Raw genomic sequence first — 41,414 nt, 5'->3', positions numbered from 1 at the left:
CGCCGTCGCGGGCACTCCTTCGAGGGACGGGCAGGCAGAAACCGCCCGTGACAACTGCCCGCCCGCTACACTCCCACCGCTCGACGTTCCCCCAGGTCAAGCCACGAAGTACTGCTGGAGTATTAGGAGCCGTGCACGACTTCGGCATGGTCAGTTGAGACAGAGCCTGGCCTCGTGGTGACAGGTCGAGATCTCTGATGAGGCGCAACGTCTGTTCAGCTCCGGACATGCCACAGCCCTCCTGCCCTTAGCCTCGATCTTGCGTGAGGGTCCGCCGACGGTGTTGGTGGACCCTTTCGCTTTCCGGAGCTGATGGTGGGCAGGCCGGCGGCCCGATTGTCGCTTCGGGTGGGCGCCGGGTTCCACTGCTCCGGGTGGGGTGGTGCTGTCGTCGGGATAGGGGGCCTGCTGGTCAGTCGGGGTTGGGCAGGAGAGCGAGCCGTTCGAGGGCGGCGGTGATCTCCCTGGTCCAGGGCCAGTGCCGGGCGAGGCGGAGGGTTCTGCGGCGTCCGGTGGTGACGAGTTGGGCGGCTGCGGAGAACAGACGGAATCGCAGGCGGCGGGGCTCCCAGAGGCGGGCCTTGCCGGTGAGGGCGAGCATGGGCATCCAGGCCAGCAGGTCAAGGGCGATCTGGGCGATCTCGAGCCAGACCTTGTTCTGTGCTGTTGTGTGGAGGGGCAGGTTGCGCAGGCCGGTGGCCCGGATCCGGTCCTCGGCCCTGGCTCGCAGCCGGTGACGGAGCTCGAGTTCGGCGATCGGCCGGTCGGGGGTGTTGGTCGCGAAGCACGTGATCCGCATGCCGTCCGCGTCCGTGATTCTCAACTGGGCGCCAGGGTGGGGCCGTTCCTTTCGGACGATCATTCGCATGCCCTTGGGCCAGCCGTTCAGGAGCTTGCCGGTGAGCTCGGCGACCCAGGCCCCGTCACGGGCCTCGCCGTCGGTTTCGACGGCTGGGGTCCAGGCCGAGGCGGGGACCTTCAGTACGTGTTCGTGGATCGGTTCGGTGATCACCATGCCGACCGAGTAGGACAGCCATCGCCCTCTTCGTGCGAGCCAGGACACGAAGTCGTGGGTGCCGCCCGCGGAGTCGGTGCGGATCAGGGTTTGCCGCCCCCGCCGGTAACGCTTTGGGAGTTGGGCCAGGGCGAGTTGGGCGGTGGTGATGTGGTCGGCTGCCGTGTTGGAGCCCGCGTTTCCCGGCCGCAGGAGGGGCGGCGAGGGGCTCACCGGTTCCGCCCGGCCCGTGGTCGAGGAAGGCCGTCAGTGGGTGATGGCCGTAGGTCTTCTTCCAGGTCGCAGCCGCGTCCTCCTTGTCGGAGTGGGAGATCACGAGGACGCCGTCGAGATCGACTACGACCTGGCCGTCGGCGTCCGGGGCGTTCTCGTCGGCCAACGACCACACCCGGTTGCGGACTTCGGAGCGTGCGGACCGGATGGCCTGCAGGGCTTTCTCGCCGGAGGCGGCGAGGGTGTCGATCAGCCGGGAGATGGTCGGGTCGGAGGCGACCGGGCCGAAGACGGCCGGCTCACACCGCAGCATCGCGATGTCCGCGAGGCAGTCTCCGCTCAGTGCAACTGCCAGGGCGATGTCCAGGAGGGCTTTGCCGGGATCGTGGACGGCCCGCTGCTTCCGCCACGGAGCCAGAGCCTGGGATATGGCCTGGTCAAGACCGGTCTTGCGGACCGTTTCGACGAGCAGGACCGACCCGGCCTGGGAGACGACCTGGCGGCCGTCGTCCTGGACGCGGACACGGGGATAGGACCCGATAGAGTGCTTCACCTTGAAGGTGCCTCTGATTTCGGCAGGAACAAGGACCTCGACAATCCTCATTCTTGCTGTTCAGAGGCACTTTCTGCTTTCCTGACCGCCTGTCGGACAGTCTGCTTCATGAAAGCGCGAGGCTAAGAATGGCCGTCCTTCTACGACCCGAAGGACTCGGGCGCGGTGGAGCTGCTGGAGGACCGGACGTACGGCATGGTCCGTACGGAGGTCCGGTGTGCGCGCTGCGGCTCGCACCTCGGGCACGTCTTCGAGGGAGAGGGCTATCCGACGCCCACGGACCAGCGCTACTGCATCAACTCGATCTCGCTGAGGCTGGAGCCGGACGCGGAGTGACCCCGGGGCTTCCCGTCGGTGATTCCTGATCCCGCTCGGCCGTCCTCCGGATGACGCCGGGCGGGATCGCCGTGTTCTGAGCGGTGTCCTCGGCGGTGTGGCGGTCACGGAGGAGCATGAGCCGGACGCGGGCGGGGAGGCGGGGGCAGCGGGCCGCGTTCCAGCGGACGGAGGAGCCGGGGTCGTCGAGGAGACGGACCGCGCCCAGGCGGCTCAGGCGTGGGTCGCCGGCAGCACGGAAGCGGACCTCGTGGTGCGCAAGTACTGACTTCGGCTCGTCGGGGTGATCCTTCGCGAAGTCGCTGATACGGCCGGGGTGGTGGCCCTGTTCCGTGGTGTGTGAGGTATGCGGATGGAGGCGGGCCGGCCTCGCCGTCGTCGCCCTCGACCGGCTCGAGACGCTCGTGCGCAGCCGCCTCAAGGGCCTCCAGTACCGGCCCGACACCCGCACGGCCTCATGGCCGGCATCGGCCTGACCCTCGACACCCCGGCCTCACCCTGACAGGCAGGGGTCTCACTGGGACCGGTCTGTTCGTCGACGTCCCGACGGGAGGCCGATGAGCTGTCGTCAGGCGTCGCGCCACCACGGGGGTCGGATGGTCTCGTTCTCGTCGGCGGCGCAGTTGACGCCGTGGACGACCTCTGAGTCGGCCAGGTCCCAGCCGACGATGCCGTTGCCCTGCCGGGTCAGCTCCACCAGGCGGGCGCGGTGGGTTCCGCTGCCGGTGTTCACGTCGCACCTCTCGACACTGGTCCAGGAGCGTCCGTCCAGGGCGGCGACGATCGCCACGGAGGGCAGGACGACGACGCCGAGCAGCAGTCCGGCGATCCACAGGGCGTCGGCGGCACGCTGGGGGGCGGTCTCGGCCCGGTTGCCGGTACGGCGGCCCGTGGTGTGCTCACGGCGGCCGGTCTTGTAGTCGACCATCACCCCCACCCGCAGTACGTAGGAGGCCAAGCCGGTGGCCAGGCCCCAGCCCAGGCCGTTGAACGCACCGACCACCACCCCCAGGGCGGCCGGAACCACGGCGGCGGTGGCCGCGGTCACTGCCATGGGGGTGTCCCGGTGTCGGAGGGCGCCGCCCCTGGCTGCGAAGTGGGCGTAGGTGGCGCGCGAGACGACCACGGCCAGCACTGTGGCCAACAGGGCCTCGTTCAGGAACATGCCGATGAGGATGTCGGCCCAGTTGCCCGGCCCCATGGCGATCAGCGCGTCCCTGGCCGCGTCCCCGCCGCCAAGCGTCCAGGCCAGCTTGAGCGCCGGGACCGCGAGCACCACCGCCAGCAGCATCACGTGCCCCGCCCTCTCCCGGTAGTCCCCGGAAGCCCTCTCCTCACTCATGCGACGAGTCTCACGGACCGCCCACCACCGGCAAGGTCCGACACACGCACACACCTACGTCACCCTGACGAGCCGAGGCCGGCAACGACGATTCGCAGGAAAGCGTCCCGGACCAGCGGACCGCATCCCATGGGGTACTGGGTGGTGGCCAGGGCAGGCAGGGGCTTCGTCCGGACAACGCCGCGTGAGCGCACGGGTCCCGGTCTACGACATCGGCATGCTGATCGCGCTGGCCGACCGCGAGGCCAAGGTGGTCGCACTCACGAGCGGTTCAGGAGCGTCACGGAACTCCCTGCAGGGGCCGGCGACGATCCCGCCGAGATCGAGGCCGCGATCCGCCGTGCGGGTGACGAGATCTGCCGCGCCTACGGCGACAACGATTTCGGCATGGACCGGCTGAACCGGGCCGAGCGGGCCGAGGCCGGCATCGGCGAGATCTCCAAGCGCCAGTACAACAAGCGGTTCCGGCTGTTGCGGAGGATGGAGGCCAAGCTCGCCAGGGTCGTTCACGAGCAGCGCCGCCGTGCGGTCACGATGACCGGCAAGGGCGCGTTCGCGCACACCCTGCCGTACGACCTGTTCGCCGCCGACCCCGACACCGCGGCGTTCGTCGCCTACCTCACCGCCCGAGCCCATATGCGCAGCGTCTTCACGAACGGCAGGCAGCGGCGTCCGTACGACGAAGTCGCCGACGCTCTGTTCCAGCGGCTGCGGGCCGAACCCGGGCGGACGAACTGGTACGCGGTCGCGCACGTGCACCCCACGGCCGAGGTGCTCGGGCACGTGTCCGACGCGGACCTCGCCCGCCTGTTGGTGCGCTGGAACCGGTTCCTGCGCGAGGTGGCCGAGTTGCTGGAGGACGCCTGGAACCGCTGCCGGCTGGAACGGCACACCATGATCGTGCGGTCGGGGAACGACTCGTCGACGTGGAACCAGGCCGCGCAGGCCTGGAGCACCGCCCGGGCGCACTGGTTCGCGCTCCTCACCGAACTCGGCGAGGAGCGGATCCTGGACCGGGTCTGCCCGGGCAAGGTGCCCCGTCTGATGGCCGCGGACGTGGCCTACTGGCACCGCAGGAGCGGCGGCGGACTGCATCCCGACACCTTTGTCTGGGCCGAACTTCCCCTTCCCTGGGAGGTTCTGAGGGGCGAGGCCGAGTGCCCGCGCTCGCTGGTCGAGGAGGTCTGCGCGCGCCACGGGGTCGATCCGGTGGCGGGCGGCTGGACCGCGCAGCGGCCCGCTCCCCAGGCCGTCCGCTTCAGCCGCACCCCGGAGCTGGTGCACGGCGTGGCCGTCGGCGATCCGCTGATGGCGAGCGCGCTGCGATCCGCCGGGGTGTTCTCGGGCAAGGGGAAGCGCGCCGCCGCACAGGAGTGGCTGTGACCGGCCCGGGGAGGGCGTGACCGGACGTGTTTCCGTGTACCCGACGCGGAAACGCAGCGACGGAGCCGGTACGGCCGCGCCGCGGAACGGCGGTGAGGCGCAGGGCACTCGGCCCAGCAACCGCCGTGTCCCGCCGTTGGTTGCCGTAGGTCGGCGCAAGCCCTCGGAAAAGGAGTTGCCCACGGCGCATCGGCGGACGAGGATCGGGCGCGGCGGCGAGGAAGCTCTGTGGAGGAGCGCCCGGCTCGCTCTCCGGGTGGACGTAGGTTCGAATCCTGCCCTCGCCGCCGCTCCTCTCTCCCCGAGGACGCCGTGAGCGGACCGGTGCCCGCCCCCGCCGCCGGCGGAATCGCCCGGTGTCAGTCCGCGGACCGCGCGGTCCCCGCGTCCAGCGCCGCACACAGCCAGTCGTGGGCGGAGCCCGGGTTCGGTTCGGGCGGGGCGCCGGGCGGGGTGGACAGTTCGGCCGTCAGCTGCCAGTACACGTCGATACGGGGGTCCGCGGCCAGCTGGCGGCCCAGGAGCCGGCGGAACGCCGGGGTGTCGCGCGTGCCGCGTGACATGGCATAGACCGAGACGAAGCAGTCGAGGGCCTCGCCCACCCGGGGCGGCCGCCCAGCCCGCAGTTCGGCCGACGCCAGCGCGTACGCCTCGCCGAGACCGTCGTACAGCACGGCGGGACGGTAGCCCCGGTCGGGCAGGTGGACGGCGGGCTGCGGCCGGACGGAACCGGAGCAGCTCCCGGACACCAGCGCGTGCATGCGGGCGAAGGCCCACACCTGGGCGGGCGTCGGGTCGTCGGGAAGGTGCGGCACGGCCTGGTCGAGGAACGCGGAGACCACCCGGGCCGGCAGCCGCGGCGGCAGCCAGTACCGCCAGAACCGCGCCATCGACGCCGTGCCGGGTGGCACGGACAGCGCGCCGATCAGCCGCAGCCGCTCCGCGCGCTCGCCGGAGTCGCAGTCACGCAGCAGCCGCAGGGACGCCTCCCGCCAGCGCAGGGCGGCCAGTTGGGGTCCGAGCACCTGCAACCGCCCCGTGATCACGTCCTCCAGGACATCGTCCGGCGCGTCGCCGTCCTGGCCCTCCAGGACCCGGCCCACCTCGGACACCGGCAGGTCGAGCGCGCGCAGCGAGCGGATCAGCCGCAGCCGGTCGAGCGCTTCGGGGCCGTACCGGCGGTGCCCGCCCGCACTGCGGCCGGACTCGGGGAGCAGGCCGTGGTCCGAGTAGAAGCGGACCGTCTTGACCGTGACGCCCGCACGCTCCGCGAGCTCCCCGATGGTCAACGTGGCGTCCGGCGACAAGGCTTGAACCTCCCTCAGGGGGAGTTCCTACGGTACCCGGACCGGCCGGCCCACGGGGGGCCGGCCGTGCGGAACGTACCCTGGCCGAGGAGGCGTGATGACGGCGTTCGTGCTGGTGTCGGGAGGCCACACCGGAGGATGGGTCTGGCGGGAAGTGGTTGCCGGGCTGCGGGAGTCGGGAGCCGGGGCTCACCCGGCGACCCTGACGGGGATGGGCGACCGGCGCCATCTCTCCGGTCCCGGAACGGACATGGACAGCCATGTCGAGGACCTGGTGCAGCTCATCGACCACGTCGACGAGCCGGAGGTCGTCCTCGTCGGCCACTGCTACGGCATCTACCCGGCGCTCGGTGCCGCCGGCCGGCGCCTGGACCGGACAGCCGGGATCGTCTACGTGGACGCGCCCCTGCCCCGCGACGGGCTGTCCGTGCTGGACCAGGTACGCGAGCAGATGCCGGACGGCCCCGTCCGCGACCGGATGCTGGGGCAGCCCGCCCGGGCCGAGGACGGCTGGCGGGTGCCCGCGCCCACGCCGGACGAGTGGCGGCAGTGGGGAAACCTCGCGGGTGTGCCCGAGCACGGGATCGCCCGCCTGGCCCGCCTCGCCGCACCCCAGCCGGTGGGCACCCTCACCGAACCGGTCCGGTTCACGGACGCGGTCGGCGGGCTGCCCATGACGGGCGTCTTCTGCACGGTCGGCGGCACGATGGACATCGGCGGCGTCGAAGCCCTGGTGGCGACGGGGAACCCGCTCTTCCGGCAGCTCGCGGAAACGCGCTGGGGGTTCTTCGAACTCGCCACCGGGCACTGGCCGATGCTGTCCGCGCCGGACGAACTGGTGTCGGTCCTGCTGCGCGCCGCGGTGGGGGAGGGGCACCGGTTGGCGAGGACCGAGGGCGGCCGTGACGGTGCCCCCACGGTGTGACGCCACGGTGCGGTGGGGTGCGGTGGGGTGCGTCCAAGGGCCGCTCCGCGGCACGATGGGCCGTGTCCCGGCCCCGGGCGTTCCCCCGTACCACCCCGGGGCGGTACGGGACGCCCGGCTTGAGGACTCCGGGGCCGGGCCCGCCGTGAGGCCCTGCCGGTGGTGCCGCAGAGGAGGAACGCGGCCGACGCGCCCGGCCGGACGCCCGCGGATTATCTCCGTGGACAGCGCGCCCGGCAACGACATATGTTCCGCGAACGGCCGCTGACCTGGGCGGACGCTTCTGTTCCCGTGGGGGGCCTTCTCGTGTCCGTCGACTCCGTCAGCGTCCCGCCGACCGGCCGGACGGGTGTGCGTTCGCTCAGGGGCCTCGGTGCCGCCGTGATCGCGCTCCTCGGCCTCGTGATCGCGGCCGATGTCTTCTCCGTCGTCGTCGGCGTGAGGATGTACGCCCTCTGGGGCGCGGGGCCGGTCGGCTTCGAGGTGTACGACCGCTGGGAGAGCCTCTACCGGTGGTCCGATGTGGCCACGATGAACACCTTCGTGGCCTGTGGCGTCGTCTTCATCCTCTGGTTCCGCCGCGCGCGGATCAACGCCGAGGCGTTCGCCCCTGACGAGCACGGACTGGTGCGCGGCTGGGCGGTGTGGGGCTGGATCGTGCCGGTCGTGAACCTGTGGATCCCGCGCCGGGTCGCCCTCGACATCTGGTCGGCGAGCACCCCGGGCGCCCATCTCGGCCCGGCGCCCCGGCAGTCGAGCGGACTCGTCAACGCCTGGTGGACGCTCTGGGTCGTGAGCACCGTCCCTACGGCCCTGGCGACATGGATCCACGCCAAGGCCGAGGGGCCGGCCGAGACGCGGCAGGCGATAGCCCTGACGATGCTCTCCGTGCTGCTCGACATCGCCGCCGCCGTGCTGGCCGTCCTCGTCGTCCGGCGTCTCACGGCCATGCAGCACCGCAAGGCGCTGGAGGCCACACCGGTGCCGTAGGCGTCAACCCCGGGCGGCGTACCTGACGAAGTCCGTCCAGGCGGTGGGGGAGAGGGCGAGCCGGGGGCCCTGCGTGGCCTTGGAGTCGCGGACGTGGACGGTGGTGGGGCAGGCGGCGACCTCGACGCAGTCGCCCGAACCGCTGCTGCTGTACGAGGACTTGTGCCAGGGGAGCGCGACCTCCACGCAGTCGTCGCCGGAGCCGCTGCTGTAGCTGCTCTTGAACCAGGCCAGTTCCGCCGTGCCGCTCATCATGCTCCTCGCATCCGCCGCAACAGGCTCAGTGAGTCCTCCAGGGTGAGAGCCTGTGAGCGCATCCTGGCATACCGCATCTGGAGCATGCTGACCACTTTCGCGTCGGAGACGAACTGGCCGCTCTCCTGCCCCTCGCAGTAGCCGAACCACTTGTTGTCGGGGGTCTCCAGCAGCTGCATCGGACCGCCGAGCCCCGCATGGCTCTCCCGCACCAGCGGCATGATCTGGAGCTCGATGTTCCGCTGTTCGGCCAGATCGAGGATGTGGTCGACCAGCTCGCGGGTCACCGCCGCGCCGCCCGTCCGCCGAAGGAACAGGTGCGCGTACGCCTCCGTCTGCAACAGGCCCGGAATCAACCGGCATTCATACGTGTAGAGACTGCTCGCCACCGCCTCCAGCCGCGCCCACCTCCGGAACCACGCCGCCAGCCCCGGCCGCCGCGAGAGGTGCCGCGCGGCCCGCCGCAGCGCCCCCGTGTTCCCGAGCGCCGCCTCCGCCCGCTCCACGAAGTCGTCGTCCGGCATCCGGCGGCCCAGTTCGATCGAGGCCACCGTGTGCTTGGAGTACCCCACGAGCGGGGCGAAGTCGCCGCGGCTGAGGCCCGCGTGCTCGCGTAATGCCTGGACCACCGCCCCGAACGTCCTCAGACTGTCCGAGGCTTCCGGCTCCGTCGCGTGCGTAGCGGCTCCGCCGGTGTCCGTCATCGCCATCGGACCATGGTCACGGATGGTGACGCGTACCGTCCACCCGGAGTGCGCGTACGCTGACGGGGCGTACACGGCTCCCCTCTGGAGAAACCCCTGGTAAGGCCTTCAGATTGGGGTTCATGACCGCACCGGCCACCCCACCGACCGCCACCGCCGCGCCCCGACCGCCCGTCACCGTACGTGTGTTCACGCAGCGCTTCAGCTCCATACCGCGCGGCGCCCGGCTCGCCCGGCACCTCGCGCTCCACCAGCTCCACTCCTGGGGCGTTCCACACGGGACGGAGGTGTCCGAGACCGCGGCCGTGCTGGTCGCCGAACTGGCGGCGAACGCGGTGACCCACGGCCGCGTACCGGGGCGGGACTTCGAGCTGAGGCTCGCCCTCGACGCGGGGACGCTCACCGTCGACGTGTCGGACACGCGGGGCGAGCGCCGCCCGCCCCGGCCCGGAGCGATCTGCCTCCCGGCCGACCCGGCCGGTGACGCCGAGACCGGCCGGGGCCTGGTGCTCGTCGCGGCGCTCGCCGACCGGTGGTCGGTCCTCGACCGCGTGCCGGTCGGGAAGACCGTGCGCGCCGAACTCGACCTGCCGCGGTGAGCGTTCCGCGCCGAACTCGACCTGCCCCGGTGAGCGCCCGGAGCGCCCGCCGGCGCGGTTTACGCGGGCTGCAGCAGGTCCCAGCGGTTGCCGTACAGGTCCTCGAAGACGGCGACCGAACCGTACGGCTCGTGGCGGGGCTCCTCCAGGAAGCGGACGCCCGCCGCCGTCATCCGGGCGTGGTCGCGGGCGAAGTCGTCGGTGTGGAGGAAGAAGCCGACCCGGCCGCCGGTCTGCGCGCCGACGCTCGCCGACTGCTCGTCGCCCTTCGCCCTCGCCAGCAGCAGGTCCGTGCCGCCCGTTTCGCCACCCGGCCGGACCACGACCCAGCGCGAACCGTCGCCCCGGTCGGTGTCCTCGACGACGGTGAAGCCGAGGGCGTCCCGGTAGAAGGCGATGGCCTCGTCGTAGTCACGGACGACGAGCGTGACGAGGGCGATGCGGGGCAGCGGTGTGGTGGACACGGGGTCGGAACTCCTTGCTCGGGGGCGCCCCAGTATCACCGGCGCTGTGCACAATGCCTCGCATGGACCCGTCGACCGAGCAGCTCACCGACCGTGCCCGCGGCCTCGCCCACCCGGGTGGACGGCACCTCCTCGGCATCGCCGGGCCGCCGGGGGCGGGCAAGTCGACGCTCGCCGCGGAGCTCGTGTCGCGACTGGGCCCGGAGCGTGCCGTGCTCGTCCCCATGGACGGTTTCCATCTCGCCGGGGCCGAGCTGGAGCGGCTCGGCAGGGCAGGGCGCAAGGGCGCCCCGGACACCTTCGACGCCGCCGGGTACGCGGCGCTGCTGACCCGGCTCCGCAGCCCCGAGGCCGGTACGGCGGTGTACGCGCCTGCCTTCGACCGGACACTGGAGGAGCCGGTCGCGGGCAGCATCCCGGTCGCTCCGGACGTCCCGCTCGTCGTCACCGAGGGCAACTACCTGCTGTACGACGACGGGCCCTGGTCGCGGATCCGTGCGCTGCTCGACGAGGTCTGGTACCTGGAACTGCCCGACGTGGTACGGGTGCCCCGGCTCGTCGACCGGCACGTCCGCTTCGGCAAGGACCGCGCGTACGCCGAACGCTGGGTCCGCGACTCCGACGAGCTCAACGCCCGGCTGGTGGCGCGCGGCCGGCACCGCGCCCATCTGACGGTGCTGATGGGGACTGGGAGCTGATGGGGACCGGTGTCTTAGTCGCCCCGCTGCCGTGCGCGCGCCCCTGCTCAGCGGCAGAGCGCGTCGATGTCGTCGGAGAACGTGGGGAATTCGGCGCCGGCCTCGTCGATGATCTGCCCCGCGGGCCGGCGCGGGGTGGTCGCGTACCGCTCGGCGAGGGCGGCCAGCTCCGGGTCGGCGTTCGAGCGTGCCTCGCGCTCCCCGAACTCGACGGCCTCCAAGGGGCCTATACCGTCGGCCAGCACCCAGAGGAAGTCCGACAGGTTCCCTGCCACGATGCCGCGCTCGCCCTCCGAACCCATGAACACCACGGGCTGTTCGGCCAGGGGCCGGCCGGGGCGGGCGAACCATATGGCGGCGAGGCCGCCGGAACCGTCCTGGCCGAAGAGCCGGAAGGCGCCGCCGTCCAGTTCGTGGTTGCCGGTCCAGTGGCGCAGCCAGTCGGTCGTCCTCTCCGCGGAGTCGAAGGCGTCGTACGGCTCGAAGTCGACGCCGTCGCCGTCCTCTCCGTACACGAACTCCAACCTGGCCACCTCGGCCAGGGCAGGTGGGAAGGCGCGGTCGTCAACGGTCGTCTCGGTCATGCGTGAACCGTAACCGGCCCCACTGACACAGCCGTCCGTGCCCGGCAGCTATGCGCCGAGGCTGCCCATCGCGCGTCCGATGAGCGCGTCGTACGCCCGGTCGGTCAGGACGCGGCGGATCAGGATCAGCGGCTTGGCGCCCATGCCAACCGCGTAACGGGTCCTGGGGCGGCGGCTGGTGGCGGCCCGGCCGATGGCGCGGGCGACGACCGAAGGAGAGGAGGACCGGCGCGCGTTGCTCTCCGACTCCAGCGCCCCGGCCATCGACTCGATCTGCGTGGCGTACGCGCTGTCGCCGCCCACCTTGCGGAGCCTGTCGGCCGCGATTCCGCTCCACTCGGTGCGGATGGCGCCCGGCTCGACGACGACCACGTCGATACCGAAGGGCCTGACCTCCATGCGGAGCGAGTCGCTGAAGCCTTCGAGGGCGAACTTCGTGCCGTGGTACCAGGCGCCCAGCGGGGTGTGGATCTTGCCGCCCATCGAGGTGATGTTGATGATGCGGCCGCTGCGGTGGGAGCGCATGTGCGGCAGGACGAGCTGGGTCAGCCGGGCCGCGCCGAAGACGTTGACCTCGAACTGGTACCGGGCCTCGTCCAGGGCCACGTCCTCCACCGGGCCGTACGAGCCGTACCCGGCGTTGTTCACCAGGACGTCGATCCGGCCGGTCTCGGCGACGATCCGGTCGACACCGGCGCGCAGCGAGTCCTCGTCGGTGACGTCCATGGCGATCGTGCGGATCCCGCGCTCCGCCAGGACGGACATCCGCTCGACGCGACGGGCGGCGCCGTAGACGGTGAACCCGCGGGCGTGCAGTTCCAGGGCGGCGGCTTCGCCGATCCCGGACGAGGCTCCGGTGACCAGGGCGACCTTGTTCGACATGAGGGGTCCTCCGATGGGGGCGGCAATAATATGAACCATGGCTCACAATCATCATGAGCGCTGGTTCATGTTTGTGCAAGCGGAGTGGCCGTGATCCTGAACTAGAATTCACGTTCTTGCCGCGGGCCCGGTGCCGAGCTCCGGCGCGACACGACAGCACGACGGACCGTCCCCTGGCGGAGTTGGAGGACCGATGGCCGCTTCCCGGCCGCTGCGCGCGGACGCCGTCCGTAACCGGACGAAGATCCAGGCCGCCGCCCGCGAGCAGATCACCCTCCACGGGCCCGACGTCCCGATGGACGCCATCGCCGAGGCGGCGGGAGTGGCCGTGGGCACGCTCTACCGTCATTTCCCGACCAAGACGGACCTGGTGGGGGCCGTCATCGCCGAGCACAGCGAGATCATCACCGGCGAGATCGAAGCCGCGGCGGCGCGGGTCGGGGAGGGCTCCCGGGCGATGGCGGAGATCACCCGCCTGGCCGAACGCACGGTCGAGGCCTCGGCCCGGGACCGCAGCGTCAAGGCGGCGGCCCAGACCCTGGGCGCCGCACACTGGACCGAGCAGCAGGAGGAGCGGTTCAGGGGCGCCATGGAGCGGATCATCGCCGCCGCCGTGTCCGACGGGGACCTCCACCCCGACGTCACCGTCGACGACTTCCTGATGCTCATCCTCACCGCCCCCACCGACCAGGAGCCCGCCGTGCGGGAACGCTGGCTCACCCTCTTCCTGGCCGGGTTCACCGTCCGCGCGCGCGAGGGGGACGCAGGGGCCTGACCGCCGTACACCTTCGTCGGAGCCCGGCCCGGGGGCGCCTGCTCGGGGACACCCCCGAGGCCGTCCTGCGGCACCCGGCAGGCATGCGGCCCCGCGGCTCCGAGGGGCGCGCGGGCGCCGCCCGGCCCTGGCAGGCGGGGCCCGTGGTGCGGTCGGTACGCTCGAAACTGAGCACACCCGGAGGAAAACCGAGCACACCCAACACCCGAGCAATCAGGATCCGATCCGACACAGGATGAGCGGGGGCCGACGTGGGGCTGTTCCGGCGAGGGCCGAAGCGGGACGGGGACGACGCGCCCCGGGACGCGGAGTTCGCCTTCTTCTCGGTGGCGGAGGGCTCACGCTTCCGCGGCCAGGTCCGGGAGGCGTTCGCCGAGCGCGGCCTGGAGGTCACCGTCTACTCCGACGTCGTCACCGACAGCGCCGGACGCCAGTTCGGGCTCGGCAACCTCGCCGCGGTCTGCCACAACGACGAGCGGGGCCCCCGCGTCTGGCCCAAGGTCATCCGCGGTCACGTCGGCATGGTGCTGCGCACCATGGACGCGCCGTCCGCGCTCGACACCCTGCCGCCCGATCAGATCCGGTCCCAGCTGTACCCGCGGGTGATCGGCTCCGAGGGCCTGGACGGGGAGACGTTCCGCTACGCCCGCGCGCTCGCGCCGGGGCTGAGCGAGGTGCTCGCGCTCGACCTGCCCGAGAGCGTGATGATCCTGACCGACGACGCCCTCGAGCCGCTCGGGGACGTGCCGGTGCTGCGCGAGCGTGCGATGGCCAATCTGCGCGACCTCCCCGTGGAGGGCCACGAGACCATCAAGGACGCCGGGGGAATGCGCCTGGAGGTGGTGGTCGGCGACTCCTTCTACACGGCCAGCCGCGTCCTCGTGCTGGACGCGCTCGTCCGCCAGGTCACCGGGCAGCAGATCACCGAGGACGGCGCGCTGGTCGCACTGCCGTTCCGGCACCAGATCGCCTTCCACGTCATCCGCGACGCCGGTGTCATCCCCTCCCTGAACGCGCTGGCCGCCTTCGCCGCGTCCGGGTACGCCGACACGCCGGGGGCGATCACCCCGTACGTCTACTGGTGGCGGGCCGGGACGCTGACCCAGCTCAGCGACCGTGACGAGGGCGGCGAGGGGCTGAGGATCGTGGTCGGCGAGGACTTCCAGGACATGCTGCAGCGTCTCCTGGCACGGCATACCGGCGACGACTGACACCGACCGACCGGCCGACCCGGCCCGGCCCGTGTACCGCGATCGGGCCGCTCCGAGGGCCACCGGCCCGGCGAACCGGGGAGGCGGGCCCGGCGAGGACACCGGCCCGCCCGACCCGGGAACCCCGGCCCGACCCGGAAGCTCCGTCCCGGCGAGGACGCCGACGCGCCTGACCCGGGAACCCCGGCCCGGTACGGGGCCGCGACCCGACCGGGGACGAGCACCGAACGCAGGAGGAGAGCCCATGCCCAGCACCGCAGAGTCCGCGACGCCGGCGCCCTTCACCGCCGACGACTACCGGGCGCGGATGGCCCGGGCCGCCCGGTCCGCCGCCGAGGCCGGGCTGTCCGGTCTCCTCGTGGCCCCCGGCCCGGACCTGGTCCACCTCACCGGCTACCAGCCCGTGCCGACCGAGCGGCTGACCTTCCTGGTCCTCGTCGAGGGCCAGGACCCGGTGCTGGTCGTGCCGACCCTGGAAGCCCCGGACGCGGCGAGCGCGGCCGGAGGGGACGTGCTCAGGCTGCGCGACTGGACCGACGGCAAGGACCCGTACGCGGTCACCGCCGCACTGCTCGAAGGCCGCGGCCGCTACGGGATCAGCGACAACGCCTGGGCCATGCACCTGCTCGGCATGCAGCGCGAACTGCCCGGCACGACGTACACCTCGCTCACCCGGGCCCTGCCCATGCTGCGCGCCGTCAAGGACGAGCGGGAGCTGGCCCGGCTGGCGGCGGCCGGGGCCGCCGCCGACGAGACGTACCGCGAGATCCTCAAGGTGCGCTTCTCCGGCCGCAGGGAGACCGACGTGGCCGCCGACCTCGCCGGACTGCTGCTGCGTTTCGGGCACTCGCAGGTGGACTTCACCGTCGTCGGATCGGGCCCGAACGGGGCCAACCCGCACCATGAGGCCGGTGAACGCACGATCGAGGAAGGCGACATGGTCGTCCTCGACTTCGGCGGGCTCAAGCACGGCTACGGCTCCGACACCAGCCGGACCGTCCACGTCGGGGAGCCGACCGAGGAGGAGCGGCGGGTCCACGACATCGTGCGCGAGGCGCAGCAGGCCGGTTACGAGGCGGTCCGGCCGGGTGCCACCTGCCAGGACGTCGACCGGGCGGCGCGCGCGGTGATCGACGACGCCGGCTACGGGGCGTACTTCGTCCACCGCACCGGCCACGGGATCGGCGTCACCACGCACGAGCCGCCGTACATGATCGAGGGGGAGGAGCAGCCGCTGGTCCCGGGGATGTGCTTCTCCGTGGAGCCGGGCATCTACCTCCCCGGCCGCTTCGGGGTGCGGATCGAGGACATCGTGACGGTCACGGAGACGGGCGGCCGGCGGCTGAACAACACACCGCGCGAGCTGGCGATCGTCGAGTAGGACCCCGGGGCGGGAGGCATGCCGGCGTGTTGGGCGGCGTGCCGGGTCGGGGCCGTGTCGTGCGTCCCGCCGTGGGCCCGCCCGGTGGCATGTCACGCGTCCCGGCCGTGTACGCCCGGGTGACATGGCGCATGTCCTCGGCCTGCCGGGTCCGGAGGCATGTCCACGTGTCCCGGCGCGGGCCGGCCCGGTGGCAGGCCACCGATGGGGGCGCTGCCGGGCACGTGCCATGTCACGCGTCGTGCAGCACCACACACGACTCGCCCGCCACTTCCAGCACGCCCTCCTGCCCCGGCGGTGCGGTCTCGTCCCAGGCGGCGAGCACCCGGCCGCCCCCCGCGCCGAGCGGGATCGCGACCGGTTCCCCGCCGAGGTTGACCGCGACCCGTACGTCGCCCCGGCGGAAGACGAACCAGCGCTCCTCCTCGTCGTAGGCGACCCGCACGGCCGCGAGGTCCGGGTCGGACAGGTCGGGCTCGCCCCGGCGCAGGGCGATCAGCTCCCGGTACCAGGCCAGGAGCCGGGCATGGGGTTCGCGGTCCCGCTCGGAGCGGTCCAGGCAGGAGCGCCGCCGGGTGGCGGGGTCCTGCGGGTCGGGGATGTCCTGGGCCGCCCACCCGGTCCCGGCGAACTCCCGCCGCCTGCCCTGCCGTACCGCCTCCGCGAGTTCCGGGTCCGTGTGGTCGGTGAAGAACTGCCACGGCGTACGGGCGCCCCACTCCTCGCCCATGAACAGCATCGGGACGAACGGCCCCGTCAGCACCAGCACCGCAGCGCAGGCCAGCAGTCCGGGCGAGAGGGCCGACGAGAGCCGGTCGCCGGTCGCGCGGTTGCCGATCTGGTCGTGCGTCTGGGCGTAGCCGACGAACCGGTGCGCGGGTGTGCGGACGAGGTCGACGGGACGGCCGTGCGTACGGCCGCGGAACGTGGAGTACGTGCCGTCGTGGAAGAAGACATGGCCGAGGGTCTTGGCGAGCGCGCCGAGCGGTGCGCGTGCGAAGTCGGCGTAGTAGCCCTGCGACTCACCGGTCAGCGAGGCGTGCAGGGCATGGTGGAAGTCGTCGTTCCACTGGGTGTGGACCCCGAGACCGCCCTCCTCGCGCGGGGTGGTCGTCCTCGGGTCGCACCGGTCGGACTCGGCGATCAGGAACACCGGGCGCCGTACGTCCGCCCCGAACCGGTCCACCGCCGCGGACAGTTCCTCCAGGAACGTCAGTGCCCGGGTGTCGACGAGGGCGTGGACCGCGTCCAGCCGCAGCCCGTCGACGCGGTAGTCCCGCAGCCACGCCAGCGCGCTGCCGATCAGGTACGCACGCACCTCGTCCGAGCCGGGCGCGTCCAGGTTGATCGCCGAGCCCCAGGGAGTGTGGTGAAGGTCCGTCAGATACGGCCCGAACGCGGGGAGATGGTTGCCGGACGGTCCCAGGTGGTTGTGGACGACGTCCAGGACGACGCCGAGCCCGAGACCGTGGGCCGTGTCCACGAAGCGCTTCAGCGCCCCGGGGCCGCCGTACGGCTCGTGCACGGCCCAGGGCGCCACCCCGTCGTAGCCCCAGCCGTGCGTCCCCGGGAAGGGGCACAGCGGCATCAGCTCCACATGGGTGATGCCGAGCTCCGCCAGCTCGCCGAGCGCGGCGGCAGCGGCGTCGAGCGTGCCCTCGGGGGTGTAGGTGCCGATGTGCAGCTCGTACAGGACCGCGCCCGTGAGGTCCCGGCCGCGCCAGTCGTCGCTGCGCCAGACATAGGTGTCGGGAGAGACCACCGCACTCGGCCCGTCCGGGCCCTCGGGCTGACGGCGCGAGCGCGGGTCGGGCAGGACGGGCCCGCCGTCGAGCCGGAAGCCGTAGCGGTCCCCGTCACCCGCGTCCGCCTCGGCCGTCCACCAGTCCTCCCGCGACGGATCGCGCTCCATCCCCTGCTCGGTGTCCTCCAGCCACAAGTCGACCCGGTCCTGCGCCCGCGGTGCCCATACCTCGAACAGCACTGGTGATCGATCCCCTGTCATCTCGGCGTCGGTGAGGCCGGCGTCGTCATGCGGGCGTCCGTCACCCGGGCGTCCGTCACACCGGCGGAGTCGTGTCGTCGGCGGCAGTTCTCCCCATCCTGGCAACTTCGCCCTCTGGAGGCGCCGTACTCGCCGGTACTAGGGTCCGCGCCATGACATCGCCCTCCGCGACACCGTTGCCCTCCTTCCCGCCCGGATTCCTGTGGGGTGCCTCGGCGTCCGCGTTCCAGACGGAGGGCGCCGCCGACACCGACGGCAAGGGCCCCTCCGGCTGGGACGTGTTCGCGGCGGAACCCGGACGGATCAAGGACGGCGCGGACGCCTCCCGCGGAACCGGCTTCCACGCGCGCTACCGCGAGGACGTGGCCCTGCTCGCCGGACTGGGCGCAGGGGCCTTCCGCTTCTCCGTCAGTTGGCCCCGGGTGACACCCGGCGGCAGCGGTCCGGTGAACCCCGCCGGGCTCGGCTTCTACGACCGGCTCGTCGACGCACTGTGCGAGCACGGCATCACCCCGGCGCCGACCCTCTACCACTGGGACACCCCGCTGCCCCTGGAAGAGGCCGGCGGGTGGCTCAACCGCGACACCGCCGCCCGGTTCGCCGACTACGCCGCCGTCGTCGCCGAACGACTCGCCGACCGCGTCCCCATGTGGATCACCGTCAACGAGCCCGCCGAGGTCACCATGCTCGGCTACGCGCTCGGCGAGCACGCCCCCGGCAAGCGGCTCCTCTTCGACGCCCTGCCCGCCGCCCACCACCAGCTCCTCGCCCACGGCCTCGCCGTCCGGGCCCTGCGTGCCGCGGGTGCCGGGAACATCGGCCTCGCGGTGTCCCACTCGCCCGTCCACCCGTCGAGCGACAGCGACGAGGACCGCTCCGCCGCCGAGCTCTACGACACGCTCACCAACCGGCTCTTCTCCGACCCGCTGCTGACGGGCCGCTACCCGGACGGATTCGACGGGCTGATGCCGGGGCCGGTCGCCGACGACCTCGCGGTCATCTCCGAGCCACTGGACTGGTACGGCGTGAACTACTACAGCCCCATGCTGGTCGGCGCACCCGCGACCGACGCGCTCGACTCCTACGCCGGACTCGGCATGCCCGCCGAACTCCCCTTCGGACTGAGGGAGATCGAGGGCGCCGAACGCACCCGGTTCGGCTGGCCCGTCGTCCCGGACGGCCTGCGGGAACTGCTCGTCACCCTCAGGGCGCGCTACGGCGACCGCCTGCCGCCCGTCCACATCACGGAGAACGGCTGCTCCTACGACGGCCTCGACGACCACTCCCGGATCGCGTTCCTCGACAGCCATCTGCGAGCCCTGCACCGCGCGGTGGAGGAGGGCGTCGACGTCCGCGGCTACTTCGTCTGGTCGCTCACCGACAACATCGAGTGGGCGGAGGGCGCCTCGCAGCGCTTCGGCCTGGTCCACGTCGACTACGACACCCTGGAGCGGACCCCGAAGGCGTCGTACGCGTGGTACCGCGACGTCATCCGCGCCCAGCGGACCGCGTGTCCGCCGTCGCGCTGACCGGCCCGGGGCGTGGCCCCGCGCGCGGAGCGGATCCCGCTCCGCGCGGGCACCGGGTCAGAAACCGAGGTGGACGCGCTCCTGCACCACGGGGTGCCCGGCCTTGGCGAAGGTGGCCGCCATGGGTACGTTGCCCTGGTCGGTGGCGCCCGCGACGAACTCCGCGCCCCGCTCAGCCAGGAAGTGCGTGCACTCGGCGAGCAGGTCGTACGCGTAGCCGTTGCCGCGGTGCTCCGGAACGACGCCGATGAAGCCGATGCACGGGCCCGACGGGTTGTGCGCCGGGATGTGCAGACCGACGAGTTCGCCGTCCCGGTAGGCCAGCCGCCACCATGCGCGCGGTGACGGGCACCAGTGGAAGAAGTCCAGCTCCTCCCGGGCCGCCTGGTCCAGGCCGCCCTCGGCGATGGCGCGCAGCGCATGCGCGTCGAGGGTGCCCGTGTGAACGCGGCGCAGCACGCCGAGGAACACGGCGTCGTCGGGTTCGGGCCGGAACTCCAGCCGTCCGGGCCGCTCCGGCAGCCCGCAGTCGGGCGTCCACCGGTACTGGAAGCGTTCCACGAGGACGCCCATCCCGGCCGCTTCCGCGGCCCGGATCCGCACCTCGGCGGCGGCCCGGGACACGGGGTCCTCGCGCCAGCCGGAGGGGAGGATCAGCTCGTACTCGACCCGGAACGGGGAGGTGCACAGTAGTCCGGCGCCCGCCTCCTCCTCGCCGTCGGCGACGTCGAACCAGTTGAGATTGACGGGAGCCGTGTCGTCGGGACCGCCCCACCAGGCGGCACGTGCGACGACCTTCCCGTCGCGCAGGGCGACCCGCTTCCACTCGGGGCGGTGGGTGGCGCGGGCCAGGGCCCGGCCCACGCCGAGCGGATCGGGCAGGGTGTCGAAGAGGTGCGCGTCGCTCTCGGAGAGCGCGCGGAAGAGCGGACCGGTCGAAGCGGTCATGGTGAGGTCCTCCGGGACTGCGGAACGTGTACTGCGCTCCCGGTCAGACGACGGACGCCGGGCGGTCGGGGCGGGAGCGCGGGAACGATCTGGTCTGCACTGCGCTCGCCTCCTTCCAGCGGCCATGGGCGCCGGCAGCATGGTAGACCCCCGTGCGAGAGCACTCCAGCGCTTTACCGCCCGTCGCCCCGCGGGAGTGGCCGGCCGGGGGGAGTGGGACGGGATGCGGGGGGTGCGGCCGCGCCGGGGCGCCGGTCCCCGCGGACCGTTCCCGGTGGGCTGTTGCCGGGACAGCCCCTCCTCAGCCGACCGCTGACGGCGCTTGGGCGCGCCGCGCGCGAAGTGGGAAGGGGGCGCGACCCGGGGCGACTCCCCCACCCGCGGACGCGTTCCCGCTTCCCCTTCCCATCCCGTGCGTGGTGCCCGTGCTCAGCCGCCGATGGGCTGGGCCAACTGATCGCGTACGTACTCGGCATGGCGCAGCAGCCCGGCCGAGGTCTCGGTCTCCAGCTCCTTCAACTCGCCGACAAGGGCATCCATCCGCGCGGTGCCGTCCACGGCGCGGCCGAGGGCACGCTCCGTCCAGGCGGCGCGGACCAGGCACTGGACACGGTCGCGCAGCGCGGCCTCGCCGAACTCCGCGAAGCCCGCGGCCGCCAGGCCGAGCAGCCGCACCATCTCCTCGCGGGTGGCCGCGTCGGCGGCGAGGTCGTGTTCGCTCCTGACTGCGCCGCCGTCCTCCTGCCCCTCCGCGTCGAGAACGTCGTCGTTGTCGTCGAAGTCGTCGTCTCCGTCATCCTCTTCGTCATCGTCGCGATCGAGGCCGTCGTCCAGCAACTGGGCCAGCTGCAGCCAGGTCTGGGCCCGCTCGTAGCGCAGCCGGGGCTCGTCGGAGCCGTCGAGGACGTCCAGCGCCCGCTCCATCAGAGCCCGGGCCCGGTCCGCCCCGCCCGTCGTGCCCTCCTCGTCCCCGTGCTCACCGCCGACGGACATCCAGGCGAGGGAACGCAGCGCCCGAACCTCGCCGACGGGGTTGTCACCCGCGAGCCGGTAGAGCTCCAGGGCACGGGCGTACGCGGTCTCGGACTCCGTCCTGAGCCCGGCCTGGCCGAGGGCCTCGGCGGCCGAGTGCGCGAGACCGGCCTCGGGACCGGGCTCTCCCCATCCCTTCACCGTCTCGGCGGCCTGCAGGAACTGCTCTGCGGCGGCGCGCGGATCGCGCAGCTCCTGCAGCAGCCGGCCCAGCGTCTCCCGGGCCTGTACGCCCTCCTCCTCGCCGTGCTCCAGGAGATCGGGCAGCGCCGACTGGAGAACCTCGGCCGCTTCGGCGGTGCGGTCGGCGACCGCGTACGCCCGGGCCAGCAGCAGTCGGGCCCCGGCTCCGCCGGCCGCCGCCAGCCCTTCCTGGTCGAACCAGTGCGCGGCGTCGAGCGCGTGTGCCGCGGACTCCTCGGCACATTCGCCGCCCCGGCGCAGCAGCACCTCCGCCAGGGTCATTCGCACTGCGGCCTGTTCGACGCCGTCGGTCACCTCACCCGCGTGCCCCAGCGCGGTCCGCGCCGCAGCCTCGGCATCGTCGAGGGCTCCCCGCGCCGCCAGTACCCGGGCGCGCACCGCCAGCGGTTCCACGGCCTCCCACGGGCGCTCGGCGGCGAGGCAGTGCCGGGCCGCCGAGTCGAGCAGCGGCTCCGCCCGGCCGAGGTCTCCCACCGTCAGAGCCAGCTTCGCCAGCAGCAACTCGGCCGCGCCGACCACGTCGGCCACCTCGGACGCCGGGGCCGCCCGCATGCCGGTGTCCGCCGCGGTCGGCTCCGCATCGGTGTCCGCGGACGTCGCGTCGGCTGCCGCCGCGAGGCCGGCGGCAGCGCCGGCGGACCGGGCGGGAACGGCACCCGTCAACCCCGCCCCGACCCCGGACGCACCTGCCCCGGCGACGAACGCCTCCAGCTCGGCCACCATCACGGCGTCCACCCCGGGACCGGGCCCGTCCTGCCCGTCGTCCTCCCGGTGCTCGCCGGCCCCGCCGTCCTCGCCGGCGTGCTGTACGTGGCCGCGCAGGAAGGACTCGATGCGGATCCTGGTCAGTTCGGCCGAGGCGAGGCGCCGGGGCCGCGACGGGTCGGACTCGTCCAGCGCCTCCGCGGTCGCCAGCGCGGTGCCCAGCAGCCGGCGGATCTCGTCCGGACCGGCTCCGGACCCGACCGCCGACCCGGCCGCGGCCAGTTCGGCGTACGCCGCCCGGCCGTGCTCCCCGGCCGCCCGGTGCGCTCCGGCGGCCTCCGTGAAGAGCGCCACCGCCTCCGCCGCGCCGGCGCTCGCGGCCGTGTGCGCACGATGCTCCAGCAGATCCCCCGCGAGCCCCGCGTCCGCGCCCTCCTCGTGCGCGCCGGCGAGCCGGGCGACCGCCGTCCACAGACCGTCGGCGGACGGGTGACCGCGACGGCGGGCCGTACGGGCACGCTCGACCAGGGTGGTGAAGTCCGCGCGGGCCGCCTCCGCAGCGGTCTCCACGCCGGACCCCGCCCCCGGGGCACCGGCCGGAACGGCACGGGCCGCCGTTCCGGCCGGTGCCTGAACGGCCTCGCCCGCGACGGCCACCGGGACCGCACGCACCGGGCGCACCGGCACCGTGCCGGCCGGCAGCCCGTGGCTGCGCACGCCGAGCGGGAGCACGCCGAGCAGCGGCTGCCGCGCGATGCGCTCGGACAGCCGCGCCGAGACGTGTGCCGAACCGTTGCGCGCGTCGAACCGGGCCGCGATGCCGAACGCGTCCGCGTGCAGCAGCTCGTACAGTTCGCCGACGGTGCGGGCCGTGCCCTGGTAGGAGGTCGCGGGCAGGTGCCCGTGGCCGAGGTCCCCGAGCCTGCGCAGCAGGACGAGGACGCCGCCGGTGAACTCCATCTGCGACTCGACGTCCGCGAGCGGGCCGAGGTGGCTCGCGTGCTCGGCGAGGATCTCCAGACCGCGCGACTCGTTGCCGGTCAGGGCGCAGAACTCGATGTGCTCGCCCACCGAGCGCAGCAGGCTGTCCTTGCCGCGGGTCATCCGGTAGCCGCGCAGATGGTGGGAGCGGGCCTCCGCGGTCCGGCCCAGCCGGACCAGCGGCAGCAGGGAGTGGGCGAGCACCCGGTGCGGCTCCTCCATGCAGGACTGGCCGCCGGAGAGCACCGGCTCCCAGGTCTCGACCGCCCCGGCGTCATCGCCCTTGCGGGCCCGGTACCAGCCCTGGGTGTTGATCTCGCAGGCGTGGCAGTCGCTCATCCCGTCGCGTTCCGCCGCGGACCAGCCCGCCATGGCGCGGTCCATCCGGGCCTCGTCGCCGATCGCGTCCGCGAGGTGGAACTCGGCCTGGCGGACGGCCCGTTCGCTGTAGCCGGCCAGTCGGTAGCGGCGTTCCATGTCCGTCAGCCACCGGTCGACCGTGGCGAGCGGGATCTCCGGGGACTCGACGATCCTTCCCGCGACCCACTTGAAGCGCCAGTACAGGCTGTGCACCTCGTAGGAACCGAACGACGACGGGTCCCGGTCGTACTCCTGGAGGAGCCGGGCGAAGGGCACCACCATCCTGGTGCGCTCGGCGCTGTACTCGTACGCGTCGATGAGGCCCTGGAGCGACCGGCGGAAGAGTTCGCGGTCTCCGGTCGCCTCGGCGGCGGCGCTCAGCGCCTCCGCGCGGGCGTTGCGGGCGGCGCCGTAGGGGGCACAGGCGTTCTCGCCGAGTCCCTGGCGGATCTCGTCGGGGGTCATCGAGGTCACTGCTGGTCCTCCCGGGGGGTCGCGCTCGGCGCCGCGGAGTGGGTCGCCCATTCCAGGAGCCCGAGGAAGGCCCGGTTGAGCAGGGTGGAGTCCGCGGGGCGCAGCGGGCGCTGCGACATCAGCAGGGCCTGGCCGTACAGCGACTCGACGGCGGTTCCGGTGAGCTCGGCGTCGGGCAGTGCGGCGATCCTGCGGATCAGCGGGTTGTTGTGGTTCAGCACCAGCCGGGCGCGGGGGGCAGAACCGCGCAGCGAGCCGAGGATGTCGCTCCACAGGGAGTCGGCGTTCTCCTGTGCGCTCGCCCGGTCGCGTTCGTGCCGGGCCTGCCGGTCGTCGAGGAACAGCGCGGGTACGGTCACCGGCTGGAAGGCGCGCAGCGACACGTCGCAGCCGTGCGGGTCCAGCCGCCCCCGGGCGGTGCCGAGGAAGGCGGCGAGGGCCAGCTCCTCGGTGGTGGACACGGGGTCGAGCCGGTCCGTGACCGCTCCGGCGTCGAGTTCGGCCACCTTCACCGACGGCCGGATGCCGGGGAGCAGGCCGAGGAGTTCGGCGTCGTACGTGTAGCCGGCGTTGACCACGCCCAGTCCGTGGGCGGCGGCGATCGGGGCGATCTGCCGGAACTCCTCGACGGTGCGGGTGAAGTGGATCTCGGAGTGAGCGGCGGCGAACTCCTCCAGGTTCTGCTGTCCCTCGCTGGTCTCGAACGGCAGCCACGGCAGCATCAGCTCGAACAGCTCGGAGTCGTGCCGGGCCAGGGACTTGACGCCGAGATGGTGTACGGCGAGGAACGCGGCGAGCCGGTCGGGCGACCCCGCGGCGAGTTCCGCCAGCCACTGGCGGATCCGGGCGCCGAGGGCGTCGCGGACGGCGGCCAGTGTCTCGTCCTCGTACAGGTGCTCGCGCGAGGCGGTGGGGCGCAGGGAGTCGGCGTCCACCACGGCCCGGACGAAGAAGGCCCACTCCGGCAGGAGTTTGTCCTCGTGGTCGGTGAGGAGCATGCCCTTCAGATAAGCGCGGTGACCGGTCCGGTGCGCGGGACTCGTCGGCTCGGGCAGGACGTAGGCGACACCGCGGACGCCGGCGACCGGCAGGTCCAGGTCGATGACGTCGAGCGGGGTGAAGCCGAACAGCCGTGCGCAGTGGCCGGACAGCGCGACCCGGCGGGCGGCGGGGGTCGGGTAGTCGCGCTCCCAGACGGCCGGACGGTCGGTGACGGGCCGTTCCGCGCCGTCGTCGCCGCGGAAGGTGATGTCGTACGGCAGGAGCGATCCGAAGTCCCGGGCCAGTTCCTCGACCCGTGCCGCCACCGTCCACTCCTCCGCGCCCGGACGCGGCTCGAGGTACACGGTCGTGCCGGCCTCGGGGCGGGCCTCGTCGGGCAGGACACGGACGGTGTACGACCCGTCGTCGGAGGCGAGCCACTCCACGGGGGGCGCGTCGGGGGTCCGGGCCGAGCGGGTGACCACGCGGATCTCCCGGGCGACGACGAAGCAGGCGAGCAGGCCGATGCCGAACTGTCCGAGGAACTCCCGGCGGGCGGACTCCAGGCCGTACTCGCCGCCCCGCTTGGAACTCCGGCCGATCGTGGCGAGGAGGGTGCGGACCTCGTCCGCGGTGAGGCCGATCCCGCTGTCCTCGATCGAGACCCGGCCGGCCTCGGAGGAGAGCCGGACTCGGACCGGCGCGGCGGGGTCGACGGCGTGGCGAGCGGTGACCGCGTCCACCGCGTTCTGCAGCAACTCGCGCACGTACACCCGCGGGCTCGAGTAAAGATGGTGGGACAGCAGATCGACCAGTCCGCGCAGATCGACCTGGAAGCTGCTGACGTCCGGCGGGGTCTCCCCGGCCCGTGCGTCGGAAGTCATGGCGCATCACCTCGCGTTGGGAACTCATGGAACAGCGGTGATCGCGAGGTCCCCCCCTCACAGATCACGAAGCGAGGGACAGCGTACGGGCGGCCACCGACAACCTCCTCCGGATTTGCCTCCGGGCCCGGCGGCACCGCCGGTCGGAGGTGGTGCCGGGGGCGTTCGCGGCCCGGCGGACGCCCACGCTTCCGACCCGCCGGCACAGGACCTGCCGTACCGGAACGGAAGTGATCTTCACGGTTCCTTCTGGACACCCGGGGCGCCCGGCCGGACAATCACGTCTGTGACGTCCTCCTTCGAGTTCCAGACGTATCCCGCGCGGCCCTCCGACGCCGAGCGGGAGCGCGTCCTCGGAGTGCTCCGGGAGGGCGCAGTCCAGGGCCGGTTGTCGCACGACACGTTCGTGCGGCGCATGGAGCTCGCCCTGGCCGCCCGCGGACCCGACGAACTCCGAGCGCTCACCGCGGACCTGCGGCCCGAAGGCGGCCTGCTGTCCGAGAAGCTGTTCGGCGCGGTGAGGAGGTTCTCGGCGTTCTCGATGAGGCTCGGCCGCGCCTGGCGGGCGGAGCGGCTGCCTCCGCTGCTGCTGCCGGAGCCGGGTCCGTATCCGCTGCGCATAGGCCGTGATCCGTCGAACGGGCTGCGGCTCAGCCATGAGACGGTGTCGCGGCTGCACGCCGAACTGGTGCTGCGCGGCGGACTGTGGGTCCTCCGCGACCTCGGTTCGACCAACGGCACGACCGTCAACGGCCGTCGTGTGACCGGCGCCGTGGTGGTTCGGGCCGGCGACATGGTCGGCTTCGGCCACATGAACTTCCGTCTCGACGCGCGCTGAGGCGCGTATGCGGGCGGTGGGGACGGGCGCCGCGGGACGGGCGCAGGGGCCCTGCCGCTGCGGGCGGTGCTGCCGGCGCCCTGCGGTGAGCGCCACTATCCGCACAACATCAGGATCGGGGCCGAGGCCTTCGTCAACCGGGGCGTGAACATCACCGCCCCGCCTCGGCCACGATCGGGGACCACGCCCTGACCGGGCCGTACACCGTGATGAACAGCGGTGACCATCGCCATGCGGACGGGGGCCGTCGCATCCGGGACCAGGGCCACGACCTGGGTCCCGTCGCCGTCGGGTCCGACGTGTGGCTCGGCGCTCATGTGACCGTCCTCGCAGGGGTGAACGTCGGCGCCCGGGGCGGTGGTGGGTGCCGGAGCGGTCGTCACGCGTGACACACCGGCGCACACCGTTGCCGCCGGAGTCCTCGCACGGGTCGTCGCGGATCTGCCCGTGCACGGACAGCGAGAGGGACACGGCCGGTGCCGGCCCGCGCGCGTGCGGGCCGATGCGCCCCGTCACTGTCCGTCATCCCCTGAATCGCGCCGTTCCTCCGGAGTCGGTACTTTCTTGATCAGGTGTCCTCTCGCGTCGACGGCCGCACCCACCGGGCCCGGCCCTTCGCAAGAGCCCGAGGCAAGGAGGACGGCATGTCCCGACCCATCGTCGTGGGAGTGGACGGCTCCGACGGAAGTCTCGCGGCCGTGGACTGGGCCGCCGACGAGGCCGCGCTGCGCGGCGCAGCACTGCGGCTGGTGTACGCGACCCGGTGGATCGAGCACCAGTTGCAGGCCGTGCGGATGTCCCACGAGGACCGGGCCGGCCAGGCAGAAGGCGTCCTCGGCGCGATGGAGGAGCGCGTACGGTCCCGCAGGCCGGAGCTCGTGATGACCGCCGAGGAGATCGAGGACTCGCCCACGAGCGTCCTGCTGGAGGCGGCGTCCCGGGCCGATGAGCTGGTCGTCGGGTCGCACGGACTCGGCAGTGTGGGGGGCTTCATCATCGGTTCCGTGGGGCAGGAGGTCGTCGCCGGTGCCAAGGAGCCGGTGGTGCTGGTACGGCCGGACTACCGCGAGGACCCGCACGGCTCGCCCGCCGGCGCCCGGCGCAGGGTGGTCCTCGGCCTCGACGTGACGGACGCCTCCGACGAGCTGATGGAGTTCGCCTTCGACCACGCGGCACGGCGCGATGTCCCGCTCCACGTGATGCACGGCTGGAACGCCCCGTTCTTCCACCGGCACCGGGCCGCCGGCGACGAGGACGCGGGCGTGCAGTCCGAGACGGCGTCGGCGCTCGCCCAGGCCGTACGTCCGTTCCGCGACAAGTTCCCCACCGTGAAGGTGACGGAGGAGTCGGCTCCCGGACGGCCCGCCGGACAGCTCGTGGAGGCCGCCGCCGACGCCCGTCTGGTGGTCGTCGGCCGGCGCCGGGCGGCCGCCGGTTCGCACATCGGCTCGATCACCCACGCCGTCATCCACCACGCGGCCTGCCCGGTGGCCGTGGTCCCGCACGGCTGACATACCGGTGCGTCCGGCGGCGGACGCCCGTGCCGGGCACCCCGGCACCGGGGAGGGGTATCCGTCCGTGGCCCCGCCCGCTCCGGACACGCCGTCCGTCCCAGCGGCCCACGCCCGGGACACGCCCTCCGTCCCGGGCACCTCGGCCACGGCTCCCGCATTTCACCCGGCGTGGGTGAGGCCCGCCCGCGGGCGCCGTGGACACGATGGGAGAAGAACCCCGACCCGCCGGGCCTGCGGACCCCCTGTCCGTCCAGGTGGAGAACAGCACGCCGAGCACGCCGAGCACGCCGAGAACGGGGAAGGCTCATGACCGACGATCCGGACACCCTGTCGGTGAACACCATCCGTGGTCTGTGCATGGACGCCGTCCAGCGCGCCGAGTCCGGGCACCCCGGCACACCGATGGGCATGGCCCCCGTCGCGTACACGCTCTGGCAGCGGTTCCTGAGGTACGACCCCCGGGACCCGGTCTGGCCCAACCGCGACCGCTTCGTGCTGTCCGAGGGCCACGCCTCGACGTTGCTGTGGTCCCTGCTGCATCTGGCCGGGGTCCACGCCGTCGACCCGGACTACGAGGTGCTGGGCCGTCCGGCGGTCACCATGCAGGACCTGAAGTCCTTCCGCCAGCTCGACTCCCGCTGCCCGGGCCACCCCGAGTACCGCTGGACCAGCGGGGTGGAGACCACGACCGGCCCGCTCGGCCAGGGCGTCGCCACGTCCGTCGGCATGGCGCTCGCCGGCCGGTGGCTCGGTGCCGCGTACAACCGCGAGGACTTCCCGCTCTTCGACTTCGACGTGTACGCCCTCGCCGGTGACGGCTGCATGATGGAGGGCATCGCCTCCGAGGCGGCCTCGTTCGCCGGCCACCAGCGGCTGGCCAATCTGTGCTGGATCTACGACTCGAACCGGGTCACCATCGAGGGCCACACCGACATCGCCTTCACCGAGGACGTCGCGGCCCGGTTCCTCGCGTACGGCTGGAACGTGACCACCGTCGCCGACGCCAACGACCTCGACGCCGTCGCCCGGGCCTTCCACGACTTCCGGGCCGAGACCGAACGCCCCACCCTGGTGCTGGTGCACAGCCACATCGGCTACGGCTCGCCCGTCGAGGACTCCCCGAAGGCCCACGGCTCACCGCTCGGCCCCGACGGTGTCCGCGCGACCAAGCGCTTCCTCGGCCTGCCCGAGGACGAGGAGTTCTGGGTGCCCGACGCGGTGCGGGAACGGTTCGCCCAGGGCATCGGCACCCGCGGCGCCGAACTGCGTGCCGCATGGGAGAAGCGGTTCGAGGACTACCGCGCCGCCTGGCCGGCCGAGGCCGACGAACTGGAGCGCATCCAGCGCCGCGAACTCCCCGACGGCTGGGACCGGGCGCTCCCCGAGTTCCCTCCGGACCCCAAGGGCCTCGCCACCCGGGACTCCTCGGGCCGGGTGCTGAACGACCTGGCCCGGAACATCCCCTGGCTCCTCGGCGGCTCGGCCGACCTGGCCCCGTCCACGAAGACCAGGCTCACGTTCGACGGTGCGGGGGACCAGCAACCCGACGAGCCGGGCGGACGCAATCTGCACTTCGGTATCCGCGAGCACGCGGCCGCCGCCATCTCGAACGGGATGGCCCTGACGAAGCTGCGGCCCTACTGGTCCGGCTTCCTCATCTTCTCCGACTACGCCAAGGGCGCCATCCGGCTGTCGGCGCTGATGGAGCTGCCCGTCGTGCACATCTTCACCCACGACTCCATCGGCGTCGGCGAGGACGGACCGACCCACCAGCCGGTCGAGCAGCTCGCGGGACTGCGGGCGCTGCCGGGGCTGCTGGTGTTCCGCCCCGCGGACGCCGGCGAGGTCACCGAGACCTGGCGGTACGTCGCCGCGCTGCGCCACGAGCCGGCGGCGCTGGTGCTCTCCCGCCAGGCGCTCCCCACGCTCGACCGCTCCCGGCTCGGGGCCGCGTCGGGCGTCGCGCGCGGAGCGTACGTCCTGGCCGACGCGCCCTCCGGCGCGCCGCAGGTGATCCTGCTCGCCACCGGGTCCGAGGTGTCCCTGGCCCTGGCGGCGCGGGACGAGCTCGCGGCCGAGGGCATCGGCGCGCGGGTGGTCAGCATGCCGTGCTGGGAGCTGTTCGACCGTCAGCCGCAGGCGTACCGGGACGAGGTGCTGCCGCCGTCCGTGACCGCCCGGGTGGGTGTCGAGCAGGCGTCCACGTTCGGCTGGGACCGGTACGTCGGCGACCGGGGTGCCCTCGTCGGCATGCACACGTTCGGCGCCTCGGCGCCCCTGAAACAGCTGCTCGGCAAGTTCGGGTTCACCGCCCAGCGGGTGGCCGAGACCGCTCGCGGGTTGCTGGCGGCCGGCCGGGAGGCTGCGCCGTGAAGGGCCGTCGCCGAGCAGTCCCGCAGACCGTCCGCACTCACCGAGAACGGGGAGATCGACCATGACCACGGACACACCCATGCAACTCGGCATGGTCGGACTCGGCCGGATGGGCGCCAACCTCGTGCGCCGGCTGATGCGCGACGGCCACCGCTGCGTCGTGTACGACCTGGACACCGACGCCGTGAAGGAGATGGAGAAGGAGGGGGCGACGGCCGCCTCCTCGCTCCACGACCTCGTCGACAGGCTGGAACAGCCGAGGAACGTCTGGCTGATGCTGCCCGCCGGTGTCGTACAGTCCACGCTCGACCAGCTGGCGGCCCTGCTGGCGGCTGACGACACCGTCATCGACGGTGGCAACTCGTACTACCGCGACGACATCACCCGTGCACGGCAGCTCGCCCCCAGCGGCATCCACTACGTGGACTGCGGCACCTCCGGCGGGGTGTGGGGCCTCGAACGCGGCTACTGCCTGATGATCGGCGGCGAGGACGAGCCGGTTGAGCGCCTCGGCCCGGTCTTCCGCACCATCGCCCCGGGCGTCGGCGACGCCGCCCCCACACCCGGCCGGACCCGTTCCGGCGGGACCGCACCGGAGGGCTATCTGCACTGCGGACCCAGCGGGGCCGGCCACTTCGTGAAGATGGTCCACAACGGTGTCGAGTACGGGATGATGGCGGCCATCGGCGAAGGGCTCAGCATCATCAAGCACGCCGACGCGGGCCTGCGTTCGCGCACGGTCGACGCCGAGACCGCGCCGCTGCGCGAGCCGGAGGCGTACCGGTACGAGATCGACGTGGCCGAGGTCGCAGAGGTGTGGCGGCGCGGCTCGGTCGTCGGGTCCTGGCTGGTCGACCTCGTCGCCGACGCGCTCGCCCGCTCGCCCGAGCTCGACGCGTACTCCGGGCGGGTCTCCGACTCCGGTGAGGGCCGCTGGACGGTCCTGGCGGCGGTCGACGAGAGCGTGCCGGCGCCCGTCATCACCAACGCGCTCATCGAGCGCTACGAATCGCGCGGGCTGGGGCAGTTCACCGACAAGGTGCTGTCCGCGATGCGCGGCGAGTTCGGCGGGCACGCCGAGAAGGCGGGGTGAACCGTGACCGGAGGAAACCGCGCGGAGCACCCCGGTGCCGTACCGGACGACCACGTCATCGTGCTGTTCGGGGCCACCGGCGACCTCGCACGGCGCAAACTGCTGCCGGGGCTCTTCCACCTGGCGAAGGCCGGACTGCTGCCCGACCGCTACCGGATCGTCGGCTCCGCGCCCGCCCGGGCGGCGCTCAGCGACGACGAGTTCCGCAAGAGGGCCCGGGAGTCGGTCGCCGAGTTCGGAAGGTCCGGGCCCGAGGGCGGGGAATGGCGGAGGTTCGAGGAGTCGCTGTCCTTCGGGGCCGCCGACCCCGAGGACCCGGGGCCGCTGCTGGAGGCCGTGCGCGACGCCGAGCAGGCCGTGGGCGGCGGCCCCCGCCGGCTGTTCCACCTCGCCGTGCCGCCGAAGGCGTTCGCCTCCGTCATCGAGATGCTCGGTGCGACGGGCCTCGCCGACGGCGCGCGCGTCATCGTGGAGAAGCCGTTCGGCACGGACCTGCCCTCCGCGCGGGCCCTCAACGCGACCATCCACTCCGTCTTCGACGAGTCGCGGGTCTTCCGCATCGACCACTTCCTCGGCAAGGAGTCGGTCGACAACATCCTGGCGCTGAGGTTCGCCAACGGCCTGCTGGAGCCGGTGTGGAACCGCGACCACATCAGCCATGTGCAGATCGACGTGCCGGAGAGGATCGGCATCGAGGGCCGCGCCCAGTTCTTCGAGGGGACCGGCACCTTCCGCGACATGATCGTCACCCATCTCTTCCAGCTGCTGGGCTTCGTGGCGATGGAACCGCCGACCGCGCTCGCCGCCAAGCCCCTGCGGGACGAGAAGGAGAAGGTCTTCCAGTCCATGCGGTCGCTGGACCCGGCACACGTGGTGCGCGGGCAGTACGAGGGCTACCGCGAGGAGCCCGGCGTCGACCCCCGCTCGGACACCGAGACCTTCGTCGCGCTGCGCGTCGAACTCGACAACTGGCGCTGGGCGGGTGTGCCGTTCTACCTGCGCTCCGGCAAGTCGCTGGGGGAGGGGCGGCACGTCGTGACCCTCGGCTTCCGGGAGCCCGCCCTGCGGATGTTCCCGCTGACCGCACGCCAGTGCACCCGCACCAACGAGCTGGTGATCGACTTCGACGACCCGGGCACGATCGCGGCCCGCTTCCTGGTGAAGGACCCCGGGCCCGCGATGCGCCTGAGCGATGCGGAGATGGTCTTCAGCTACGCCGAGTCGTTCAACACGATGTACGCGCTCGAAGGGTACGAACGCCTCATCCTGGACGCGATGCTCGGCGACCAGTCCCTGTTCACCCGTTCCGACGGCATCGAACGGCTCTGGGAGGTGTCCACCCCGCTGCTGGAGAACCCGCCGCCGGTGGAGCCCTACGCCCCCGGCTCCTGGGGGCCGGAGAGCATCGACCGCCTCATCGCGCCGTACCGCTGGAGCCTGCCGGGCGGCCGATGACGTGCCCGGAAGCCGACGGTCCGGAAAGGTCCGCGCCCCCTCCGGGGCGCGGACCCCTCCGGATGGAGGTGCCGGCGGGTACCCGGCGGCGGGCTGCTCCGGATGGCACCCGGCACGTCATCCCCACGGGGTACGCGCGGTGCGGCGGGAGTCCGCTGCCGCCCCCGACGGCCGCCGGCGCCTCCTAGCCTCGACCCCATGCTGGGGCTTCCCGATCACGTGCACACCTGTCTGTTCGACCTCGACGGCGTCCTCACCCGCACGGCGAAGGTCCACGCCGCCGCCTGGAAGGAGATGTTCGACGACTTCCTGCGCCGGCGGGCCGAACGCGAAGGAGCCGCCTTCGTGCCGTTCGACGCCGTCCGCGACTACGACGAGTACGTCGACGGCCGCCCCCGCGAGGACGGCGTCCGCACCTTCCTCGCCTCCCGCGGCGTGGAGCTGCCCGAGGGGGCGCCCGACGACCCGCCGGAGCGCGAGACGGTGGGCGGCCTGGGCACCCGCAAGAACGAGCTGGTGCTCCGCCGGATCCGCGAGGACGGCGTGGAGGCCTACGAGGGCTCCGTCGCCTATCTGCACGCCGTCCGCCGCGCCGGGTTCCGTACGGCCGTCGTCTCCTCGAGCGCCAACTGCCGGGACGTGCTCGCCGCCGCCGGCATCGAGGACCTGTTCGACGAACGCGTCGACGGGATCGTCGCCCGCGAGCAGGGGCTCCACGGCAAGCCGGCGCCCGACACCTATCTGGCCGCGGCCCGCGCCCTCGGCGTGGCGCCGGGGGCCGCAGCCGTGTTCGAGGACGCCCTCGCCGGGGTGGAGGCCGGCCGGGCGGGGAGCTTCGGCCTCGTCGTGGGCGTCGACCGCACCGGACAGGCCGCGGAGCTGCGGCGGCACGGGGCGGACGTCGTGGTGGAGGACCTGGCCGAACTGATGGAGTCACGATGATCACCCACTCCGGCTACACGGTCGAACCGTGGTGTCTGCGCGAGACCGGGCTCGACCTCGGCGTCCTCGCCCAGAGCGAGTCCGTCTTCGCCCTCGCCAACGGCCACATCGGCTGGCGCGGCAACCTCGACGAGGGCGAGCCGCACGGGCTGCCCGGCTCCTACCTCAACGGTGTCCACGAACTCCATCCGCTGCCGTACGCCGAGGCCGGATACGGCTATCCGGAGTCCGGCGAGACCATGATCAACATCACCGACGGCAAGATCGTCAGGCTGCTCGTGGACGACCACCCCTTCGACCTGCGCTACGGCGAACTCGACTCCCATGAGCGGGTACTGGACTTCCGCACCGGAGTCCTGCGCCGCACGGTGGAGTGGACCTCGCCGGGCGGGCGCTCCGTGCGCATCACCTCCGAGCGGCTGGTGTCGTTCACCCAGCGTGCTATCGCGGCGATCGCCTACGAGGTCGAGCCGCTGGACGGGCCCGTCCACGCGGCGGTCCAGTCCGAGCTGGTCGCCAATGAGCAGATGCCCCGCGAACCCGGCGACCCGCGCGTCGCCGCCGCCGTCGACGCGCCACTGGAGCCGGAGGAGCACTTCGCCCGGGACACCGGGCTGCGGCTGGTCCACCGCACCCGGCGCAGCGGCCAGCGGGTGGCGGCCGCGGCCGACCACCTCGTGGAGGGCCCGGAGGGGACGGCCTGGTCCGCGGAGAGCGAGCCGGACGTCAGCCGGCTCACCGTCACCGCCACGCTGAAGCGGGGGGAGAAGCTGCGGCTGGTGAAGTTCGTCGGGTACGGGTGGTCGGCCGAGAGGTCGCTGCCGGCCATGCACGACCAGGCCGACGCGGCCGTCGCCGCCGCCCGCAGCACGGGCTGGGAGGGGCTGCTCGCGGAGCAGAGGGCGTTCCTGGACCACTTCTGGTCGTGCGCCGACGTCGAAGTGCAGGGCGACGCGCAGATCCAGCAGGCCGTGCGCTTCTCGCTGTTCCACGTGCTCCAGGCGGCGGCCCGCAGCGAGGAACGGGCCATTCCCGCCAAGGGGCTGACCGGTACGGGCTACGACGGGCACTCGTTCTGGGACGTGGAGTCCTTCGTCCTCCCGATGCTGACCTTCACGGCGCCCCGGGCCGTCGCCCCGGTGCTGCGCTGGCGGCACGCGACCCTGCGCGCGGCACGGGACCGGGCCCACCAGCTCGGGCTGGCCGGGGCGGCGTTCCCGTGGCGGACCATCAGCGGCGCCGAGTGCTCCGCCTACTGGCCCGCCGGCACGGCCGCCTTCCACGTCAACGCGGACATCGCGCGAGCCGTGGCGCGGTACGTGGCGGCCACCGGGGACGAGGAGTTCGAGCGCGGGCCGGGACTCGAGCTCCTGGTGCACACGGCACGGCTGTGGCACTCGCTCGGCCACCACGACCCGGACGGCGTCTTCCACATCGACGGGGTGACCGGCCCGGACGAGTACAGCGCCATCGCCCGCGACAACCTGTACACCAACCTGATGGCGCGGTGGAACCTGCTGGCCGCGGCGGAGGCGGCGGCCCGGCACGCCGACCAGGCCGAGCAACTGGGCGTCGGCGACGAGGAGACCGCGGCCTGGCGGGACGCAGCCGCCCGGACGGCCGTACCGTACAACGAGGCCCTCGGCGTGCACGAGCAGTCGGCGGGGTTCACCACGTTCCAGCACTGGGACTTCGCGAACACCTCTCCCGACCGGTACCCGCTGCTGCTGCACTTCCCCTACTTCGACCTCTACCGCAAGCAGGTCGTCAAGCAGGCCGACCTGGTCCTCGCCATGGTGACCTGCCCGGACGACTTCACGGCCAAGGAGAAGGCCCGCAACTTCGAGTACTACGAGGCGCTGACGGTACGGGACTCGTCGCTCTCGGCGTGCTGCCAGGCCGTCATGGCCGCCGAGACCGGGCACATGCGGCTCGCCTACGCCTATCTCGGCGAGGCGGCCCTGATGGACCTGGAGAACCTGGAGCACAACACCCGTGACGGGCTGCACATCGCCTCGCTCGCCGGCACCTGGATGGCCCTGGTCGCCGGCCTCGGCGGCATGCGCCAGCACCAGGACGAGCAGGGGGTGCGCCGGCTGGGCTTCGCCCCCCGGCTGCCGGAGAAGCTGACCGGCCTGAAGTTCACCGTGCTGATTCGGGGGCGCCGACTGCGGGTGGACATCCGTCCCCAGGCGGTCCGCTACACCCTGGAGGACGGGGACCCGCTGCAGATCCTGCACCACGGCAAGCCGGTCGAGCTCTCCGCGGGCAGTCCCACGGAGCGTCCCGTTCCGCCGGTGCCGGTGCTCCCCGAGCCGCAGCAGCCCAAAGGCCGCCGCCCGGCGGACCGCGCGTTCGCCGGGCCCGCCGCCGACGAGTGCGCGGACGGCTGACCCCGTCGTCCGTCCGCCGCTGCGCCCGGGTGCGCCCGGAGATCGCCGGGACCGAGGTCCTCGCCCACCGGGGCGGACCGCGCCCGGCGGGCTCGGGGGGGGTGCGGCCGGCCGCACCCCACCCGAGCCCGTACGGACCCCGGGTCCGGCCCAAGGCGCGTCCGCCGCTCAGCCTTCCGCCGCTCAGCCGTCCGCCGTGCGCTCCAGCAGCACGACCGGGCCAGTGGCGAAGAGCTCCGCCAGCGGCACGGGACCGCCACCCGTGAACTCCCGGCCGGGGGACAGCAGATCCGTCCACCGCCCGGCCGGCAGGGGCAGCGCGCTGTCCCGCCAGCCGCCCGACTCCTCCAGCCGCAGCGCCAGCCGGGTCACCGCCGTGATCACCTCGCCCGAGCGGGAGAACGCCAGGCAGTGCCCGGCCGCGGGCCCCAGAGCCGTCAGCGGGGCGTACGTGCCCGACTCGCCGAAGACGTCCGGGCGCCGCCGGCGCACGTCCAGCGCCGCCCTCGTCACCGCGGTCTTCCGGTCCTCGCCCCGCTCCCGGAACGGCCGCCGGTTGTCCGGGTCCACCAGCGCGACGTACTCGGCCTCCGTGCCCTGGTACAGGTCGGGCACCCCGGGCATCGTCAGGTGCACCAGTGCCGCGCCGAGCGAGTTGGCCCGTACGTACGGGTCGAGTTCCCGGGCGAACAGGGCCACCTGGTGCATGGGCGGCCCCGCGGGCCCGGCCTCCACGAACTCCTCCACGGCCTGCTCGTACCCCTCGTCCGGCTCGGTCCAGCCGGTGTGCAGCCCCGCCTCCCGCACCGACTTCAGCAGCGCCGGACCGAGCCGCTCCGGGGAGGGGGAGCCGAACCCGGACGCCGTCTGCCACGCCACCCACGCGAAGTGCCGGTCCGGTGCCGGAGCCCAGGCCAGGCTCGTCAGCAGCCGCACCCACCGCTCCGGGCACTCCGACAGCACCGCGATCCGCGCCCGTACGTCCGCACTGCGCTTGGTGTCGTGCGTGGAGAGCACCGTCCCGGTGGCCGGCCAGTCCCGGGCGAGCCGGGCGCAGTAGGCGTGGAACTCCTCCGGGGCAACCGCCGGCCGGCCGGGATCGCCGCCCACCTCGTTGGCCGACAGCAGCGGTACGTAGCGGTAGAAGGCCGTGTCCTCCACCGACTTCGCCCGCAGCGCCGACGACGTCTGCGCGAACCGCGCCCGGAACGCCCGCTGGTCCGGGCCGTCGCCGAGCCGGCCCAGCGCCAGGTCGCGGACCACGTCGACGGCGTCACCCTCCCGGGCCACCGCGAACACCGCCTTCGCCCGCAGTGCCGCGTCGGCCGTCACCACCGACTCGCCGCCGGTGCGGTACGGGCGGTACACGGGCACGCGCACCAGCAGTTCGCGGATCGCGGTGCGCAGCGCCCACGGCGCGTGGTCGCGCAGCGCCGTGTCCGCCGCGCAGACCCGCTCGGCCAGCCGGGCCAGGGCCTCGGTCTCGGCCGCCAGCTCGTGCGTCACCACCTTGTAGGCGGCACGCCGCACGGTCGCCCCCCAGTAGCCGCCGCGGTCCCCGGCGGGGGCCGCGTGGTCCCGGTACTGCCGGAGCAGTTCCCCGGCCCCGTCCGGGTCGGTGAACAGCCCGTCGATCCGGTACAGCGCGTCGTACCCGGTGGTGCCGGCGACCGGCCAGGACGCCGGCAGCCGCTCGTCGCCGGTGAGGATCTTCTCGACGACCGTCCAGCAGCCGCCCGCAGCCTCGTCCAGCCGCAGCAGATAGCCCTCCGGGTCGGCGAGCCCGTCCGGGTGGTCGATCCGCAGGCCCTCCACCACCCCGTCCCGCACCAGCTCCAGGATCTTGGCGTGGGTGGCGGCGAACACCTCGGGGTCCTCCACCCGGACCCCGATCAGATCGGAGATGGTGAAGAACCGCCGGTAGTTGAGCTCGGTGCGGGCCAGCCGCCACCAGCCGAGCCGGTACCACTGCGCGTCCAGCAGTTCCGGCAACGGCAGCTCCTCCGTGCCCTCCCGCACCGGGAACGTGTGCTCGCCGTAGTGGAGGGTCCCCCCCTCCACCCGCAGTGCTCCGAGCTCCTCGCCCAGCCGCTCGCCCAGCACCGGCATCAGCACCTTCCCGCCGCCCGCGTCCCAGTCGATGTCGAACCAGCGGGCGAACGGCGACTCCGGGCCCTCCCGCAGGACCTCCCTCAGGGCCCGGTTGTACCGGGGGACGGCGGCCATGTGGTTGGGCACGATGTCGATCACCAGTCCGAGACCGTGCCCGCGTGCCGTGCGGGCCAGCGCGCGCAGCCCCTCCTCGCCTCCGAGCTCCTCCCGCACCCGGCCGTGGTCGACGACGTCGTACCCGTGCAGGGAGCCGGGCACCGCCTCCAGGACGGGGGACAGGTGCAGATGGGAGACGCCGAGGCCGGCGAGGTAGGGGACCGCCTCCTCGGCGGCCCGGAAGGGGAAGTCCGGTTGCAACTGGAGCCGGTACGTGGCGGTGGGCGTCATGCGAACGTACGTACCCGGATCGCGGCCCTCTGTGTCATCGGCCGCCGCACCGGCGGCGGCCACCGACCGAACGTTCACCTGATACGGCGAACGCGCCCCGGCCCCGGGGACGACCCGGGGCCGGGGCGCGTCACGCCCGTCAGGTACTACGCCGGCCGCCGCAGTACCGTCAGACTCCGGCTGATCATCCTGATCCGCTCGCCCGCGTCGACCTTCGGCCCCTGCCCCGGAGGGACACCCTCGGGCCGTGCGGTGTCCACCACGACCTGCCACTGCCGGCCGTGGTCGACCGGTACGGCGAAGTCCAGGTCGTCGTCGCTCGCGTTGAACATCAGCAGGAACGAGTCGTCGGAGATCCGCTCGCCGCGCGGGCCCGGCTCCGAGATGGCGTGGCCGTTCAGGAAGACCGTGAGGGCCTTCGCATGGGCCGCCTGCCAGTCCCGCGACGTCATCTCCCCGCCCTCCGGCGTGAACCAGGCGATGTCGGAGAGCTCGTCGTGCGTGCCCTCCACCGGCCGGCCGTGGAAGAAGCGCCGCCGCCGGAACACCTGGTGGTCGCGGCGCAGCCACACCATCGCACGCGTGAACGCGAGCAGCGTGCCGTCCTGGTCCGCGGTCGACTCCGGCCAGCGTACCCAGGACAGCTCGTTGTCCTGGCAGTACGCGTTGTTGTTGCCCTGCTGGGTGCGGGCGAACTCGTCGCCGTGGCTGAGCATCGGTACGCCCTGCGACAGCATCAGGGTCGCGATGAAGTTGCGCATCTGGCGGTTGCGCAGCTCCCGGACCCCGCCGTCCTCCGTCTCCCCCTCCGCGCCGCAGTTCCAGGACCGGTTGTGGCTCTCCCCGTCCCGGTTGCCCTCCCCGTTGGCCTCGTTGTGCTTCTCGTTGTACGAGACGAGGTCGTGCAGGGTGAAACCGTCGTGGCAGGTGACGAAGTTGACGGAGGCGAGCGGACGCCGGCCGTCGTCCTGGTACAGGTCGGAGGAGCCGGTCAGCCGGGACGCGAACTCGGCGAGGGTGCGCGGCTCCCCGCGCCACAGGTCCCGCACCGTGTCCCGGTACATACCGTTCCACTCCGTCCACAGCGGTGGGAACCTGCCCACCTGGTAGCCGCCCTCGCCGACGTCCCACGGCTCGGCGATCAGCTTCACCTGGCTGACCACCGGGTCCTGCTGGACCAGGTCGAAGAACGACGACAGCCGGTCCACCTCGTGGAACTGCCGTGCGAGGGTCGCCGCCAGGTCGAAGCGGAAGCCGTCGACGTGCATCTCGGTGACCCAGTACCGCAGCGAGTCCATGATCAGCTGGAGGACGTGCGGAGAGCGCATCAGCATCGAGTTGCCGGTGCCGGTCGTGTCCATGTAGTACCGGCGGTCCTCGGTGAGCCGGTAGTACGAGGCGTTGTCGATGCCGCGGAACGACAGCGTCGGGCCGAGGTGGTTCCCCTCGGCGGTGTGGTTGTAGACGACGTCGAGGATGACCTCGATGCCCGCCTGGTGCAGCGCCCGCACCGCGGACTTGAACTCCAGGACCTGCTGGCCCCGGTCGCCCCAGGACGCGTAGCTGTTGTGCGGGGCGAAGAACCCGATGGTGTTGTAGCCCCAGTAGTTGTTCAGGCCCGCGTCGACCAGCCGGTGGTCGTTGACGAACTGGTGCACCGGCATCAACTCCAGTGCCGTGATGCCCAGTTCCGTCAGGTGCGAGATCACCTCGGGATGGGCGAGCCCGGCGTACGTCCCGCGCAGTTCCTCCGGCAGCGCGGGGTGCAGCATCGTCAGGCCCTTGACGTGGGCCTCGTAGATGACGGTGCGGTGGTAGTCCGTGCGCGGCGGGCGGTCGTCACCCCAGTCGAAGTACGGGTTGACGACGACCGACGCCATCGTGTGCGGCGCGGAGTCGAGATCGTTGCGCGAGTCCGGTCTGCCGAAGTGGTAGCCGTAGACCGCCTCCCCCCAGTCGACACGGCCGCTCATCGCCCGCGCGTACGGGTCGAGGAGCAGTTTCGCGGAGTTGCACCGCTGCCCGTGCTCGGGCTCGTACGGTCCGTGCACCCGGAAGCCGTAGCGCTGTCCGGGCATCACGCCCGGCAGGTAGGCGTGGCGCACGAACGCGTCGGTCTCGCGGAGCTCGACCGCGGTCTCGGAGCCGTCGTCGTGGAGCAGACACAGCTCGATTCGGTGCGCGGCCTCTGAGTAGACCGCGAAATTGGTGCCGGCGCCGTCGTACGTGGCACCGAGTGGATACGCCTGTCCCGGCCAGACCTGCATAGATAAGACTCTTCCACTTCTGATCCGGGTGCTGGGGACCTCTTCGGCCAGATCCTCCCCGAAAGTTGGGCAACGTCCTAGGACTTACCACCGTCCTACCGGGTGACCACGGGTACGAGGGGGGAAAAGTGCGCACATTGATGCGCCGCCACCCGGGGAAGCTGGTGGCAGGCGCCGCCATTGCGGTGACGGGCACGGCCGCGATGGCCGCCGTCACCCTGCCGGACCCGGCGGGAGCCCGGGCGGGCCCCGGTGCTCCGGCCGCTGCCGGCGGCCCGGGAGCCGAGCCGCCGGGCGGTGCCGCCGCCCCGGCGGCCGGC

31 protein-coding genes, 1 tRNA gene and 4 pseudogenes are annotated in these 41,414 nt (G+C 72.8%); 21 read left to right on the top strand and 15 right to left on the bottom strand.

Features of this window, described 5'->3' with window-relative positions; genetic code table 11:
- Positions 1-412: 412 nt before the first annotated feature.
- Positions 413-1,781 (bottom strand): annotated as a pseudogene (locus tag QMZ92_RS31005) (IS1380 family transposase).
- Between the two features lie 129 nt (positions 1,782-1,910).
- Here QMZ92_RS31005 and QMZ92_RS31000 point away from each other — a divergent pair.
- The 3 genes and pseudogenes from QMZ92_RS31000 to QMZ92_RS30990 form a co-directional block, all read left to right on the top strand.
- Positions 1,911-2,117, top strand: a pseudogene (locus QMZ92_RS31000) (peptide-methionine (R)-S-oxide reductase); the annotation flags it as partial.
- A gap of 97 nt (positions 2,118-2,214) precedes the next feature.
- On the top strand, positions 2,215-2,385 hold the full coding sequence (locus QMZ92_RS30995) for a hypothetical protein (protein ID WP_283300891.1): 171 nt from the start codon (positions 2,215-2,217) through the stop codon (positions 2,383-2,385).
- 91 nt (positions 2,386-2,476) lie between these two features.
- Positions 2,477-2,619 (top strand): annotated as a pseudogene (locus QMZ92_RS30990) (IS630 family transposase); the annotation flags it as partial.
- A 66-nt stretch (positions 2,620-2,685) separates the two neighbouring features.
- Here QMZ92_RS30990 and QMZ92_RS30985 read toward each other — a convergent pair.
- Positions 2,686-3,459: a hypothetical protein gene (locus QMZ92_RS30985; protein WP_283300889.1), complete on the bottom strand. Its 774-nt coding sequence runs from the start codon at positions 3,457-3,459 to the stop codon at positions 2,686-2,688.
- 387 nt (positions 3,460-3,846) lie between these two features.
- On the opposite strand from QMZ92_RS30985, the gene QMZ92_RS30980 reads away from it, so the two are divergent.
- A complete protein-coding gene (locus QMZ92_RS30980) occupies positions 3,847-4,842 on the top strand; it encodes a hypothetical protein (protein WP_283300887.1) in 996 nt (331 codons plus the stop codon).
- A gap of 214 nt (positions 4,843-5,056) precedes the next feature.
- Positions 5,057-5,129, top strand: a tRNA-OTHER gene (locus tag QMZ92_RS30975).
- Positions 5,130-5,201: 72 nt separating this feature from the next.
- On the opposite strand, the gene QMZ92_RS30970 is transcribed toward QMZ92_RS30975, so the two are convergent.
- Complete coding sequence (locus QMZ92_RS30970) at positions 5,202-6,149, bottom strand: MerR family transcriptional regulator (RefSeq protein ID WP_283300886.1); 948 nt, start codon at positions 6,147-6,149, stop codon at positions 5,202-5,204.
- A 97-nt stretch (positions 6,150-6,246) separates the two neighbouring features.
- On the opposite strand from QMZ92_RS30970, the gene QMZ92_RS30965 reads away from it, so the two are divergent.
- On the top strand, positions 6,247-7,074 hold the full coding sequence (locus QMZ92_RS30965; protein ID WP_283300885.1) for an alpha/beta fold hydrolase: 828 nt from the start codon (positions 6,247-6,249) through the stop codon (positions 7,072-7,074).
- A gap of 306 nt (positions 7,075-7,380) precedes the next feature.
- A complete protein-coding gene (locus QMZ92_RS30960) occupies positions 7,381-8,064 on the top strand; it encodes a DUF4328 domain-containing protein (protein ID WP_283300884.1) in 684 nt (227 codons plus the stop codon).
- A gap of 3 nt (positions 8,065-8,067) precedes the next feature.
- On the opposite strand, the gene QMZ92_RS30955 is transcribed toward QMZ92_RS30960, so the two are convergent.
- The gene (locus QMZ92_RS30955; RefSeq protein WP_283300883.1) at positions 8,068-8,316 is read right to left on the bottom strand and encodes a DUF397 domain-containing protein; all 249 of its coding nucleotides are present in this window, start codon (positions 8,314-8,316) and stop codon (positions 8,068-8,070) included.
- Positions 8,316-9,029 carry a helix-turn-helix domain-containing protein gene (locus tag QMZ92_RS30950; protein WP_283300882.1) on the bottom strand — a complete coding sequence of 238 codons (714 nt, stop codon included), beginning with the start codon at positions 9,027-9,029 and terminating at the stop codon, positions 8,316-8,318. Before QMZ92_RS30950 ends, QMZ92_RS30955 begins: the two co-directional genes overlap by 1 nt.
- A gap of 116 nt (positions 9,030-9,145) precedes the next feature.
- Between QMZ92_RS30950 and QMZ92_RS30945 the strand changes: the two genes are divergently transcribed.
- The gene (locus QMZ92_RS30945) at positions 9,146-9,622 is read left to right on the top strand and encodes an ATP-binding protein (RefSeq protein WP_283300881.1); all 477 of its coding nucleotides are present in this window, start codon (positions 9,146-9,148) and stop codon (positions 9,620-9,622) included.
- A gap of 59 nt (positions 9,623-9,681) precedes the next feature.
- Here QMZ92_RS30945 and QMZ92_RS30940 read toward each other — a convergent pair whose 3' ends face one another.
- Entirely contained in the window at positions 9,682-10,071 is a 390-nt protein-coding gene (locus QMZ92_RS30940; RefSeq protein WP_283300893.1) for a VOC family protein, read from the bottom strand.
- 77 nt (positions 10,072-10,148) lie between these two features.
- Between QMZ92_RS30940 and QMZ92_RS30935 the strand changes: the two genes are divergently transcribed.
- A complete protein-coding gene (locus QMZ92_RS30935; RefSeq protein ID WP_283300880.1) occupies positions 10,149-10,784 on the top strand; it encodes a nucleoside/nucleotide kinase family protein in 636 nt (211 codons plus the stop codon).
- A 47-nt stretch (positions 10,785-10,831) separates the two neighbouring features.
- Here the strand turns inward: QMZ92_RS30935 and QMZ92_RS30930 are convergent, their stop codons facing one another.
- Together QMZ92_RS30930 and QMZ92_RS30925 are read right to left on the bottom strand one after the other, a co-directional pair.
- On the bottom strand, positions 10,832-11,368 hold the full coding sequence (locus QMZ92_RS30930; protein WP_283300879.1) for an SMI1/KNR4 family protein: 537 nt from the start codon (positions 11,366-11,368) through the stop codon (positions 10,832-10,834).
- 48 nt (positions 11,369-11,416) lie between these two features.
- Positions 11,417-12,250: an oxidoreductase gene (locus QMZ92_RS30925; protein ID WP_283300878.1), complete on the bottom strand. Its 834-nt coding sequence runs from the start codon at positions 12,248-12,250 to the stop codon at positions 11,417-11,419.
- Positions 12,251-12,443: 193 nt separating this feature from the next.
- On the opposite strand from QMZ92_RS30925, the gene QMZ92_RS30920 reads away from it, so the two are divergent.
- The 3 genes from QMZ92_RS30920 to QMZ92_RS30910 all read left to right on the top strand — a co-directional run bounded on the left by QMZ92_RS30920 (position 12,444) and on the right by QMZ92_RS30910 (position 15,617).
- On the top strand, positions 12,444-13,025 hold the full coding sequence (locus QMZ92_RS30920) for a TetR/AcrR family transcriptional regulator (RefSeq protein ID WP_283300877.1): 582 nt from the start codon (positions 12,444-12,446) through the stop codon (positions 13,023-13,025).
- A gap of 251 nt (positions 13,026-13,276) precedes the next feature.
- Entirely contained in the window at positions 13,277-14,236 is a 960-nt protein-coding gene (locus QMZ92_RS30915; protein WP_283300876.1) for a DUF1444 domain-containing protein, read from the top strand.
- 244 nt (positions 14,237-14,480) lie between these two features.
- On the top strand, positions 14,481-15,617 hold the full coding sequence (locus QMZ92_RS30910; protein WP_283300875.1) for an aminopeptidase P family protein: 1,137 nt from the start codon (positions 14,481-14,483) through the stop codon (positions 15,615-15,617).
- Positions 15,618-15,849: 232 nt separating this feature from the next.
- On the opposite strand, the gene treZ is transcribed toward QMZ92_RS30910, so the two are convergent.
- Positions 15,850-17,601: a malto-oligosyltrehalose trehalohydrolase gene (treZ, locus tag QMZ92_RS30905; protein ID WP_283300874.1), complete on the bottom strand. Its 1,752-nt coding sequence runs from the start codon at positions 17,599-17,601 to the stop codon at positions 15,850-15,852.
- Between the two features lie 173 nt (positions 17,602-17,774).
- Between treZ and QMZ92_RS30900 the strand changes: the two genes are divergently transcribed.
- Positions 17,775-19,151 (top strand): GH1 family beta-glucosidase, encoded by a 1,377-nt coding sequence (locus QMZ92_RS30900; RefSeq protein WP_283300873.1) that lies wholly within the window; start codon positions 17,775-17,777, stop codon positions 19,149-19,151.
- A 57-nt stretch (positions 19,152-19,208) separates the two neighbouring features.
- Here QMZ92_RS30900 and QMZ92_RS30895 read toward each other — a convergent pair whose 3' ends face one another.
- The 3 genes from QMZ92_RS30895 to QMZ92_RS30885 form a co-directional block, all read right to left on the bottom strand.
- Entirely contained in the window at positions 19,209-20,099 is an 891-nt protein-coding gene (locus tag QMZ92_RS30895; protein WP_283300872.1) for a GNAT family N-acetyltransferase, read from the bottom strand.
- A gap of 429 nt (positions 20,100-20,528) precedes the next feature.
- Positions 20,529-23,855: a tetratricopeptide repeat protein gene (locus tag QMZ92_RS30890; RefSeq protein ID WP_283300871.1), complete on the bottom strand. Its 3,327-nt coding sequence runs from the start codon at positions 23,853-23,855 to the stop codon at positions 20,529-20,531.
- Complete coding sequence (locus tag QMZ92_RS30885; RefSeq protein WP_283300870.1) at positions 23,852-25,720, bottom strand: HSP90 family protein; 1,869 nt, start codon at positions 25,718-25,720, stop codon at positions 23,852-23,854. Before QMZ92_RS30885 ends, QMZ92_RS30890 begins: the two co-directional genes overlap by 4 nt.
- 286 nt (positions 25,721-26,006) lie before the next feature.
- Between QMZ92_RS30885 and QMZ92_RS30880 the strand changes: the two genes are divergently transcribed.
- On the top strand, positions 26,007-26,558 hold the full coding sequence (locus QMZ92_RS30880; protein WP_283300869.1) for an FHA domain-containing protein: 552 nt from the start codon (positions 26,007-26,009) through the stop codon (positions 26,556-26,558).
- A 95-nt stretch (positions 26,559-26,653) separates the two neighbouring features.
- Here the strand turns inward: QMZ92_RS30880 and QMZ92_RS30875 are convergent, their stop codons facing one another.
- A complete protein-coding gene (locus tag QMZ92_RS30875; RefSeq protein WP_283300868.1) occupies positions 26,654-26,875 on the bottom strand; it encodes a hypothetical protein in 222 nt (73 codons plus the stop codon).
- A gap of 327 nt (positions 26,876-27,202) precedes the next feature.
- Here QMZ92_RS30875 and QMZ92_RS30870 point away from each other — a divergent pair, with 327 nt between their 5' ends.
- The 6 genes from QMZ92_RS30870 (at position 27,203) to QMZ92_RS30845 (ending at position 36,328) form a co-directional block, all read left to right on the top strand.
- Positions 27,203-28,069, top strand: coding sequence for a universal stress protein (locus tag QMZ92_RS30870; protein WP_283300867.1), 867 nt, complete (start codon positions 27,203-27,205; stop codon positions 28,067-28,069).
- A gap of 309 nt (positions 28,070-28,378) precedes the next feature.
- Positions 28,379-30,445: a transketolase gene (gene tkt / locus QMZ92_RS30865; protein ID WP_283300865.1), complete on the top strand. Its 2,067-nt coding sequence runs from the start codon at positions 28,379-28,381 to the stop codon at positions 30,443-30,445.
- A 61-nt stretch (positions 30,446-30,506) separates the two neighbouring features.
- Positions 30,507-31,538, top strand: a complete 1,032-nt coding sequence (gene gnd, locus QMZ92_RS30860) for a phosphogluconate dehydrogenase (NAD(+)-dependent, decarboxylating) (RefSeq protein ID WP_502962173.1) — start codon at positions 30,507-30,509, stop codon at positions 31,536-31,538.
- Between the two features lie 3 nt (positions 31,539-31,541).
- Positions 31,542-32,993, top strand: coding sequence for a glucose-6-phosphate dehydrogenase (gene zwf / locus QMZ92_RS30855; protein ID WP_283300864.1), 1,452 nt, complete (start codon positions 31,542-31,544; stop codon positions 32,991-32,993).
- Between the two features lie 198 nt (positions 32,994-33,191).
- On the top strand, positions 33,192-33,935 hold the full coding sequence (locus QMZ92_RS30850) for an HAD family hydrolase (RefSeq protein ID WP_283300863.1): 744 nt from the start codon (positions 33,192-33,194) through the stop codon (positions 33,933-33,935).
- Positions 33,932-36,328 (top strand): glycoside hydrolase family 65 protein, encoded by a 2,397-nt coding sequence (locus QMZ92_RS30845; protein ID WP_283300862.1) that lies wholly within the window; start codon positions 33,932-33,934, stop codon positions 36,326-36,328. The genes QMZ92_RS30850 and QMZ92_RS30845 overlap by 4 nt, the downstream gene beginning before the upstream one ends.
- 183 nt (positions 36,329-36,511) lie before the next feature.
- Here the strand turns inward: QMZ92_RS30845 and treY are convergent, their stop codons facing one another.
- Together treY and glgX are read right to left on the bottom strand one after the other, a co-directional pair.
- Positions 36,512-38,827 (bottom strand): malto-oligosyltrehalose synthase, encoded by a 2,316-nt coding sequence (gene treY / locus QMZ92_RS30840; protein WP_283300861.1) that lies wholly within the window; start codon positions 38,825-38,827, stop codon positions 36,512-36,514.
- Positions 38,828-38,973: 146 nt separating this feature from the next.
- A complete protein-coding gene (gene glgX, locus QMZ92_RS30835) occupies positions 38,974-41,094 on the bottom strand; it encodes a glycogen debranching protein GlgX (RefSeq protein WP_283300860.1) in 2,121 nt (706 codons plus the stop codon).
- Between the two features lie 128 nt (positions 41,095-41,222).
- Here glgX and QMZ92_RS30830 point away from each other — a divergent pair.
- Positions 41,223-41,414 (top strand): annotated as a pseudogene (locus QMZ92_RS30830) (Tat pathway signal sequence domain protein); the annotation flags it as partial.

This window comes from Streptomyces sp. HNM0645 (genome assembly GCF_030056615.1).
Lineage (GTDB): Bacteria > Actinomycetota > Actinomycetes > Streptomycetales > Streptomycetaceae > Streptomyces > Streptomyces marianii.
Note: the sequence above shows the minus strand (reverse complement) of the source record. Positions and strands in the feature narration are given on the sequence as shown.

Coding starts and splice junctions, on each gene's coding strand:
- QMZ92_RS30985 (WP_283300889.1), bottom strand. CDS start 3,459: ATGAGTGAGGAGAGGGCTTCCGGGGACTACCGGGAGAGGGCGGGGCAC.
- QMZ92_RS30980 (WP_283300887.1), top strand. CDS start 3,847: ATGGACCGGCTGAACCGGGCCGAGCGGGCCGAGGCCGGCATCGGCGAG.
- QMZ92_RS30965 (WP_283300885.1), top strand. CDS start 6,247: ATGACGGCGTTCGTGCTGGTGTCGGGAGGCCACACCGGAGGATGGGTC.
- QMZ92_RS30955 (WP_283300883.1), bottom strand. CDS start 8,316: ATGAGCGGCACGGCGGAACTGGCCTGGTTCAAGAGCAGCTACAGCAGC.
- QMZ92_RS30950 (WP_283300882.1), bottom strand. CDS start 9,029: ATGGCGATGACGGACACCGGCGGAGCCGCTACGCACGCGACGGAGCCG.
- QMZ92_RS30945 (WP_283300881.1), top strand. CDS start 9,146: ATGACCGCACCGGCCACCCCACCGACCGCCACCGCCGCGCCCCGACCG.
- QMZ92_RS30935 (WP_283300880.1), top strand. CDS start 10,149: ATGGACCCGTCGACCGAGCAGCTCACCGACCGTGCCCGCGGCCTCGCC.
- QMZ92_RS30930 (WP_283300879.1), bottom strand. CDS start 11,368: ATGACCGAGACGACCGTTGACGACCGCGCCTTCCCACCTGCCCTGGCC.
- QMZ92_RS30925 (WP_283300878.1), bottom strand. CDS start 12,250: ATGTCGAACAAGGTCGCCCTGGTCACCGGAGCCTCGTCCGGGATCGGC.
- QMZ92_RS30920 (WP_283300877.1), top strand. CDS start 12,444: ATGGCCGCTTCCCGGCCGCTGCGCGCGGACGCCGTCCGTAACCGGACG.
- QMZ92_RS30910 (WP_283300875.1), top strand. CDS start 14,481: ATGCCCAGCACCGCAGAGTCCGCGACGCCGGCGCCCTTCACCGCCGAC.
- QMZ92_RS30900 (WP_283300873.1), top strand. CDS start 17,775: ATGACATCGCCCTCCGCGACACCGTTGCCCTCCTTCCCGCCCGGATTC.
- QMZ92_RS30895 (WP_283300872.1), bottom strand. CDS start 20,099: ATGACCGCTTCGACCGGTCCGCTCTTCCGCGCGCTCTCCGAGAGCGAC.
- QMZ92_RS30885 (WP_283300870.1), bottom strand. CDS start 25,720: ATGACTTCCGACGCACGGGCCGGGGAGACCCCGCCGGACGTCAGCAGC.
- QMZ92_RS30875 (WP_283300868.1), bottom strand. CDS start 26,875: ATGAGCGCCGAGCCACACGTCGGACCCGACGGCGACGGGACCCAGGTC.
- QMZ92_RS30870 (WP_283300867.1), top strand. CDS start 27,203: ATGTCCCGACCCATCGTCGTGGGAGTGGACGGCTCCGACGGAAGTCTC.
- tkt (WP_283300865.1), top strand. CDS start 28,379: ATGACCGACGATCCGGACACCCTGTCGGTGAACACCATCCGTGGTCTG.
- gnd (WP_502962173.1), top strand. CDS start 30,507: ATGACCACGGACACACCCATGCAACTCGGCATGGTCGGACTCGGCCGG.
- QMZ92_RS30850 (WP_283300863.1), top strand. CDS start 33,192: ATGCTGGGGCTTCCCGATCACGTGCACACCTGTCTGTTCGACCTCGAC.
- QMZ92_RS30845 (WP_283300862.1), top strand. CDS start 33,932: ATGATCACCCACTCCGGCTACACGGTCGAACCGTGGTGTCTGCGCGAG.
- treY (WP_283300861.1), bottom strand. CDS start 38,827: ATGACGCCCACCGCCACGTACCGGCTCCAGTTGCAACCGGACTTCCCC.
- glgX (WP_283300860.1), bottom strand. CDS start 41,094: ATGCAGGTCTGGCCGGGACAGGCGTATCCACTCGGTGCCACGTACGAC.